The sequence below is a fragment of the Providencia sp. PROV150 genome (assembly GCF_028481025.1).
Classification (GTDB): domain Bacteria; phylum Pseudomonadota; class Gammaproteobacteria; order Enterobacterales; family Enterobacteriaceae; genus Providencia; species Providencia hangzhouensis.
The window spans coordinates 1-57671 of sequence record NZ_JAMPPJ010000002.1 but is presented as its reverse complement, the minus strand read 5'-3'; the positions used below and the strand labels follow the sequence as shown (position 1 = coordinate 57671).

Annotated in this window: 54 protein-coding genes (1 of these 54 running past the window's edge); 15 read left to right on the top strand and 39 right to left on the bottom strand. The window is 39.4% G+C overall.

The window, feature by feature from the left end; all coding sequences use genetic code 11:
• The 4 genes in view from PSE83_RS02435 to PSE83_RS02420 are tightly spaced (at most 48 nt apart) and all read right to left on the bottom strand, a layout consistent with a single transcriptional unit that may run on beyond the window.
• On the bottom strand, window positions 1–425 hold the 5' portion of the coding sequence (locus PSE83_RS02435; protein WP_004254930.1) for a YcgN family cysteine cluster protein. The gene continues 16 nt to the left of window position 1, outside the view; the window shows 425 of its 441 coding nt (coding positions 1–425); its start codon is at window positions 423–425; its stop codon lies beyond the left edge, outside the window.
• A gap of 20 nt (window positions 426–445) precedes the next feature.
• A complete protein-coding gene (locus PSE83_RS02430; protein WP_110591685.1) occupies window positions 446–1102 on the bottom strand; it encodes a fumarylacetoacetate hydrolase family protein in 657 nt (218 codons plus the stop codon).
• Between the two features lie 19 nt (window positions 1103–1121).
• On the bottom strand, window positions 1122–2210 hold the full coding sequence (locus tag PSE83_RS02425) for a lytic murein transglycosylase (RefSeq protein ID WP_172767227.1): 1089 nt from the start codon (window positions 2208–2210) through the stop codon (window positions 1122–1124).
• Window positions 2211–2258: 48 nt separating this feature from the next.
• Window positions 2259–2528: a YcgL domain-containing protein gene (locus tag PSE83_RS02420; RefSeq protein WP_004254941.1), complete on the bottom strand. Its 270-nt coding sequence runs from the start codon at window positions 2526–2528 to the stop codon at window positions 2259–2261.
• Window positions 2529–2657: 129 nt separating this feature from the next.
• Between PSE83_RS02420 and minC the strand changes: the two genes are divergently transcribed.
• The 3 genes from minC to minE are packed head-to-tail and all read left to right on the top strand — an operon-like array spanning window position 2658 to window position 4483.
• A complete protein-coding gene (gene minC, locus PSE83_RS02415) occupies window positions 2658–3359 on the top strand; it encodes a septum site-determining protein MinC (RefSeq protein WP_094963083.1) in 702 nt (233 codons plus the stop codon).
• 23 nt (window positions 3360–3382) lie between these two features.
• On the top strand, window positions 3383–4198 hold the full coding sequence (gene minD / locus PSE83_RS02410) for a septum site-determining protein MinD (RefSeq protein ID WP_004254944.1): 816 nt from the start codon (window positions 3383–3385) through the stop codon (window positions 4196–4198).
• A gap of 3 nt (window positions 4199–4201) precedes the next feature.
• Entirely contained in the window at window positions 4202–4483 is a 282-nt protein-coding gene (gene minE, locus PSE83_RS02405; RefSeq protein WP_004254951.1) for a cell division topological specificity factor MinE, read from the top strand.
• A gap of 125 nt (window positions 4484–4608) precedes the next feature.
• Here the strand turns inward: minE and PSE83_RS02400 are convergent, their stop codons facing one another.
• From PSE83_RS02400 to PSE83_RS02360, 9 genes are all read right to left on the bottom strand, one after another.
• Complete coding sequence (locus PSE83_RS02400; RefSeq protein WP_164561037.1) at window positions 4609–5382, bottom strand: TonB family protein; 774 nt, start codon at window positions 5380–5382, stop codon at window positions 4609–4611.
• A 65-nt stretch (window positions 5383–5447) separates the two neighbouring features.
• Window positions 5448–8447, bottom strand: coding sequence for a TonB-dependent receptor domain-containing protein (locus PSE83_RS02395; protein ID WP_272660620.1), 3000 nt, complete (start codon window positions 8445–8447; stop codon window positions 5448–5450).
• Between the two features lie 18 nt (window positions 8448–8465).
• Window positions 8466–9878, bottom strand: a complete 1413-nt coding sequence (locus PSE83_RS02390; protein ID WP_272660619.1) for a surface lipoprotein assembly modifier — start codon at window positions 9876–9878, stop codon at window positions 8466–8468.
• Between the two features lie 87 nt (window positions 9879–9965).
• Window positions 9966–10709, bottom strand: coding sequence for a Slam-dependent surface lipoprotein (locus PSE83_RS02385; protein ID WP_272660618.1), 744 nt, complete (start codon window positions 10707–10709; stop codon window positions 9966–9968).
• Window positions 10710–11150: 441 nt separating this feature from the next.
• Entirely contained in the window at window positions 11151–12272 is a 1122-nt protein-coding gene (gene rnd, locus PSE83_RS02380; RefSeq protein WP_272660617.1) for a ribonuclease D, read from the bottom strand.
• An 84-nt stretch (window positions 12273–12356) separates the two neighbouring features.
• Window positions 12357–14045, bottom strand: a complete 1689-nt coding sequence (fadD, locus tag PSE83_RS02375) for a long-chain-fatty-acid--CoA ligase FadD (protein ID WP_004254968.1) — start codon at window positions 14043–14045, stop codon at window positions 12357–12359.
• Window positions 14046–14475: 430 nt separating this feature from the next.
• Window positions 14476–15078, bottom strand: a complete 603-nt coding sequence (locus tag PSE83_RS02370) for a Slp family lipoprotein (RefSeq protein WP_004254971.1) — start codon at window positions 15076–15078, stop codon at window positions 14476–14478.
• Between the two features lie 245 nt (window positions 15079–15323).
• Window positions 15324–16022: a tRNA (adenosine(37)-N6)-threonylcarbamoyltransferase complex dimerization subunit type 1 TsaB gene (tsaB, locus tag PSE83_RS02365; RefSeq protein WP_096864866.1), complete on the bottom strand. Its 699-nt coding sequence runs from the start codon at window positions 16020–16022 to the stop codon at window positions 15324–15326.
• 94 nt (window positions 16023–16116) lie between these two features.
• A complete protein-coding gene (locus PSE83_RS02360) occupies window positions 16117–18042 on the bottom strand; it encodes an ATP-dependent DNA helicase (protein ID WP_096864865.1) in 1926 nt (641 codons plus the stop codon).
• 149 nt (window positions 18043–18191) lie between these two features.
• On the opposite strand from PSE83_RS02360, the gene PSE83_RS02355 reads away from it, so the two are divergent.
• Complete coding sequence (locus PSE83_RS02355; RefSeq protein WP_004254978.1) at window positions 18192–18539, top strand: RidA family protein; 348 nt, start codon at window positions 18192–18194, stop codon at window positions 18537–18539.
• A gap of 177 nt (window positions 18540–18716) precedes the next feature.
• Here PSE83_RS02355 and mdtI read toward each other — a convergent pair whose 3' ends face one another.
• Both mdtI and mdtJ read right to left on the bottom strand, forming a co-directional pair.
• Window positions 18717–19049, bottom strand: coding sequence for a multidrug/spermidine efflux SMR transporter subunit MdtI (gene mdtI / locus PSE83_RS02350; protein ID WP_004254980.1), 333 nt, complete (start codon window positions 19047–19049; stop codon window positions 18717–18719).
• Between the two features lies 1 nt (window position 19050).
• Complete coding sequence (gene mdtJ / locus PSE83_RS02345; RefSeq protein WP_004254982.1) at window positions 19051–19479, bottom strand: multidrug/spermidine efflux SMR transporter subunit MdtJ; 429 nt, start codon at window positions 19477–19479, stop codon at window positions 19051–19053.
• A gap of 634 nt (window positions 19480–20113) precedes the next feature.
• Between mdtJ and pdxK the strand changes: the two genes are divergently transcribed.
• Complete coding sequence (gene pdxK, locus PSE83_RS02340; RefSeq protein ID WP_004254983.1) at window positions 20114–20962, top strand: pyridoxine/pyridoxal/pyridoxamine kinase; 849 nt, start codon at window positions 20114–20116, stop codon at window positions 20960–20962.
• A gap of 105 nt (window positions 20963–21067) precedes the next feature.
• Here the strand turns inward: pdxK and zwf are convergent, their stop codons facing one another.
• Window positions 21068–22543 (bottom strand): glucose-6-phosphate dehydrogenase, encoded by a 1476-nt coding sequence (gene zwf, locus PSE83_RS02335; RefSeq protein WP_004254987.1) that lies wholly within the window; start codon window positions 22541–22543, stop codon window positions 21068–21070.
• A 472-nt stretch (window positions 22544–23015) separates the two neighbouring features.
• Here zwf and PSE83_RS02330 point away from each other — a divergent pair, with 472 nt between their 5' ends.
• Window positions 23016–23861 (top strand): MurR/RpiR family transcriptional regulator, encoded by an 846-nt coding sequence (locus PSE83_RS02330; protein WP_004254990.1) that lies wholly within the window; start codon window positions 23016–23018, stop codon window positions 23859–23861.
• A gap of 199 nt (window positions 23862–24060) precedes the next feature.
• Entirely contained in the window at window positions 24061–25503 is a 1443-nt protein-coding gene (gene pyk, locus PSE83_RS02325) for a pyruvate kinase (protein WP_094962974.1), read from the top strand.
• A gap of 125 nt (window positions 25504–25628) precedes the next feature.
• On the opposite strand, the gene PSE83_RS02320 is transcribed toward pyk, so the two are convergent.
• The 8 genes from PSE83_RS02320 to znuA form a co-directional block, all read right to left on the bottom strand.
• On the bottom strand, window positions 25629–26645 hold the full coding sequence (locus PSE83_RS02320; RefSeq protein WP_164565307.1) for a fimbrial protein: 1017 nt from the start codon (window positions 26643–26645) through the stop codon (window positions 25629–25631).
• 8 nt (window positions 26646–26653) lie between these two features.
• A complete protein-coding gene (locus tag PSE83_RS02315) occupies window positions 26654–29140 on the bottom strand; it encodes a fimbria/pilus outer membrane usher protein (protein WP_164565308.1) in 2487 nt (828 codons plus the stop codon).
• A gap of 11 nt (window positions 29141–29151) precedes the next feature.
• A complete protein-coding gene (locus tag PSE83_RS02310; RefSeq protein WP_004255002.1) occupies window positions 29152–29814 on the bottom strand; it encodes a fimbrial biogenesis chaperone in 663 nt (220 codons plus the stop codon).
• Between the two features lie 57 nt (window positions 29815–29871).
• Window positions 29872–30393 (bottom strand): fimbrial protein, encoded by a 522-nt coding sequence (locus tag PSE83_RS02305; protein WP_004255004.1) that lies wholly within the window; start codon window positions 30391–30393, stop codon window positions 29872–29874.
• A 186-nt stretch (window positions 30394–30579) separates the two neighbouring features.
• The gene (locus tag PSE83_RS02300) at window positions 30580–31437 is read right to left on the bottom strand and encodes a LysR family transcriptional regulator (protein ID WP_004255005.1); all 858 of its coding nucleotides are present in this window, start codon (window positions 31435–31437) and stop codon (window positions 30580–30582) included.
• Window positions 31438–31831: 394 nt separating this feature from the next.
• Entirely contained in the window at window positions 31832–32806 is a 975-nt protein-coding gene (gene lpxM, locus PSE83_RS02295) for a lauroyl-Kdo(2)-lipid IV(A) myristoyltransferase (RefSeq protein ID WP_004255007.1), read from the bottom strand.
• A 117-nt stretch (window positions 32807–32923) separates the two neighbouring features.
• Window positions 32924–34264, bottom strand: a complete 1341-nt coding sequence (gene mepM / locus PSE83_RS02290; protein ID WP_036957795.1) for a murein DD-endopeptidase MepM — start codon at window positions 34262–34264, stop codon at window positions 32924–32926.
• Between the two features lie 20 nt (window positions 34265–34284).
• The gene (znuA, locus tag PSE83_RS02285) at window positions 34285–35244 is read right to left on the bottom strand and encodes a zinc ABC transporter substrate-binding protein ZnuA (protein WP_004255011.1); all 960 of its coding nucleotides are present in this window, start codon (window positions 35242–35244) and stop codon (window positions 34285–34287) included.
• Window positions 35245–35320: 76 nt separating this feature from the next.
• Here znuA and znuC point away from each other — a divergent pair, with 76 nt between their 5' ends.
• On the top strand, window positions 35321–36088 hold the full coding sequence (znuC, locus tag PSE83_RS02280; protein WP_004255015.1) for a zinc ABC transporter ATP-binding protein ZnuC: 768 nt from the start codon (window positions 35321–35323) through the stop codon (window positions 36086–36088).
• Window positions 36081–36866, top strand: coding sequence for a zinc ABC transporter permease subunit ZnuB (znuB, locus tag PSE83_RS02275; RefSeq protein ID WP_094962966.1), 786 nt, complete (start codon window positions 36081–36083; stop codon window positions 36864–36866). Before znuC ends, znuB begins: the two co-directional genes overlap by 8 nt.
• Before the next feature lie 104 nt (window positions 36867–36970).
• Here znuB and ruvB read toward each other — a convergent pair whose 3' ends face one another.
• From ruvB to aspS, 6 genes are all read right to left on the bottom strand, one after another.
• Window positions 36971–37981 carry a Holliday junction branch migration DNA helicase RuvB gene (ruvB, locus tag PSE83_RS02270; RefSeq protein WP_004255021.1) on the bottom strand — a complete coding sequence of 337 codons (1011 nt, stop codon included), beginning with the start codon at window positions 37979–37981 and terminating at the stop codon, window positions 36971–36973.
• A 16-nt stretch (window positions 37982–37997) separates the two neighbouring features.
• Window positions 37998–38615: a Holliday junction branch migration protein RuvA gene (gene ruvA, locus PSE83_RS02265; protein ID WP_004255023.1), complete on the bottom strand. Its 618-nt coding sequence runs from the start codon at window positions 38613–38615 to the stop codon at window positions 37998–38000.
• A gap of 162 nt (window positions 38616–38777) precedes the next feature.
• On the bottom strand, window positions 38778–39299 hold the full coding sequence (gene ruvC, locus PSE83_RS02260) for a crossover junction endodeoxyribonuclease RuvC (RefSeq protein ID WP_004255028.1): 522 nt from the start codon (window positions 39297–39299) through the stop codon (window positions 38778–38780).
• 268 nt (window positions 39300–39567) lie between these two features.
• Window positions 39568–40311, bottom strand: a complete 744-nt coding sequence (locus tag PSE83_RS02255; RefSeq protein WP_004255032.1) for a YebC/PmpR family DNA-binding transcriptional regulator — start codon at window positions 40309–40311, stop codon at window positions 39568–39570.
• Window positions 40312–40341: 30 nt separating this feature from the next.
• The gene (gene nudB / locus PSE83_RS02250) at window positions 40342–40773 is read right to left on the bottom strand and encodes a dihydroneopterin triphosphate diphosphatase (protein ID WP_004255036.1); all 432 of its coding nucleotides are present in this window, start codon (window positions 40771–40773) and stop codon (window positions 40342–40344) included.
• A gap of 5 nt (window positions 40774–40778) precedes the next feature.
• The gene (aspS, locus tag PSE83_RS02245; protein WP_004255040.1) at window positions 40779–42548 is read right to left on the bottom strand and encodes an aspartate--tRNA ligase; all 1770 of its coding nucleotides are present in this window, start codon (window positions 42546–42548) and stop codon (window positions 40779–40781) included.
• 510 nt (window positions 42549–43058) lie between these two features.
• On the opposite strand from aspS, the gene PSE83_RS02240 reads away from it, so the two are divergent.
• The 5 genes from PSE83_RS02240 (at window position 43059) to cmoB (ending at window position 46298) form a co-directional block, all read left to right on the top strand.
• Complete coding sequence (locus PSE83_RS02240) at window positions 43059–43382, top strand: DUF4377 domain-containing protein (RefSeq protein ID WP_004255044.1); 324 nt, start codon at window positions 43059–43061, stop codon at window positions 43380–43382.
• Window positions 43383–43489: 107 nt separating this feature from the next.
• A complete protein-coding gene (locus PSE83_RS02235) occupies window positions 43490–43894 on the top strand; it encodes an NUDIX hydrolase (protein ID WP_004255045.1) in 405 nt (134 codons plus the stop codon).
• A 150-nt stretch (window positions 43895–44044) separates the two neighbouring features.
• Window positions 44045–44443 (top strand): MAPEG family protein, encoded by a 399-nt coding sequence (locus tag PSE83_RS02230; RefSeq protein WP_004255048.1) that lies wholly within the window; start codon window positions 44045–44047, stop codon window positions 44441–44443.
• Window positions 44444–44574: 131 nt separating this feature from the next.
• Complete coding sequence (cmoA, locus tag PSE83_RS02225) at window positions 44575–45324, top strand: carboxy-S-adenosyl-L-methionine synthase CmoA (RefSeq protein ID WP_004255051.1); 750 nt, start codon at window positions 44575–44577, stop codon at window positions 45322–45324.
• A gap of 2 nt (window positions 45325–45326) precedes the next feature.
• Window positions 45327–46298: a tRNA 5-methoxyuridine(34)/uridine 5-oxyacetic acid(34) synthase CmoB gene (gene cmoB / locus PSE83_RS02220; protein ID WP_004255054.1), complete on the top strand. Its 972-nt coding sequence runs from the start codon at window positions 45327–45329 to the stop codon at window positions 46296–46298.
• 55 nt (window positions 46299–46353) lie between these two features.
• Here cmoB and PSE83_RS02215 read toward each other — a convergent pair whose 3' ends face one another.
• From PSE83_RS02215 to PSE83_RS02195, 5 genes are all read right to left on the bottom strand, one after another.
• Complete coding sequence (locus PSE83_RS02215) at window positions 46354–47130, bottom strand: dimethyl sulfoxide reductase anchor subunit family protein (protein WP_094962961.1); 777 nt, start codon at window positions 47128–47130, stop codon at window positions 46354–46356.
• A gap of 1 nt (window position 47131) precedes the next feature.
• Window positions 47132–47749, bottom strand: a complete 618-nt coding sequence (locus PSE83_RS02210) for a DMSO/selenate family reductase complex B subunit (protein ID WP_144139914.1) — start codon at window positions 47747–47749, stop codon at window positions 47132–47134.
• Window positions 47750–47759: 10 nt separating this feature from the next.
• Window positions 47760–50183 carry a DMSO/selenate family reductase complex A subunit gene (locus PSE83_RS02205; RefSeq protein ID WP_110591666.1) on the bottom strand — a complete coding sequence of 808 codons (2424 nt, stop codon included), beginning with the start codon at window positions 50181–50183 and terminating at the stop codon, window positions 47760–47762.
• Between the two features lie 312 nt (window positions 50184–50495).
• Window positions 50496–51257, bottom strand: coding sequence for a copper homeostasis protein CutC (gene cutC, locus PSE83_RS02200; RefSeq protein ID WP_004255070.1), 762 nt, complete (start codon window positions 51255–51257; stop codon window positions 50496–50498).
• Between the two features lie 181 nt (window positions 51258–51438).
• A complete protein-coding gene (locus PSE83_RS02195; RefSeq protein ID WP_136134771.1) occupies window positions 51439–51993 on the bottom strand; it encodes a VOC family protein in 555 nt (184 codons plus the stop codon).
• A gap of 165 nt (window positions 51994–52158) precedes the next feature.
• Between PSE83_RS02195 and argS the strand changes: the two genes are divergently transcribed.
• Window positions 52159–53889: an arginine--tRNA ligase gene (gene argS, locus PSE83_RS02190; RefSeq protein ID WP_004255076.1), complete on the top strand. Its 1731-nt coding sequence runs from the start codon at window positions 52159–52161 to the stop codon at window positions 53887–53889.
• Between the two features lie 20 nt (window positions 53890–53909).
• Here argS and PSE83_RS02185 read toward each other — a convergent pair whose 3' ends face one another.
• From PSE83_RS02185 to rimJ, 4 genes are all read right to left on the bottom strand, one after another.
• A complete protein-coding gene (locus PSE83_RS02185) occupies window positions 53910–54482 on the bottom strand; it encodes a helix-turn-helix transcriptional regulator (protein WP_004255079.1) in 573 nt (190 codons plus the stop codon).
• A 43-nt stretch (window positions 54483–54525) separates the two neighbouring features.
• Entirely contained in the window at window positions 54526–54762 is a 237-nt protein-coding gene (locus PSE83_RS02180) for a hypothetical protein (protein WP_004255083.1), read from the bottom strand.
• A 360-nt stretch (window positions 54763–55122) separates the two neighbouring features.
• Window positions 55123–56661 (bottom strand): murein biosynthesis integral membrane protein MurJ, encoded by a 1539-nt coding sequence (gene murJ, locus PSE83_RS02175; RefSeq protein ID WP_036957800.1) that lies wholly within the window; start codon window positions 56659–56661, stop codon window positions 55123–55125.
• An 83-nt stretch (window positions 56662–56744) separates the two neighbouring features.
• Window positions 56745–57332: a ribosomal protein S5-alanine N-acetyltransferase gene (gene rimJ, locus PSE83_RS02170; protein ID WP_094962953.1), complete on the bottom strand. Its 588-nt coding sequence runs from the start codon at window positions 57330–57332 to the stop codon at window positions 56745–56747.
• Window positions 57333–57671: the final 339 nt, after the last annotated feature.

Genomic DNA, 57671 nt, shown 5'->3' with positions numbered 1-57671 from the left:
GGCCTATTCATTATGTGTTCTTCCCAGTCCACCACATCAATTTCTCTGACTGCAATATGGCGAACGGACACACCTTCATTATGCATCGCCGCTTTGGACCCTGTTTTTAATGGATGCCAAGCTGGGAGAGTTTTCCCTTCTAATAACAAGCGGTAAGCACAAGTACTTGGCAACCATCCAAATGTTTCTAAGTTATAGCGATTAAGCTTTATGCAATCCGCTTCATAACTGAAACGGTCTTCATAATGCTTACACTGGCAAGTTTTTAGATTTAGCTGATTACAAGCGACATTAGTGAAATAGATTTCATCAGTATCTTCATCCATTAACTTGTGCAAACAGCACTGCCCACAACCATCACAAAGAGATTCCCACTCTTCATCTGTCATTTCATCTAAAGTTTTAACTTGCCAGAACTGCGACATAATACTTATTAATCCTATACTTAAATAACCCGAGTAGTCAGCGAGTGATCATTAATTGATAATTTTAGCATATCACCAGAAGCTAATGGGCCAACACCTTCAGGTGTTCCCGTTAAAATAACGTCCCCTGCACGCAATGTGAAAAAACGGGACATATAGCTAATCAGTGGTAAAATTGGGGTGATCATATCACGCGTCGAGCCCTCTTGGCGAACTTCACCATTAATTTCTAAAGAAAGCTGAATATTTTGTAAATCATTCGGGCTACTGACAGGAATAAAACCCGAAATTGGGCATGACCCGTCAAATGATTTGCTTTTTTCCCATGGCTGACCAGCTTTTTTAAATTTAGCTTGTAAATCACGTAAGGTTAAGTCCAATGCAACTGCATAACCTGCGATAGAGCGCGATACACGGTCTTCATCCGCATTTTTTAATGGCATACCAATTAAAATTGCCATCTCAATTTCATGATGAACAGAACCAAAGTCTTTTGGAATAACAATTGATTGAGTAATGTCACACAAAGCAGTTTCTGGTTTAATAAAAATAACGGGCTCTTCCGGTGTAGCAGACCCCATTTCTTTTATATGCTTTGCATAATTACTACCAACACAAACAACTTTATTTGCAGGAAAATCAAGTAACGCACCTTGCCAGTCACGATGTTGATACATAATAGTACTCCTATTATCGTTATTTTATTTTATTAGCGATACCATCTGCCATCATGCATACGCTCAATGCAAAATAATATGAGCGGTTCCAATGCATAATGGTACGGAAATTTTCAGTCACTAAAAATGCCCTACCTTCAGGGTCATCAGGGATAACCACCCACGTTTTTACGTCTGAAGGTAACTGAGCAAATGCAGGTAATGCCACGCCTAGTTCCTGCCATTCACTGACAGATTTCCCTTGTTCCGCTTTTACGCCTTCCAACGTTTTATTAAAATCTGCAGGTAAATTAACTTGGTAACCCCATGGCAATGGTGCTTGCCAACCTTCTGTTGACAAATAATTAGCGATGGATGCAAATACATCAGATTTATTATTCCAGATGTCCATTTTTCCATCACCATCACCGTCCGCTGCGTAGGACAAATAGGAGGTTGGCATAAATTGACTTTGGCCCATAGCACCAGCCCATGAACCTTTAAGTTGTTGATCTTCTGGAATATAGCCTTTATCCATTATCTCAAGCGCAGCTAAAAGTTGTTTGCTAAAAAGCGCTTCTCTTCGCCCCTCAAAAGACAATGTCGCAAGTGCTGAAACCACATCCTCTTTACCCTGTGAACGTCCAAAACCACTTTCTAATCCCCATAACGAAACAATGAACTGAGGTGGAATGCCATATTTATCACTGATAGCATCTAGAATGGATTTGTTTTCTAAATATTTGTCATAGCCCGCATTGATACGTGATTGTGGGAGTACATTTTTTAAATAGCTTGCTAATGTAACCGTCGCCCTTTTCTCTGGTTGGCCTTTATCTGCTTTCACAACACGCTCAATAAAATGAACATTAGCAAAAGCACGTTCAATGGTGTCTGGCTTAATCCCCTGAGTAATAGCATGTTCTTTCAGTAATTCCACATAAGCAGGAAATTGTGACGGTTCACGTTGTTCAATAGGGAATGCTTTGTCTAAAGCAACGACTTCTTGGGCTATAGCCGCATTTTGTTCTACTGTAATCGGTTGAGTAACAACTGATTCGTTCTGCGTTGCAGAACAACTTGTTAAAAACAAACCAGCGACTAATGTATATAATAACGTTGGTTTCATTCGTCTCCTCCAGAGTGTTATTGCTTTTCAGGATTTTCTTAATTTGCTCTAGTTATTCAGTTCTTTGTGTTCTGAAAGCAAATTTTCCACCGGAGGTGGGAATTGTAGGTAATAACCAACCTCTATGAGATCAGATTTAACCTTTGCCAAGTCAGCATTGGCAAGCTTTTCACGCTTATCTAATGAGACGAGCATAGCAAATTGAGGTGTTCCAAATTGGGCTAATAATTCATCAGGAACACGTGAAAAATCATCTTTCTTCTCAATATAAAGATAAGTTTGGTCACGCTTAGGGCTTCTATAAATTGCACAAATCATTATATTTAACTCTTTTTCTTAGTTCATTAGCTTGCTTGAAGTATGCAGTAACTATAACATGCTATTGTTTTACAGAATATCTTCACCCGAGGATTGTTTCGGAAATTTTAATTTGCTGAGTCTGGATAGATGCCACAATCGCCAATAGAACTTAAAGGCAGCAGTTTTACTCTTTCAGTTATTCACTTATACAGTGAAGAGCCTAAACTCATCAAAAAATCGCTGCAAGATAAAGTAAATCAGGCTCCTGATTTCTTTAAAAATGCTCCTGTCGTGATTAACATCGCTGAATTATCCCCAAATGCAGATTTACAGAGTATTCATAAATCTGTTATTTCTGCGGGATTACGTATTGTTGGTATCAGTGGGTGCACTGACCCACAAATGCGACAAAAAGCAAACGATGCGGGTTTACCAATATTAAGCGAAGGTAAAAGCCAAAAACCTGTTGAAATTCAGCCTGAACCCCCGGCTGCTGTAGTTCAAGCTGAACCTTTATATCGTAAAACTCGTATTATCAATACCCCTGTTCGTTCTGGACAACGTATTTATGCACCAAATAGTGATCTGATCGTCACAAGCAATGTTAGTGCAGGTGCAGAACTATTAGCAGATGGTAATATCCATATTTATGGCGTGATGCGAGGCCGTGCATTAGCTGGAGCCTCCGGCGATATTGAAAGTCAGATTTATTGTACTCATTTGCAAGCTGAACTGGTTTCAATTGCAGGTGAATATTGGCTGAGCGATCAAATCCCTGCTGAATTTCTCGCCAAAGCAGCTAAACTTTGTTTAGTTGATAACAAACTTAACATCGAATATTTAAATTAGACCTTATTTACAAGGAATTATTCATGGCACGCATAATTGTAGTGACTTCAGGTAAAGGTGGCGTTGGTAAAACCACTTCAAGCGCGGCCATAGCTACTGGCCTGGCACAAAAAGGGAACAAAACTGTAGTGATCGATTTTGATATCGGCCTACGTAACCTTGACCTTATCATGGGGTGTGAACGTCGAGTAGTCTATGACTTCGTAAACGTTATCCAAGGTGATGCAACCCTTAATCAGGCTTTAATCAAAGATAAGCGCACCGAGAATTTATTTATTTTACCTGCTTCGCAAACACGCGATAAAGACGCATTAACTCGTGAAGGCGTTGGCAAAATTCTTGACGAATTAAGTGACGATCTTGGTTTTGATTTTATTGTTTGTGATTCCCCCGCAGGTATTGAAAGTGGCGCCTTAATGGCACTATATTTTGCTGACGAAGCTATTATTACTACCAACCCAGAAGTTTCTTCTGTTCGCGACTCAGACCGTATTTTGGGTATTTTAGCGTCAAAATCACGCCGCGCAGAAAAAGGCGAAGCACCAATTAAAGAACACCTATTGCTAACACGCTATAACCCAGGCCGTGTAACGCGTGGTGATATGCTAAGCATGGAAGATGTTCTGGAAATTCTGCGTATTCCTTTGATCGGTGTTATTCCTGAAGACCAATCTGTACTGCGCTCTTCCAACCAAGGCGAACCCGTTATTCTGGATACAGAGTCTGATGCAGGCCAAGCCTATGATGATTGTGTTGCACGTATTTTAGGTGAAGATCGCCCTATCCGTTTCATTGAAGAAGAGAAAAAAGGTTTCTTAAAACGCCTATTTGGGGGGTAAATAATGGCTTTATTGGATTTCTTTCTGTCGAGAAAAAAAACGACAGCGAATATCGCAAAAGAGCGATTACAGATCATCGTCGCAGAACGTCGCCGTGGTGATAGCGAACCCCCATATCTTGCTGATATGAAAAGAGATATTTTACAGGTTATCTGTAAATATGTCCAAGTTGACCCTGAAATGTTATCAGTGCAATTTGAGCAAAAAGGGGATGATATTTCTGTTCTTGAACTAAACGTTACGTTGCCAGAAGGTGACGACATAAAAACGACAACAGAAAAATAATTCGTGAAAGAAAGCCGCTGTCTAACTTTTGTTTCATGCAATAGCTTGCGGCTTACTTTTTATGATTTATCCCAATTAATCAAATGGTTACATGATGATTTCGCTAAAGGAAAAACCTATTCCTTTTACAATTCAAATTTAATTTCCATTGTTATCAGTTTTTTTAAACCTTCTGGCGGTGCTCCTACTGAGCGGCTTTTCTGTACAGCTGATAACGCAGCTTGGTCGAGCGTATTATGTGTTGAGGAATTAACTATACGCACCATCGTAATTTCCCCTAATGAGGAAAGTTGAAAACTTACTTTTACAACTCCTTGGATATTGGTATTTCTCGCTTTTCTTGGGTAACGTTTATGTCGTTCAATTTCACTACGTAATTTATCAATATAGCTTTGATAAGTTGAATCTATTGCATTTCCTACCGAGGTCGTCCTTTGTGCTCCCTTCTGGCCTGCCGCATTAGATTGATTATCGTTTTTCCCCACATGCTGCTCTTGTTTTACATCATCATTTTTTTCACTTTTTTGTTGCGGCTCTTTCTGCTGAGTAACCTTTTTATTAGTTTGTTTTTCCTCTTTCTGTTTGATGACTTTTTTCTGATCATCAGAAATTTTATTTTCATCGCTATGTGAACTTTTTTTATTAGCAACTTTAATTACTGCATTTTCATTTTGTTGTGATTCAGCAAGTAAGCCCCCTGATAGCTTATTGTTTAATATTGTATCGTTTGCTTGCTTTTCAATTACATTTTGCATCAATGAAACAGAAACAATAGCTGCTTGTATTGGTGTATAAATTTGTGCAGAACGTGTTTTTTCTATACTTAAACAATAAAAAACGATGCCAAAATGGAATAATAAAGAAACCATAACAGCAAAATTAAAACGTAAAGTAAGCATTTTAATATCCCTAACAACCCTTCGCCAATATCAAAATACAGCGGCATCAGCGAAGGGGATCCCTTTTAGAAGCGACTTGTTACATTGAAACGTATAGTCCTACCCGGTGCAGGCATCATGCTTCGGGTTAATGGGTCTATGTAATATTCATCAAATAAGTTTGTGGCTAATAATTCAAATGATAGGTCTTTATTAAACTGATAATTAACATAAGCATCAGCGGTAAAAACAGCATTCCAACTCATTGGATCATTGTTTAATGGCGCATACTGGTACGGGTATTTATCCATCATTTCCGCTTCATCTTCATTTTTTGCTTTGCTGTGATAACGCATGCGGCTACCCACTTCTAAACGTTCATCTAAGAAGCGCAAGCCTAGGTTGGCATGAATGCTGTACTTAGGTTGCAATTGAGTACGCAAATAGCCGCCAGGGAACCCTGCTGTTGTACACTCTGAGCCACCAAATTGGTTATAGGGATCCATTACCATCAATGACACTTCATCACAAACTTCATTTTTTAAACGGTAATCTACCCCTAAGTCACCAAATACCCAGCCATTATCATAACGTGCCAATAGTTCCAAACCAGCTGTGTTATGTTTATCAACCTGCGTAAAGACTAACCTGTCGTTCCTATCAAAGGCATTTGTGACTACGGTATTGTAGTAATTTATACGTAAATCAGCATGATTTTCTGCCGCAACCAGTTCTTGGAAATTACGCACATATCCCAGTTCTATCGTATGGCTGCGTTCTGGCAAATAAACTGGTGCCGTGTAATTCGGCTCTCTTCCTCCCGAAAAACCAATAGTGTCTTCAAAGATACTTGGCATCCTAACGGTTTCTAAATAACGCCCAAATATTCGATCATTCTCTGTTAAATAAATTGTTGCCCCTAATGCCGGAGCCCAAGCTGATTCTTCATTTCTTTTTGGCGCTTTAAATTTTTGGTCGTTTGTGAACATCAATTCATCATTTGTGCTATTTGTTACCCCTATTTTTTTTGCTATTAATCCTGTTACGGGGTCTATAGCCTCTTCATTTAAGTCAATTTCGCCATTATAGAATGGATTATTTTTACGTATAAACCTATTATTTTCATCAACTTTCCATTCTGCTGTGTGGTTCTGCTCAAAAATTCTATACTCTCGTTTTTTTCCTTCTGGAGTTACTATTTTCCCCATTATTATAGTAGAAGAAGGCATTGACAGTGCTTTTTCAACTAACCGAGTCTGAGCATATAAATTATTTTTTAAATCATTAAACGTTCGCCCTTTATCATCCACATATTTTTGTACTAATTGATACTCTTCTGAAGTTAATATACGAGACAAGCTATATTTTTTAGCTATTATATGGCTATAGGGCGCATAATTTACATCTTTGGCCGCAATGCGTCTCTCTTTTAATAAATCCCTTGACCAGTAACTAATATATTGAGCCCCCGCATTCAGGCTTAACCAATCAGTAGGCTGCCAATCAAACCTAATAGTACCATTATATTCCCGACGCTTACCTTCCCTAGGGATAGCACGGAACATGTTCCCCTTTGGGCTAGAGTCCGAATTAAAGATATCTTCACGGCTACCAATAGTTTCATCAATTAAGCTTCCCATTAAAGTCACTTTAAATTCAGGTGTAATTTGGAATTTATTAGATAATGAAACACCATAGCGATCGTTTAGTTGGTTTAATTTAATCCCATCAACTAAGGTGCCATTGATAGCAGGATTTTTAGCTACATTTTTATCTCGACCAAATTCATAATTCCAATCCCTTTCCACTGGTTCCCTAGGTTGGCCACCTGCGGTATTTGAGTTTAAATTAGTTTTTGTCAACCAATAGCCTAATCGAAAGTCAATCCAACCAATGGACTCAGGTTTGAACGAATAATTGGCGTAAAAAGTATTTAACGCCAAGTTAGCTAAAGGCCATTGTGGAATTTTTCCCTCTAAATCATGATAACGAATTTGCGATGGCATGATTTCGCCATAATGACTTGATGTATGCATATAACCAAGGGATAAGTCCTGTGAATTAGGTAGCATTAAATTTAATTTAGCTAACCATGTCGACATTTCATTTGATGTATTCGCCACCTCTTTATTTGGCCCATAAATCCTAGCTACGAAGGGCATATATGGGTCTATCGCTTTATTTGGGTTATTAGAGTCATAAGTAATGATGTCGTCATAAAATTTACCCGCCCCTCGGCGCCCAGCAAAATAATTACCTTGGTTGCGATAGCTGTATGCTAGCATCAAATCAAACTTTTCTTGCCGTGTCCCAACGGCAATACGCGCTGCGTTATCTTGCAGATTAAAAAAATTAGCATTACCTTTACTACGAGGATCAACAAGCATTTCGTGATCTTTAAAATAAATCCCACGAAACTTCTGCATGTCTAACGTATTCAATAGCCGCTTATCATCACGGTAATCTATACCGTGGCTTAATTGATTAACCCTCGGTTTTGTCGAGTTACTTGATGTTTCTAATTTAATATCAAAACCAAACTTGTCGTATTTATCCACAACGTCATTAATGCCTAGCGTTGTTATGGCAACTCCTCCCCCCGTCGATGTACGCACATTGCGGTCTAGCGTTGCACTTTTCATTACCTTAATGCTACTAATCATATTCGGGTCGATATAATTACGATTATTCGCCCCATTATAACCACGCCAAACAGTGATAGCTTGCTCTGTACCGTCTACAGTCACCGGGACACGCCCTTGCCCCTGTATACCTCGAACATTGGGGTCTATTGCCCCGCTATTACGGGCATCTCCACTATATACCCCTACCGCATGGTTAATAGTGTCTGCGGGGTTAGTACCTTTATAACGATCAATTTCTTCTTTACTAATGTAAATATTTGATTCGTCTTTATCATATTGGTCATCCGCCCCTTTTCTATCACGCTCTTTGATTGTGGCCGCTTTATCATTTACCACAATAGAACCGATGTTTTCACTTTGTTGTGCATAGACTAAGTTTGTAATATTGCCAATAGATAACCCTGTTGCGATATTAATGGCTATCACTGTTTTGATTTTCATTATCTGTTCCGGTGAAAATTAAAATTTCTTGGTGAAATTGACACCGACTTCACTTTGCTTAAAAGAATAAATAATATCTGCAGTACTTTTATTCACTTGGCTATTAAAATAAATAGAAGGCGTAAAAGTTAATATTTTATTTTTATCAAATGTTAATTGGGTATTTAAATACCCATTATGATCTTTTCTTTTTACATTCAAAAATGCATCAAACTGTTCAAAATTTGTTTGCTTATAACCTATCGCAACAAGTAGATCACACAGTTCGGTTACTTTTAGAAAACCCGCCCTAACCCCATACTGTACATAGCTATCACTATCGTATTGCTTTTTTCTATTGGCTCCATAAAAACTGCCAAAAACCATTAATCGAGGGTTCATTAAATAGGTACCAGTAACTGAATAAACCCATTTATCGCCGTTATTGAAACTATATTTATAAGGGTACGTTTTATTTTTATATTCAATATCACTTAGAAATGTTACTCGACGGCTCAATGTGTATTCTGCCGCTATTTTCCCCCCAAAGCTTAAATTATAGTATTGGTTATCATGCCATTTAGCTTCAAGGGTAGGCTGTATATAGAACTTTGTATTCGCGTTATCAAATTGATACCCCCCAGTAACATATATATTCATTTTTCTAACCGTGACTGTTTTCATTGGCTCCACCCCAACCACACCTAATGAGAGTACCGTTGAGTGGTTTCCTACTAGAGGAAAACGCTTTGATAGTTTAGTATAATAATGCCACTTTCCACCAGCGATAGACTGGTTACTACTATTCATACATTTACTACGAAAACAGTACATCTCACGGCTATTTGATGCTTCATTTAAATTAAAATCATAACTTGAGCCTAACTTAATCGTACCTTGCCAACGATTTTTATTTTCTAAATCTATTATTTGACTTTTAATAAATTTAGTTAACCCATTTGATATTCTTCCTTTATATTTAACTTTGATGCTTTGATATATTGATAATGCTGATTCATAGTGCTTAACATAAGTCAGTGCTTGTGCAAGTTTTAACTCAACCAATAACATATTAGGCTTGTGAATTAAAATTTCATTATATAGGCTAATTGCTAAATCATACTGTTTATTTAAAACTGCCCTTTCTGAATGAATATATTTAACCAATTCTTTATCGTGGTCTTTATGGTCAACGTAATTACCAATAATTTCATTTATTTTGTCAAAATCTTGTTTCTGAATGAGATCATAAAGAATAAAACCAAGTTCGTCGATATTTTTTTCACTATATTTAACATTATTTATTTCTGATTGATGTTTTTTGTTACTATAATCTTTTAAATTACCGATAACTCCTCCTTTTAGCTCTTGAGCTGACGATACCGAAGGGAGAGAAAAAAGTAATAATAAACTCAAATATATTAAATTTGTTTTTTTATTAAAAAATAACATGATTAGGCTACCATTTTAATGACAAAAATAAAAAAGTAGACAAAATCACTTTTGCCTACTTTTTTTAGCTTATTATATGTTCAGTAATTATTCGTCTTTCTGGCCACCAAATGCCGTGTCTAACTCACGGTTATCCGCATAAGAGAGAATACCCGCCACTTGTTCTGCATTATCCCCAAAGAGTTGCCCCATACTATCACCTTGGTGTATTCCATTGGCAATGGCAGTACCGCTAAATTTACCGTCTTCTTTAATAGCCCCTTCCATGGAGTGGCTATTTACTCCTTCTAATGCACCTGTATATGATTTATCCGCAAAGTCAGCATTAAACCAACCTGTCTGTTTTTCTTCTCCTGCAAACTGGTTAATACCCGCTATCGTATAAGTTGCTTGGCCACTGGTTGGCACTTCTGTCGTTGCATTCTCACCAGAGAAATAAACCGTGTGCATTGCATCATCAGCAGCCCCTGTTTGTGACCAATCACCGAAATATACCTCGGCATCTGCAACCTGGCTAAATTGGAACTTACCCATTCCACCGTGCGGGCTACCGCCACTTTCCAAAACATACACGTTGTCAGGCTTTTGCGTGACTAAGTTTTTTAAACCAGAGAACGAAATTGTTTTTCCATTTCTCATAAAGCGAGAACCGATACCCGGTGCACCAATACTGCCACCATGAGGTCCCATGGTTGATTGGGTTTTATCAACAATAATATTTGTTTCATTACCTACGTAACTTAAGCTTTGCGCTGATTCTGTTTCTGCCATAACACCAACAGAAAATACAGAGAAAGATACTGCGACTGTAATTAGTGATAATTTTTTCATTTATTCATCCTCTTCAATAGAAGTTTGAATTAGATTGGTTTATTAACGAAACACATTAAATAAAAGATTATTCTTTCCTTTAATGTTCGAGATTCAGTATATGAAAATGATTTTTATTTACAAATGTAAGGAATATAATTCAATTTTTTATTATTAAACCATAAAATAAAATAACCTTTTATTTTTTAACTGGTTAATTAAAGACCCTATAATGGATAGTTTTATTTATTGCGTTTTACATTAAAGATTAATTGAATTTTTAAGAGTAATTACAAATTTTGAGTGAAAATAAGATAAATACACCCACAAGTAAATGTGACGTATATTTTTATAAGTTTATTGAATGAATAATAAATAAAAATGAAGATAAGATTGAAGATTATAAATAAGCTAAGCTATTTAAATAAGGTACAAGAAGCTTTCTTCTTGTACCTTAATATATTACTCGTTTGCTAATAACTTTGTAATGGGCTCGGCGAGTAATCGCCCTCTCCACCCCGACAGCAGCTCAGGAGGTGTAAGCGAAGATTTTAACCCCCAATGAATCGACAGTAATTGGTTAATTTGCCGCCTAGAAGCCAATAGTTCTGCATTAAATTTTTCATTTTCAGCAATATCTTTGACCATCGCTTTAATTTCTTTAAATAAGCTTTTGTATTGGCTCTGTTCCGTAATATTCGCTACAGGCGTTGGGTATTGGCTTTCATCAAGTTGCTTTGCTTGCTCGACAATGGCTAACAAGCGCTTGCCATGGCAACGAATTTCCTGCCCAGTTAAGCCAAGTGCATCAAGTTCACCCAGAGAGCCCGGTAAATAACGAGCCACTTTCCACAGGTGCTCTTCTTTTACTACAAAGTTAACAGCCATATCGCGGGCTTTAGCTTGGTTTAAACGCCATTCGGCTAATAATTGCAAACAAGCGAGCTGTTCATCACGTAGCTGCCATGCATTATGGATATTCATGTAGGCTTTTTCTGGCTTTAAGGCTTTTTGCCGACGAGCCACAACACGTTGACACTCATCTTTGGCATCTTCCAAGTAGCCCGCTTCAGTCACTTTTTCCATTAGAATTTCAGCTAATGGCAGCAAATACAGCACATCTGCGGCTGCATAATCGCATTGTTTTTCGCTCAGAGGACGCGCAAGCCAGTCTGTCCGTGATTCACTTTTGTCTAGTTCAATACCTAAATGTTCAGCAACCAATGATGCAAAACCACAAGAAATTGGATAACCTAAAAATGCCGCCACAACTTGTGTGTCGATCATCGGCTCAGGGACACAATCAAAATCATGCATAAACACTTCTAAGTCTTCACTACCTGCATGTAAAAATTTAAGTTGCTCAGGATTCGTTAAAAGTGCTTTGAACGGGCTAAAATCCGTCATTAATAATGGGTCAATTAACGAAACTTGCTTTCCATCATATAGCTGTAGCAAACCTAGTTGTGGGTAATATGTTCGGGTACGAACAAACTCGGTATCCAAAGCGAGCCATGGTGCATTACTCGCCTCTTGGCATACTTGGGCTAATTCGCTATCTGTAGTTACTAAACGATAATTCAAAACAAGTTTCTCTTTGTTATTTTCATCACAATGACGCCGGCTAAAACCGGCGTCATCTATTTATAATTTACGACTAAACCACAATCATACTTGTGATTTTTCTCTTTGCAATTTTTCTTCATCACGTAGGTCTTTACGTAAAATTTTACCCACGTTAGATTTTGGTAATTCATCACGAAATTCAAATATCTTAGGGACTTTATACGCGGTTAATGAACGGCGGCAAAAGGTTTTTAGCTCATCACCCGTTAAATTCGCATTTTTCGTTACAACGAAAACTTTAACCGCTTCGCCTGTACTTTCACTAGGTACACCAATTGCAGCGCATTCTATCACGTCCGGATGTGCAGAAATGACATCTTCAATTTCATTTGGATAGACGTTAAAACCTGAAACGATGATCATATCTTTTTTACGATCAACAATACGAATATACCCTTCGCTATCAATTTCAGCGATATCCCCTGTCGCTAACCAACCATCCACTATCGTATCCGCGGTAGAATCAGGCCGGTTCCAATACCCTTTCATGACTTGCGGGCCTTTTACCCACATTTCGCCAGGCTCACCAATAGCGACTTCGTTGCCATCGTCATCAAGGAATTTAACATCTGTTGACGGAACAGGTAAACCAATACTTCCGCTATAACTGGTTAAATTATAAGGGTTACCTGTAACTAGTGGCGCACATTCCGTTAACCCATACCCTTCGAGTAAATGTTTCCCAGTGAGCTTTTGCCATTTTTCTGCAACTGCTTTTTGAACAGGCATCCCCCCACCAACCGAAAGACGTAAACGCGAAAAATCCAGTTTTTTAAACTCTTCGTTGTGCAACCATGCATTAAATAAGGTATTAACCCCGGTAATTGACGTAACCGGATAACGTCCTAATTGTTTTACGGTGTCCGGTACATCTCTAGGGTTAGTAATCAATAAGTTAACGCCCCCTACAGTGATAAACAGTAAGCAGTTTACTGTCAATGCAAAAACATGGTACAGCGGTAAAGCGGTGACAACAAATTCAGCACCAAATTTCAGTACAGGCCCGTAAGCTGCCCTTGCCTGCTCAATATTTGCTAACATATTGCGATGAGTTAACATCGCCCCTTTAGCAACACCGGTGGTTCCACCTGTATATTGCAAAAAGGCCAAGTCATCACCAGCAATGTTAGGTTTAATATATTGCATACGATAGCCATAATGCATGGCACGGCGAAAGGAGATGGCGTCTGGTAAGTTATATTTAGGGACTAAACGTTTTACATATTTGACAACAAAATCAACAATCGTGGCTTTAGGACGTGAAAGCTGGTCACCCATACGAGTTAAAATGACGTGTTTCACTTTGGTATTGAAAACAATTTTTTCCAGTGTATGTGCAAAATTCGACACAATTACAATTGCGGTTGCACCGCTATCATTCAATTGGTGCTCTAGTTCTCTCGGGGTATAAAGTGGGTTGACGTTGACTACCACCATACCTGCTCGCAATATCCCAAACAGGGCAATCGGATACTGTAATAGGTTTGGCATCATTAATGCGACACGATCCCCTTTTTTAAGACCAAGTCCATTTTGTAAGTAGGCGGCAAAAGCGCGACTTCTCTCTTCAAGTTTCCGATAAGTCATCACTGCTCCCATATTAATGAATGCAGGTTGGTCGGCAAATTGAGAGACCGCATCTTCAAGTAACTCTGCTAGAGAAGCGAAGCTATCAGGATTGATTTCTTCCGGCACATCAGCAGGGTAATTTTTTAGCCAGATTTTTTCCAAAATGTTACTCCTGAATTTAGTGAAGTTATTATACTCAACATCTCTTTTAACAAATTATTAACTCAGCGTACCAGTTTGAAAAACAGACAATGTCAAGGTTGAGAGGTCTATCACTAAATAAATTTTGTTCCTTCAAGAAAAAACTAGGCGGACTAAGCCGCCTAGTTTGTCTTAAATTCGTTAAACAGATGTAAATCTGTACAAGATTGCCTGATTATACATGATTTTACGCTATTTTTGGAAAGGTTATCTCGCACTTAAGAAGGGATTTAATCTATTACATTAACCGAAGTCACTTTTGCTGGGATTAAATTTTAGCTAATACTTTTATTAAACACTCTTATTTATCAGCTCTTATTTAGATAATCTTTTTACGGAAAACAAAAAGACCCCGCAATAATCGGGGCCTTTAAATAAAGAAAAATAATCGTTATTCTGTTAGATAAGTTTGTACGGGTACTGGGCCTCCTGGATAACCGTACCCATAACCATAACCCCATGGGTGGTTATAAAAATACGGGTCGCCATAATAACCATAACCCCAAGGGCCAGACGGCGGGATCATAACACTTTGTGCGACATTCCAGCGTTGGAAACCTGTTACATCTAACGTGACATACTTATAAGGAACTTGCCCTACTTTCCCTTGCTGTTCCCCCGTGATTTTCCCCACCACAGTGATATAACGGTTAGTAAAATCACTTGGCTCACGAAAACCATTTAAGTACGCATAAATGCGGCCAATTGAAGGGGAATTAAGCTCTGGTGCTGCATCATATTTATTCAATGCCATCACCGCAATTTCTAAACGTGTTCTTGCTGCTTCGTTTTCAACTGCAAGGACTTTCCCACCAAAACGCGCCTCTTGGCCAATATACATTTCAGGAGCATTTTGTACCGATGTTAAGTTATCTGTTGGGTTTTGAACCGAGCCTTGAATTGAAGCAGGTATTGAAACACACCCTGTCAGCGCTAATACGCTTGCAATAAAAAGACCTTTAAGTGCATTACGGCAGTTTAATTCAATATTCATAGACCACCTCCGATTAGCGATATTATAAATTCAGGTAATACAATTTTAAATAGCATTTAGTAAACAAAACACGATATGTTAAAAGTAGCCATAAGAATTATCTTACCACCTAATAATATCCTAAATTATTGAATGATTCGATTTGTATTTTTATTATTCAATATTTGATTTGTTTTGTGTGTAATATAAAAAATTGGCCATATCACCTGATATAGCCAATTCAACATCAATTAATTTTCTGTGTATTATTCACGACCAGGCAATTTTTTCCATGTAACTTCATTACGCAGGTAAGTAGGTTCAACATTTTCAACGGCAACCACTTTTCCCTGTTGCCATAATTGAGCAGCAATGGGTAACATATCTTGCGCATCAGGCAGCGTAATATGACTGTTAGCTAATGTAATTGATGCATTCAACAATGAGGGATATGCCTCCCACCCAGTACCTGCATAACCCCACAGCCCTGAAAGCCCTGTCACTTTGCTCTTAAAATCGTCGGGAAGTAGAACTGCTTCAGTTTCTTCACCTAACCATTGGCCTGCGGATGTTCGCTGATATTGGGCACAATAAATTTCTGACATCCGTGCATCAATAGCCACTAATACCTGATGATGCCCCATTATACGAAAGGCGCCTTCAGCAAGTGTCATTAAAGAGGAAACGCCAATCATGGGCAAATTAGCCCCTAGTGCTAACCCTTGTGCAATACCAACACCAATACGAACCCCTGTAAAACTACCAGGACCACGTCCGAAAGCCAATGCATCTAGCTGGTTCAACCCCATCCCAGCTTCTGCAAGAACTTCCTCAACCATCGGTAAAATTTTTTGTGTGTGCTCTCGAGGAGAAATCGCGAAACGCGAAATAATGTCACCTTCACACCAAAGTGCGACTGAACAGGCTTCTGTTGCTGTATCAACAGCAAGAATACGACTCGACATGCCTAAACTCCGGCAAATTAATAGTTTCTGATTAAAAGATGCCGATTATATTAACATAAACGGCCGTAGGAATAGCAGAAAAACAAGGTGGGATTTACCTCACTCTATTAACTTCTTGCCTTTTCTCTTCAAGAAATGCAATTGCTTTTTGTATACTTCTTGTTCGTGGTGATGGCGGAAGGCTACGTAAAAAAACCTCACCATAAGGGCGAGTCACTAAACGGTTATCACAAATAACGATGACACCATAATCACTAGTGTCTCGAATTAGCCGCCCTACACCTTGCTTTAAAGTAATAACTGCATCTGGTAATTGGACATCCGAGAATGGATCTCCACCCCGTAATTCACAATCTTCGATGCGCGCTCTTAATAGCGGGTCATCAGGGGCAGTAAATGGGAGTTTATCGATAATGACACAAGTTAATTCATCACCTCGCACATCAACCCCCTCCCAAAAGCTACTAGTGGCAACTAAAACAGCATTCCCCGCAGCAATAAACTGAGATAACAGTTTGTTTTTACTGCTTTCCCCTTGCATTAGAACCGGTAATGTCAATGAAGATTTAAATTCCTCGGCCAATTCACGCATCATCAGGTGTGATGTACATAAAAAGAAGCAACGTCCCTGATTTTTTTCAATCATAGGTCGTAGCATGGTTGCCAATTTTTGTGCGAGGCCTCGTTGATTGAGTTCGGGTAAAAAACGCGGAACACATAATAAAGTTTGGCTTTGATAATCAAATGGGCTGGCTAATAATAGCGTTTTTGCCGTGGCTAGACCTAAACGGTCAGTGAAGTGACTTAGTTTTTCATTTACCGACAAAGTTGCTGATGTAAATACCCAACTGGCTGGCGTACTTGCGATCATTTCGCTGAATTTATCTGCAACCGTTAATGGCGTTAGTGCCAGTAAAAAATGGCGACCATAACTTTCAAACCAATAGCTGTAGCCTGCAATTGTCACATCTTTTAAACGGTTCAAACGATTTCGGTAAATAGTAACACGCTCAAAAATAGAGTCTAAGCTCTGTGAACGGCCCAAAGTGGTTTTGATCACTTCGTAACAAAGTTCAAGAGAATCATCAAGTAATGTCAATGCTCTTTGTACTTCAGGGCGCTTTAGTAAATCACGTAAATTGCCACGAAAACTGTTTTCTCCCAAATTGAGCCGGAAATCTAGCGTACTTTGAGTGAGCCTATCTGCACTTTTTTGCAGTTGCACTTGGTCTTTTAACTCAGTTCGATAGGCCATAATCATATCACGTGCCAGATCAAGCAATTGGCGACTACTTAGTTGCTGACCAAAATATTGGCTGGCTATATCAGGAATTTGGTGCGCTTCATCAAAAATCATGACCTCTGCTTGGGGAATTAATTCTCCAAAACCTGTATCTTTCACGACTCTATCAGCCATAAATAAATGGTGATTCACAACGACAATATCCGCTTCTAAAGCTTTACGTCGTGCTTTTAAGACAAAACATTCTTGATAACGTGGGCAATCACTTCCAAGACAATTATCATTGGTGCTAGTCACTAACGGCCAAACAGGGCTATCCTCCGCAATATCATGACAAGTGCTCGTATCACCTAGCTCAGATTCAATGGACCAACTGCGTAACCTCACAACAGCGGACAATATTTCCGGCTCAAGACTACCACCACCAAGGGATTGTTGGTCTAATCGCTCTAAACATAAATAATTCGAACGCCCTTTTAATAACGCGGTCCGTCCAGTGTAATTCATCGCATCAATAATTGTCGGTAAGTCTCGGTGATACAGTTGATCTTGTAAGGCTTTTGATCCCGTAGAAACAATGACTTTTTTTCCACTACGCAGTGCAGGAACTAAATAAGCATATGTTTTTCCTGTTCCAGTACCCGCTTCCGCCACCAGCACATGCTGCTGCTCAATCGACTCGGTTACTGCATTCGACATCGTAACTTGTGCTTCTCGAGGCTGAAAACCAGGAATTGTTCTGGCTAAAAAGCCATCCGCAGAAAAATCGTCGTGCACTACATGACCTATTTATTAGGAATAATGAGTGCACACTTTACCATGAGTTTCTTAACCCTGCTTAGGTAATTATTACTTCGTTGAACAACTGATTTTCATCCAGCCTGCAAACTGTTATTCTTGAGCCACATGTATAATAAGGAATAATTATGACTATCAAACGTATTGACCCTGATAATCGTTGGTCTGAAGCTGTCATTCACAATAATGTCATTTACTACACCAGTGTTCCTGAAAATCTTGACGCTGATATTGTTGCCCAAACAGCAAATACACTCGCGGCGATTGATGTGATGCTTGAACGTGTTGGTTCAGACAAAAGTAAAATTCTTGATGCCACCATTTTCCTCGCTGATAAAGCCGATTTTGCTGGGATGAACCAAGCATGGGATGCATGGGTTGTTGCTGGAAGCGCACCTGTTCGTTGTACTGTCCAAGCATTGTTGATGAAGCCAGAATATAAAGTTGAAATTAAGATTGTTGCAGCAATTGATTGATTAAACAAGTTTTGCTTTGCATAAAAATGGGCGCCAATTATTAGCGCCCATCCATGCTCTAAATAGTTTGTGATGTCGCTAGGCGGCAAGTGAGTTAATCCCTTGGGGCATACAAAAGTATGTGACTAGGGTTAACGAATGCAGCCAACAACGCGACAGTGCAAAATAAGACGAGCATTATGACATCTTAATAAGTACCATCCCCAGCAACAGCAACACAATTCCCCCCCAGCCTTTATAATTTAGCCGTTGATTGAAAAGAATCCAACCTGCTGCTACTGTCGCGATAATCCCGAATGCTCCCCATAATGCATAAGCAATTGAAAGTTCGATTCCTTTTACAGCTTGCGCTAATGCACTGAAGGCTCCGAGTACCGCAATTAGGGAGAGAATACCTATCCAATATCGTTTAAATCCATTCGACATTTTTAACAAAATGTTGGCTGCGATTTCTAATATGACTGCTAGGATCAAAAACGCAGCATGCCACCATTCAAAATGACTGGCCATATTACGCCTCCGACTTAGCTTCGCGTCCAACTAAAGCATTTGTTTTGGCTGCATTGACCGCGTTTTGTGTAACTTGTTTTACTTTTTGTGCAGATTGACGAACGGTGGTTTTCTTGGTGCCTGACTTAATCAGTCCAATACCGGTGATCAGTAATACTAACCCCCCAATTTTCATCGGTGATAGCGTTTCTCCAAACCACATGACACTAAATGTTGTGATAAAAAGGATACCGATACCTTCCCATAGTGCATAGGCGACACCTAATGCCACTTTTTTAACTGCAACAGCAAGTAAAATGTATGATGTTGCTATCATCACATACATCACGACCATACCAGTAAAATCACCACTGACGCTGGCATGTTTCATTGATAGTGTACCGATAACTTCAGTTACGATAGCTAATACTAAAAATATCCAGTAAATCATTATAATATCTCTCTATATACAGCCACGTAATAGTCTATTTTTTGTACAGATAAAAAATACAGATTACTATTGCGTAGTTGTTGAAAATTCAAATAAATAACAACGTATTGCTGAGTTTATTCAGCGAAATGAATAATCGAGAGAGACGCTATAATGCACCACACCAGTAGTGTTCACTGGAAAGGATAGCTGAAAGGAAAAGCCTGTGTGTCGTTCTTTTTTGGGACTTGCTGATCTTGCCGCTAGTTGAGCTAAGCATGATATCTTATTCTTTTCATCAGGTAGACATCTACCCAATTTACTCCGAACCCTCATGTTGATAGTTAATTTCAGTTTATTTTTAACATGCCAAATTTATTAAGTCAATGAATATAAACATTTTTTGCATTGAATAAAAATATGCATAACTATTCATTAATATGCTAATCAACCCTTGAGCTATCAACTATTGCGCGAATAAACAAGCGATGATGATAAATTTTTCACTGGAATTATTTTATAAAAAAATCTCTTTTTTCCACTTTTTATACTCTCATCACGCCTTAATTAAGCTATTCGATTTTTAGCATTGACAACCTGATTGAACAAGCTTCTTATAGTAGCTATATGATTGTAATATGCCGAAGAGAGAGCCATGAACGCCTTTAGCCTTACCTCCAATAGTTTCCAAAATTCCACTGATGCAACGCCATTACCTTATGATGTTGTTTCAATTCAGTCACAAGTTATTTATGGCAGTGTTGGAAATAGTATTGCCGTTCCAGCCCTGACAAAACAAGGTTTACGTGTTGCGGCAGTACCTACTGTAGTACTCAGTAATACGCCTCATTATACAACTTGCTATGGTGGTGAGTTGCCTGGTGAGTGGTTTCGTGGTTATTTAAACGGTTTTGTTGAGCGGGGTAGCTTAAATTCTGTGAGAGCTATTTTGACTGGTTATCTAGGTTCCCCAGAAAAAGCCCAAGACTTAGCAAACTGGTTAACTCTAGTTCGTAAAGAAAGAACGGCACTACCGGTTATTGTTGACCCAGTCATGGGAGATGAAGACAGCGGTTTTTATATTCCACCCGAAATTGCCGAGGTATACCGCGATAAAGTCATTCCTTTAGCTACAGGTATTATTCCAAACAAATTCGAGCTCATGACGTTAAGTGGCAAACAAGTCCATAACTTGGATGATGCTACGGCTGCAGCCCGTAGCTTATTAAAGGGAAATACACAGTGGGTAATCATCACAAGTGCTTTCCAGCCTGATGACGACAACATTGAAGTCGTTTGTGTTACCCAAGATAACGTGGCCGTAATCCGCCACAAACGTTACCCTGTCACACCAAAAGGAACGGGGGATTTATTTGGCGCTGAACTCACCGCTCAGTTATTAGCGGGACTATCCGTTCCTGATGCCGCTAAAATGGCATGTTTACGCATCGAGCAAGCGATTATTCATATGGCAGCGACAGGACGTAGCGAATTAATCCTTTAATATTCTATGTAGCCATACCTAACAATATGATAAACACAGATAAATGGCGGGATTACCCCGCCATTTTAGTCAATATACCACCTAATATTTCAAATATTGATAATATTATTCAAACTCATTCCATGAACGGCCATCGCGTGCGATCATCGCAACAGATGCAATCGGCCCCCAAGTCCCTGCTTGATATGGCTTAGGCGCTTCATTGTCCATTGCCCATGCATCTATAATAGAATCAACAAATTTCCATGCCTCTTCTACTTCATCACGGCGAACAAACAGTGCTTGAATGCCACGCATGGCTTCAAGTAATAAACGCTCATAAGCATCTGCAAGGTGAGTCTGGTTGAAAGTTTCAGAGAAACTTAAATCCAATTTAGTGGTTTGTAAACGATGTTTATGATCAAGGCCTGGTGCCTTATTCATAATTTCAATATCAATCCCTTCGTCTGGCTGCAAACGAATGGTTAATTTATTCTGAGGCAGGTCTTGATAACTTTCAGAGAAAATATTCAATGCTGGTTTTTTAAAATAAACAACAACTTCAGAACATTTTGCAGGTAGGCGCTTACCCGTACGTAAATAGAAAGGTACACCTGCCCAACGCCAATCATCGATATCAACGCGTAAAGCAACGAATGACTCGGTCATGCTTTGCTTGTTCGCACCCTCTTCTTCTAAATATCCAGGGACTTTTTTACCTTGAACAAAACCAGAGGTATATTGCCCTCGTACTGCCTTTTCACGCACATTTGTATGGTCGATACGACGTAAAGAACGTAAGACTTTCACTTTTTCATCGCGAATACGGTCAGTGGTTAAATCTGCCGGTGGTGACATGGCAATCATCGTTAAGATTTGCAATAAGTGGTTTTGTACCATATCACGCATTTGGCCTGCTTGGTCGAAATATCCCCAACGACCTTCGATTCCTACTTCTTCTGCAACCGTGATTTGGACATGATCAATAGTGCGGTTGTCCCAGTTATTGATAAATAACGAGTTTGCAAAACGCAATGCGAGTAAGTTTAAAACGGTTTCTTTACCAAGATAGTGGTCAATACGATAGACTTGGCTTTCATCAAAATACTTCGCCACTTCATTATTAATTTCTTGTGACGACGCTAAATCCGTTCCCAGTGGTTTTTCCATGACAACGCGATTTGGCTTTTTATTTAATTTAGCATGACCCAACCCTTGACACATAGCACCAAAAGTACTCGGTGGCATAGCAAAGTAATGGATAGCGGGTTGTGCATCTTGTTTTAACATTTCAGCTAAACGCACAAAACTTTCAGTCTGGTTAACGTCTAAGTTACAAAAATCCAAGCGAGCGCTTAGTTTTTCCCACAATGCTGAATCGAGATCTTCTTTTAAGAACTTATCTAACGCTTCTTTGACAAAGTGGACATAATCATCTTGACTCCATTCAGCACGACCAACACCAATAATGCGCGTGTCTGGATGAATGTAACCTGCTTTTTCTAACTGATAAAGCGATGGCAGCAGCTTACGACGAGCGAGGTCTCCCTTGGTGCCAAAAATAATTAAGTCACAAGCTTGAGCAGCATTATGTACCGCCATATTGGTTCTCCTCAATTTGCGGAATGTAAGACCTAACTAGGATAGGCCTTATTGTAATTTTGTTAAAATTAGCCCTAATTCCGCTAATGTACCCTGTTGCTAGTGCCCAGTAAATGTTCATGATACCGATCACAGTTTTTATGATGAAAAAAACAACATATTGTCTGTTTAATCTTATGTTACACACTGAATAATTTTTAGTGTATTAAAAAGATGCGATTTAACTGAATGGAGACAGCTTCCGTAAAAAAATAACAAAATAAGTAGGATGTTTACTATTCTGAAAATTAGATACGGGTCAAAGTTTCATAAAAAGCTGCTACTTATCACCTGTATTCAGATAGATTACATATCATACATAGTATATTTTCACTCTCTATTACGACATCACAGCAAGAAATTTAAAATCAATAATAGGATAACGTGATGACTCAAAAATTTCTCCTTTCGATGAAATAGGCGCTTTTGCTATATGAATATTTTAGAACAAATGAAGACAAGTCTCGATTTTTTAAGTAAATCAGAAAAAAAGGTGGCTGAGGTTATTCTAGGTATGCCACAAAATGCCATTCATCTCAGTATCGCCACACTTGCGCAATTAGCTGATGTTAGCGAGCCAACAGTAAACCGATTTTGTCGAAAAATGGATACGAAAGGATTCCCTGATTTTAAATTACGACTAGCACAAAATTTAGCTAACGGCACTCCCTATATTAACCGCCATATAGAAGAAACCGATACAGTAAATACCTATACTCATAAGATTTTTGAATCTGCTATGGCTGGATTAGATAATGTAAAACACACATTAGATATCAGTGCAATTAATCGTGCTGTTGATTTATTAACTCAAGCTCGGAAAATCAGTTTTTTTGGCTTTGGTGCCTCTGCTGCTGTCGCACACGACGCAATGAATAAGTTTTTCCGCTTTAATATTCCTGTCATATACTTCGATGATATTGTCATGCAACGTATGAGCTGTATCAATAGTAATGAAGGAGATGTTATTGTGCTCATTTCCCATACAGGAAGAACCAAAGCATTAGTTGATATGGCACGTTTAGCACGGGAAAATGACGCGACTATAATTGCAATTACCTCAGAAAACTCACCTCTCTCTCAAGCCGCTTCCTTATCTATCATTATTGATGTTCCTGAAGATACTGATATCTATATGCCAATGGTATCAAGAATGGCGCAGCTCGCTGTCATTGATGTACTAACAACGGGTTTTACGTTAAGAAGAGGTGAAAAATTTAGAGATAACTTGAAGCGCGTCAAAGAAGCATTACGTGATTCGCGGTTTGATAGCATCTAAAGGCAATAAATTGACAGTATAAATGCTTTTCTTTGCTTTCAGGCTTTAATAGTTTTACAGACCTGATAGCATTAAGAAATTGGCTGTATATAATAGCTGTGCTCGTGTCAGCATCCCTATTTGCAGTAAACAGGTTTCGAAATGGAGTGAAATGGTTTCACTCTTTTATCAACACCATTACAGGTCAACGGAGTAATACATGTCTAGACGGCTTAGAAGAACTAAAATTGTTACAACTCTTGGTCCAGCTACAGATCGCGATAATAACCTTGAAAAAATTATCAACGCTGGCGCCAACGTTGTTCGCCTTAACTTCTCCCACGGAACTCCAGAAGACCATCTATTACGTGCGAACAAAGTACGTGAGATTGCCGCTCGTTTAGGACGTCATGTTGCGATCCTCGGTGATTTGCAAGGTCCTAAAATTCGTGTTTCCACTTTTAAAGATGGCAAAGTTTTCCTAAATATTGGCGATAAATTCATTCTTGATGCCAATTTAGGTAAAGGTGAAGGCTGCCAAGAGAAAGTAGGTATCGACTATAAAGGCTTACCTGCCGATGTCGTCCCAGGTGATATTTTGCTTCTTGATGATGGTCGAGTACAATTGAAAGTCCTTGAAGTCAAAGGGTTACAGGTATTTACAGAAGTTACTGTTGGTGGCCAACTATCTAACAATAAAGGTATTAATAAACTCGGTGGCGGTCTTTCAGCTGAAGCATTAACAGAAAAAGACAAAGAAGATATAAAAACTGCTGCAAAAATTAATGTTGATTACTTAGCTGTTTCATTCCCTCGCTCAGGTGAAGATTTAGATTATGCACGCCGATTAGCTCGTGATGCGGGCTGTGAATGCCAAATTGTTGCTAAAGTAGAACGTGCAGAAGCCGTTGCCAATGATGAAGTGATGGATGAAGTTATTCTCGCTTCTGATGTCGTTATGGTTGCTCGTGGTGACCTCGGAGTGGAAATTGGCGACCCTGAATTAGTCGCTGTCCAGAAAAAATTGATCCGCCGCTCTCGCCAATTAAACCGTGTTGTTATAACCGCAACACAAATGATGGAATCGATGATCACTAACCCTATGCCAACGCGAGCCGAAGTCATGGACGTTGCGAATGCGGTGTTGGATGGTACTGATGCCGTTATGCTTTCTGCTGAAACTGCTGCAGGCCAGTACCCAGCAGAAACGGTAGCCGCGATGGCGCAGGTTTGTTTTGGCGCAGAAAAAATGCCGGGCCTAAATGTGTCTAAACACCGTTTAGATGCGGAGTTTAATAGCCCTGAAGAAGCAATTGCAATGTCAACAATGTATGCTGCTAACCATCTTAAAGGGGTTAAAGCTATCATAGCAATGACTGAGTCTGGCCGTACTGCTCGTATGATGTCTCGGATCAGCTCTGGTTTACCTATTTTTGCCATGTCTCGTCATGAAAAAACCCTTAATCAATGTTCTCTCTATCGTGGTGTTACACCTGTTTTCTGTAGCACCCATACAGATGGTATTGCGGCTGCCAATGAAGCTGTCACGCGTTTACGTGATAACGGCTATTTAATGAGTGGTGACGTGGTTCTTGTCACCCAAGGTGACTTAATGGGCACTGTAGGTAGCACGAATACTTGTCGTATTCTAGAAGTTGAATAATCTTTTAGCCCTCGCCTATGGGTGGGGGCTTTCCTTTATATTGAAACGCTATCTAACTTAAAAAAGAATTAACACAAGAAAGTATAGCTCTGCATCACTTGCGTAAAATACAGAGAAAATAGCATTTAATGATATTGTAGGTTAAATTGTAGCGTACCATTCGCTTTCCCAGCTGTCGTTGCAGATTGAGTTTGGATATACGCGGCTTCCAACGGAATGTTGTATTGCCCTCTGTCATTTTTATTGGCGAGCGGTATTAATTGATTAAGCTTAATGGGTATACCGTTGTGTTTTACTTGGATGGCATAACCTTTCGCTGTATTTTCATCGGCTAAATTATTAAGTGCGATTGCCCCTGGTGTTTGACTTGAATCTTGAGTTCCAATAAACGTAATTTTTATCGGAGATATAGGGTCACAATCTAATTCAATTTGAAAATTTTGCTTGCTCTCAGAACTCGTTGAACCAACACCTGTAAAGGACAATTTACTAACGTTACCGAATAGTACGTCTATTGACTTATTTTTGACTTCACAACCACTCGAAATAACATTGATTGGCCCCATATTTACTTTGGGTTCGAACCTCCCATATAAATCTGTAGTAATGAAACCATTGTGGAATAAAATCAACATCGCAGCATTAGATATTGGTAAAGTTTGGCTTTTAACATTATTACCAACTTTATAAAAATCCGCCCTTAATTTTACAGTATACGTTGCTGAAGATGCATTAGAGCCACATATAAATCTATTATTATTATTTCCATCTTTCGTATTTACCCCATCAACATATGCAAAACCAGAGCAAGGGCTCATTGCTGTACCATGCAAAGTATAACCAACGCCTGAACTATTAATTTCTCTAACATAACCTATACCCGGAATATACCTTGAATTTCCTGGTTCGATTGGTACATAAATTCCAACTTCTGTATTACCCGTCACATTCCACCACGTCCATGGAGAGTGGGTTCCTAAATCAATAGAACCAATAAAAGTACCTACTGGTAAAGTTCGTGATACATAAAGTGTTTTATTCGGATTAACTAATTGGCTGGTAAATTCAGCCCTAAATTCAGCAGCCCCGAATTGTGAATATAAAAGGAACGAAATGCCTATTTTTAGACCTAAATTTTTCATGATAACTCCTATTCACAAACTCGTTCTATAAACTGAATTTTTTCATTCTCTAATGATAATAAAAGTGGAACTGTACATTGTTGATTATTACCGTTGCCCCATTTCACTATTATCTTGCTTTGCTCTGGAACGCCACTTAAATAAACTTCCCCATCATTTGCAACAATACCGCCTGTAACTTGTTCCTCACTTTCCATAACAGAAACTTGTGTACCAAATGCAATTGCTTTTCCCGCATACTTGAGTTTTAATAAAACTCTAGCACCCCGTTTTGCTTGGAAATTAGCTAATACAATCGCACCTTGAGTAGGAACGACTGTCGTTGTATTAATCGCAACATCATTATTGCCACTTAATGTTGCAGTATCGACACTAATTTTATTTCGTTCATAACGAGTCACTGTGGGAATTACTGCATAACCTGACGAATTAGTGTAAAGTGATTGCGCGTTATTTACTTTTAAATTGTCTATATCTTCTGCTTTAACGAGCACTGCAGAATCATAGATAGTACGAGAGGTCGTTAACCCGCCAGAATGCAATAATAGTGCTCCCGTTGCACTGAAATCGATAGCATGATATTTAGGGTCATAGTTATAACCCAAACTGTATTCTCCTGATGAAACTATATAGTTTGCACTAACGGAACTGCTAAATTCATTACGGCTATGGTTATGTCTTTGCGTAAGGTTATACTGCAAATTATTATCTACTAATTGCATACCATTAAAACTTAATGAGCTAATCGAATCTCCATTTTTGCTGGTACTATAGCTATAGTTAGCCCAATTATTTTTTCGACCCAAATCAAAAGGAATACTCAAATTGAATGACAGCATTTGGTCATTTGTTTTTGAATAGTCTTGTTTAATATAAGAATAAGCAACGCTGTAATTCAATAAATTATAATTAGAGCTAAAACTCATTGTTAAACTTTTATCAGAACCACTTTTGTCCCAATAATATTGCTGGTAACCATTCACCGATAAATAACCGATTTCGTCAAGTGACTGAGAGACTGATACTTGAAACTGTTGTTTTTTTCGCCCCATATTATAAAGATAATTATTCAAATCAGAAAAATCATAATAGTTTTTTGTTGAGTAACGATATGACGCCAAAGAAAAAGAAGTGCCTGTATTTGGAATGTATTTCGAATATTGAATTCGATACGCTTGCCCTTTCGCACTCTTTTTATCAATCAATTGTACCGATGCTTCTGTAATATCTGTTGATATCGCGCCAATTTTGCCTAAATTTACTCCAGCACCTATTGTGTAGGCTTGATAGTCTTGAGAAACTAAGAAACCTCCATAAACGGATAAGTTATATGGCAAGCCGTAAATTGCTGATGCTTGCGCAAAATTAGGTTTACGTCGTGCACCATCAACATTATATTTACCAATATCTACGCTATATTTTAATGTGCCGGCTCTTTGCATCATTGGCACTGCAGAGAAAGGCTGAATAAAAGACCTTACCGTGCCATTAGCTTCTTCAATTGTGACCTCAAGATCACCACTATATGACGTTGGATACAAATCATTAATCGCAAACCTACCCGGCGGCACGGTGGTTTGATAAATCACGTTGCCATTTTGGCTGATAGTAACAATCGCGTTTGATTGTACAAGACCAGTCACTGTAGGTGCAAAACCCCTTTCACTTTGAGGTAACATACTTTCATCAGATACTAGCTTCACTCCAAGATAAGGGGTGCTCTCTATTACGCCATTATCAGAGGATATTTCACCAATCGTTAAGCGGCTTTTTAAGCTACGAATATCACGTTCTACATAAGTTTGTAGATTATTCCAATTCGTTTCATATGTCGTTTTACTGTAGGTACTATGATTACGGAAACGCCAAGCGCCCATATTAATACCACTTCTTAAACCTAAGAACGAATTATCGCTATTATTCTTATTTTGGTACCAATGTTTATTAAACCGAACTGTGTAGTTAACAAATGTAGCGGTGATTCCATCGTCCCATTCCTTTGGTTCAACATAGCCTCTACTCGTATTTTCTAATCCAATTTGTGGGATACTAATTTGTAATTGTTGGGTTTCAAATCTGTATTGATAATTAGCACCAGGAATAATTTTACTAATGTCATTCAAATATTCGTCCTCTCCACTTGCTGAAAACTTTTCACTTGCTGAGTTTTTCACACCCCAGTTTAGCAGCATTTTTTTTGTTATTTCAGGAGATAATTTTTTAGCTTTATCATCAAATAAAAACCTTATATTCTTGTTATCAACCAATTTATCATTTATATAGATATCAACAAAATAATCTCCTGGCAATTGTCCTCCCGCAGATGATAGGTAGCCTAAACTATTTATATCTGCGACTTGGTTTTCCATTCCGGAATTAATTGCATTAATATCAAAAATATCTTTAGCAATTGTATTATTGATATAAAATATTAAGCTAATCGCAGTAAAAACATTAGAATACATAAGCGTATTTTTTTTACAAAAAACTGGCATCTTAGAGACTCTTATTTGGTTTTTTTCTCTATAATAGCGCCATAGTCATTGATAAATTGAACAACTATTGAGTCACCATTATTTATTTTTTTCTTAATGATATAGTCATTTTTGAATGGATATATTAAACTAGCACCGTCAATAACCCTGCCATTGTCAAGGATATTTTTGATTGATAAGTGATATGGAGTTTGGTTATCAATCATAATCCCATCTGGTTTCTCAACTAAAAAAATTTTTTTAAAGTCGAATGGCTCTATATCTTTCGACCTTAAAAATAATTTAAACTGTGAATTTATGATTATCTGTAGTTCATTCTCAATACTATTATTTTTTGGTGGTATTGATTTGATATTAAGCAAATAAATTTGTTCAGTATTTGAACCGATAGACTCACCTATATAAGAAATTCTAGCTGAACCATTTGTATCTGGCTCAATACGAAATAATGGTGGTATGGCAATAAATGGTGCTTTCCCCTCTCCGCCAAATGGTGATACCCAGCTTTGAATTAAAAAAGGTTTTTCTTTATCACTATTGAAAATAGGAATATCAATTTCACGTTTATTTTCTTCATAGACAAAACGTGTTCCACCTACACTAATCCCTGAGGCTTGAGAGGTGCTAGTTATAGAAAAAAAACATATACAGATTGAAAAAAATATTTTTTTCATAAAACAACCATTATATTGAAATAAGAAGGAGAGTAACCATTGTCACTCTCCAATTAGTTAATGATATTGAATACTGTATACTGCACTGCTATTAGCAGGCCCTGCAGTTACTACACCAGTCGCTTTATAACGAGCAACATAGTCTAAGTCTACTGTTGTACCATCGAATTCAATTTGTTTTGAATCTTCAAACAACTTAATTTGCGTTATTGCATCTTTTTCAAATAAAGCAACACCGACATTATTTGCAACGCCTACAGCTTGGTTAATTGCAAGAATATCGTTGTCTGCGGTATCACGTGTGCCACCGAAACGTACAGTTACTTTGGAGTTTGTTGGACAATCAACAAGTTTAATAGTAAAGTTTTTTAAACCCGCCACTTCTCCTTGTGCGGCTAAACTTTTAGCTGATACCTTTCCAAGGTCAACATTTAAATTTTTTGAATTGCTATCAACTGTACAAGCTATATCAGTTATTTCCCCAGTAAAGTTAATTGTACCTGAAGCAAAAACAGTTGGCGTAGATGTTACAGCTAAAGTAACCCCTATTATAGTTAGGGATTTTTTTAGAATACTCATAATAGTTCCTATAATATAGATTTTTAATTATTAATTACTACATAAACAAATAAATCACTCATATTTTTAGTTCAGAAGAAATATATCATCTACCTTTAGTTAAGTTAACCAATGGATACATTGAATTTTTTAAAATTGCATCTAAAATATTAATACTTTGTTTTTATCATTTATGAACTGGCTCTTTTATTTAGATTTTTTATTAGCAATTAGATAGTTTTTTAAAATTTCATTTGCCATTGAGATTTTATTAATATACATATAAAAATTATAGAACGACTTTTTATTTACTATTTTCAGCTCTTTTAATGAATTATTATTTAATTCTTTCTGGATTAAATTTTTCGGCAACCATAAATAACCAACCGAATTTTCGGCTAATTTAATTGCTAATTCCACATTAGAAATATGGATAGTTTGGATGCTTTTGATCCCATTCATACCTGTAAGCTTCAAAGAAATTGAGGCTGTTTTTTCCATTATTTTCAGTATATTGTCAACTGAACAATGTTGCAGCTTATGATTTGGGTTGGTTACAAGCACCGCTTCAACCTGTTCAAGAAATATGGGATTTAACGACTCAATGTAATGATGAGTAATTAGTAAATCATAATTTTTAATTGTAAAAACATCTGATTTTCTTAGTGAAATCTTCTTAAGATCAATATCATAATCCTTTCTAGAGCAGCTTAGCTCTCCAATTTTTTTAAGTATTTCATCACTTTGATATAGCGAATCTATAACTATATTAATTTTATTATTTCCCTCATAATTTAATGACTTGGCAACCTCTTCTAATGAAATCGCTTTATTTGTTACTTCTCTTGATAACGCTAATAACTGTTCTCCTTGTTTAGTTAATACTGCACGACGTTTTTCTAAAGAAAATATTTCAATTTCTAACGTTTGCTCTAATTTACTGATGGTATAACTAATTGATGATTGTGTTCTATGCAAGATTTCAGCTGCTTGAGCAAAACCACCGTAGTCAACCACCGCTTGTAGGGTTATCCATTGGTCTAGCGTAGTTCGGGTTTTAACCATAGAGTCTCCAAATTATTAACCTGGGAGATATATTTTATTTATCGTTAATAAATACTTTTACATACCATTCCTTATTTACTCATATATTTAAAAGTTTTTAAGTTATTTATTTTGATATATCGATAATCATTTTTAATAGGGGATATTTTTTTATGTAAAGCTATCAGTTCTCTTATACTCTCGAAAAGATCAATACAAGTAACTAAAAACAGCCTAATAATAAAACCAAGAAATATAAAAATAAATTAAATAACTATACACCATTAATAATGGTACCCAGCTTTTCAAAATTATGGGTATTAAGTGTATATTTCTATGATGAGCACACTTTTAGACAAAAAAAAGCCATTACTCAAAAGGTAATGGCTCAAAAATTATTCTGTAGATCTGGACACTAACGGTAAAGATCTTTTCGCTGATAAGGTTCTATTTCTCCCTCTTTTCGCGTTTTTAATAGCTTTAGTATCCATGTGTATTGTTCTAAGTTCGGGGAAACCAGATATTCCAGCTCCTCATTCATTCTTCGTGCAATATACTTATCGTCCTTACCATCGATATCATCCATTGGTTCACGGATAAAAATATGCAATTGATGCGTTTTATGGTCATAAACGGGAAATAGTGGCACAACTTTCGCTTTACAAACTTTCATTAACCTACCGATTGCAGGTAATGTTGCCTTATATGTACCAAAAAAATCAACAAATTCGCTATGCTCCTCACCATGATCTTGGTCTGGAAGATAAAACCCCCAATATCCTTGTCTAACAGAAGCAATAAAAGGCTTAATACCCGCTTCTCTTGAATGCAAGCGCCCCCCGAAATGGTATCTCGCTTTATTCCATAAATAATCTGCAACTGGGTTCTTTTGGTGATGAAACATTGCAGCCATTTTCTGGCCTTTTGCTGCTAATAACATCGCTGGTGCATCAACGGCCCAGCCATGAGGAACCATAAAAATAACATTGCTTTGCTGCTGTTTTAAGCGCTCTATAATTTCTTGATTATGCCAATGCGTTCTAGCTAGCGTTTTACTTGCACCACGAAGACATAGCTCTGCCAACATAACAAAAGACTGTGGTGCGGTTTCAAACATACGATCAACTAATTCTTCTCGTTGTTGTTCTGTCAATTTAGGAAAACAATAAAGTAAGTTAATTTTGGCACGACGACGGCCACTTTTAGCCAATCGCCCAACCCATTTTCCTATTTTAGCGAGTAAAGGGTCACGGATTTTAACCGGAATGAAAGCCAATCCTGCCAAAATACCCGCTCCTAACCATACCCCCCAATATTTAGGTAATAGATAAGAACGGTGAAAAGTTGGCATATAGCCTTTTTTACTATCAGTGTCTTGATCTTTATTCATGCTGTACTCAAGTGAATATTAGCTATCTCTCTATAGCTTATAATAATAGTTTACGGGAGCATTACAAAGAAAACTGGCAGATACAAGTACCTGCCAGCGATAAAATAGAAACTTAAGTTACTGTAGTTTAAGTTGTGGTTTCGTTTCTTTTACTAGCGCTAAATATTCTTTACGCTCTTTTCCTGTTAAACCACCAGAACTTGGTAATTTCGCAGTAAGTGGATTTACTGCTTGTTGATTCACCCACATTTCAAAATGTAGATGAGGCCCGGTCGAACGCCCAGTATTACCTGATAGCGCAATTCTATCACCACGCTTAACTTTTTGCCCAGGCTTAACTAACAATTGGCGTAAATGCATGTAACGAGTGGTATATTGACGCCCATGACGGATAGCAATAAAGTTGCCTGCAGCGCCGCTGTATTTTGAAACAATCACTTCACCATCACCAACAGCAAGTACTGGCGTGCCAACAGGCATTGCGAAGTCCACGCCTTTATGTGGTGCTACACGCCCAGTAACTGGGTTAACTCGGCGAGGATTGAATTGTGAAGACACTCTAAACTGTTTAGCGGTTGGAAAACGTAAGAAACCGCGTTCTAAGCCATTCCCTTCGCTATCATAATAGCGCCCATCTTCAGCACGAAAAGCATAATAGCTTTTCCCATTAGTTTGCAGACGAACACCAATGAGTTGGCTCTGCTCACTGCGCCCGTTAAGCATTTCCCTGCTCATTAACACACTGAATTTATCGCCTTTTTTCAATTTTTTGAAATCAACCTGCCATTGTAAGGCTTTAATCACCTCACGGCCTTCGTTACGTGTTAAGCCCGCTTTGTTTGTACTTTGTGCAAATGAACCGTCAACCGTACCTTTTAAAACACTGTTAGTCCATTCACCTTCGCGAATTTGCTTGGTTTCTTCAAATTTATTTGAAGTTCCAACACGAGTAAAAACACGGGTCTCACGGCGAGAAACATCCCAAGTCAATGATTCTAACTCACCCTGTTCTGTTAAAGACCAATTTAAGGATTGGCCTATTTTAAGGTTTCTCAATGACTTATGTTGGTTAGATAGCGTTGCAACATCCCCAGCTTCAATACCGAATTGAGTTAAAATAGTCGTTAAGTTATCACCACTTGCAACAACATATTCATGGGGGAGAGGCGCAGCTTCTCCCCCAGTCTCTATTGCTTCAGCTTCGGTATCAGCAAGGCCTTCATCAGGTAGCTGTTCACTACTGTCTTGAATTATATCGTCGGTAGCATCACTTGCAGGTAATAATGAGAGCGGTATGATGGTATCCGGTGTGCCATCATTTTCAGTTGTCGTTGGTACATGAACTGGCCGCCAAATTGCGACGGCCATAGTCGCTACAGTGAGCGTACTTAATACAATTTTATGTGTCCTAGACAGGCTACCGTATACCTGAGCCAGACTTTTGGCCATTTGCTGCACTTAAACAATTCCTTCTATTTTTAATTCAGGCAGCTGGCGTATTGCTCTGATAATTGAGTCAAAAACTGCATGTAGCTATCTGGCCCTATCGCCAGCCCAATTCCTAGTGGGTCGAGAGTTCCCATTTTCACCCCCGTATTTCGTGCTACACTTTCAATCACAGCAGGCCTGAATTGTGGCTCAGCAAAAACACATTGCGCTTTGTGCTCAACCAATTGTGTTCGTATTTGATGTAATTTCTGCGCGCCAGGTTGTATTTCTGGGTTTATCGTAAAGTGCCCTAATGGAGCTAATTGATAGTGTTTTTCAAAGTAACCGTAAGCGTCGTGAAAAACAAAATAACCCTTATTTTTAGCTGGCTGCAAAATATTAGCAATTTTCTGATCATTTTGCGTCATATTTTCTTTGAATTTACGAAGGTTTACGTCTAGCTTATTTTTTTGTTCAGGATAAAGCTCTACTAAACGCTCATAAATATCTTGCGCAGCGTAATTTGCAATTTCTGGGGATAACCAGATATGCATATTATACTCACCATGGTGATGATGTTCGTGATCCTTGTCATGGTTAGCTTCATCTCCATGTTCGTGATCATGTTCATCTTCATGTGACTCCGCCATAAGTAGTGGCTTAATGTTTTTCTGCTCAGCCAATGCTAGGCGTTTATTCTGTGGTAATGTATTGATTGGCTTCTGTAAAAACATTTCCATATCAGGTCCAACCCATACGAATAGATCAGCCTGTTTAATTTTTTTCAAATCAGAGGGTTTAAGTGCATAATCATGAGGTGAAGCACCATCTGGTAATAAAACTTGTGTCTCAGTGACACCGTCGGCAATCCCTGCGGCAATAAAGGCCAGTGGGCGAATTGACGTTACAACATCAGCATTAGCAGTTGATACCATAGTTGCACTTAATACGGAGGTCGCCACCGCCCCGAAAAGAAATTTGCAGGCAATGTTTTTCGATTTATGTATCATAGCAGTCTTTTTCCGTGATTTTGATTTTGAAATGTTATAATATAACACAAAATAAATTCTGCAAGATGTTTTTCATATGCAACCATTACTGACTTTAAATAAAATTTCTGTTTCATTTGGCGAAAAACAGGTCCTTAACGATGTTACCTTTGAACTGAATAAAGGTGACATCGTAACCCTTTTAGGCCCAAATGGTGCTGGAAAATCAACTATTGTACGTGTTGTACTTGGGCTACTTGCCCCTACATCAGGTACCATTACGCGCCCTTCTTCTCTTGCTATTGGCTATGTTCCACAAAAACTTCATCTGGATACCACGCTACCTCTTACTGTTAAACGTTTTATGTTATTAAAGCTCGGTGCTCGTAAAGAGCATTTGTTACCTGCACTCGAAAGAGTCAAAGCAACACATTTACTCGAGCAACCGATGCAAAAATTATCAGGCGGTGAAACTCAACGTGTTTTACTAGCTCGCGCCCTACTCAATAAACCTGACCTGTTAGTGCTCGATGAACCCGCTCAAGGTGTTGATATTACAGGCCAAGTTGCACTATATGACTTAATTAATCAATTAAGAACTGAGCTGAACTGTGCTGTATTAATGGTTTCCCATGACTTACATCTCGTGATGGCAAAAACAGATAAAGTACTTTGCATTAACGGCCATATTTGCTGTTCTGGCGCGCCAGACGTTGTTTCAAACCACCCTGAGTTTGTAGCAATGTTTGGTTATCGTGGTGCTCAACAACTCGGTGTATACCGTCATCAACATAATCATCAACATGATTTAGAAGGCAATATTATTGTTGGTCACCAACACAGCAAGGACTGCAAACATGATTGAGTTACTATTACCCGGCTGGGTAGCAGGCATGCTACTTGCCATTGCGGCAGGTCCTTTAGGCTCTTTTGTTGTGTGGCGCCGAATGTCCTATTTTGGCGATACATTAGCTCATGCTTCATTGCTAGGCGTCGCATTTGGGCTTCTATTAAATATCAACCCATTCTATGCTGTTATTGCTGTCACTTTGTTATTGGCCTTAATTTTAGTTTGGCTAGAAAAGCGGCCACAACTTGCTGTTGATACTCTACTGGGTATTATGGCGCACAGTTCACTGTCTTTAGGTTTAGTCGTTGTTAGCTTGATGGCTAATGTCCGTGTTGACCTAATGGCTTACTTATTTGGTGACTTACTCTCAGTCAGCTATGAAGATATTATAACGATTTTTATTGGCGTCATTGTCGTTTGCGGGTTGCTTTTTTATCGTTGGCGGGCACTTTTGTCCATAACGGTTAGCCCTGAACTTGCTTTTGTTGATGGCATTAATATTCAAAGACTGCGTTTATTACTAATGTTAGTTACCGCACTAACAATTGGCATTGCAATGAAGTTTGTCGGAGCTTTAATTATTACGTCTTTATTAATTATACCCGCGGCAACGGCTCGGCGTTTTGCTCGAACACCTGAGCAAATGGCCTTTATCGCTATCTTAATTGGTATGATTGCTGTAACTGGTGGATTAACACTTTCTGCTTTCTACGATACCCCTGCTGGGCCGTCTGTCGTATTGGTATCGGCTGTTCTATTCGTACTTAGCTTAACAATAAAAGCGAAAAATTAATTTAAGCTTTAAGCTATGCATTTTAGTCATCACGCGCTGTTTTTAGCACAGATGGCCCCAATATTGATAACAATATTGGGGCCATACTTATTTATTTTATATAATCAAATTTCTTTAGGGGTTAAACCAAAGTGGTTATATGCATGAACTGTCGCCATACGGCCTCGAGGGGTGCGCTGAATAAAACCTTGCTGGATAAGGTAAGGCTCTAATACATCTTCTATGGTTTCACGCTCTTCCCCGATAGCTGCTGCAAGGTTATCAACCCCAACTGGGCCACCCATAAATTTATCAATAATAGCAACTAAAAGCTTTCTATCTAAATAATCGAAACCAGCAGCATCCACATTTAACATGTCTAAAGCTTGGTTAGCTATTAGCCCATCAATTGAACCATCACCTTTCACTTGAGCAAAATCCCGCACACGACGTAACAAACGGTTGGTGATACGTGGAGTTCCCCTCGAACGCATAGCAACCTGTAAAGCCCCTTCTTCGGTGATATCTAACCCCATGTATTGGGCACTACGTTTGACAATATGTTGTAAATCGTCAACTTGATAAAATTCTAAACGTTGCACAATACCAAACCGGTCACGTAATGGTGATGTGAGCGACCCTGCCCGAGTCGTTGCACCAATTAACGTGAAAGGCGGGAGATCAATTTTAATAGAGCGCGCTGCGGGTCCTTCGCCTATCATGATATCTAGCTGATAATCTTCCATTGCGGGATAAAGTATTTCCTCAACAACTGGGGATAATCGATGAATTTCATCAATAAATAGGACATCATGGGGCTCTAAATTAGTTAACATGGCAGCTAAATCGCCGGCCTTTTCTAATACAGGCCCTGAGGTTGTACGTAGATTAACGCCTAATTCATTCGCAACAATCCCTGCCAACGTTGTTTTACCTAACCCCGGGGGACCAAAAATGAGTAGGTGATCAAGTGCATCCCCTCGCATTTTCGCTGCCTGAATAAATATTTCCATTTGGTCTTTAACCTGAGGTTGACCAATGTACTCATTTAATAGCTTTGGCCTGATCGCACGGTCAATAGCTTCTTCATCTGACTGTAATACTTCAGCAGTTATTAGGCGATCGGCTTCAATCATATTAAAAATCTCTCAATCAAAGTGCTGCACGAAGGGCATCACGGATCAGTGTTTCAGAGTCACTATCCGGTTTTGCGACTTTACTCACCATACGGCTTGCTTCTTGTGGTTTATATCCTAAAGCAATCAGTGCGGCGGCGGCTTCCGCTTCAATATCAGCCATATTTGGTACTTTGCTATTTACACTTGGCAGATTAATATCGCTATTTTGATTAAATAAATCCCCATTAAGGCCTTTGAAGCGGTCTTTCATTTCGACCACTAAACGTTCTGCGGTTTTCTTACCAATTCCAGGTAATTTAACCAGTGATGCTATAGCCTCTTGTTCAATAGCGGACACAAATTGTTGAGCAGACATACCGGATAAAATTGCGAGGGCTAATTTGGGGCCAACACCATTTACTTTGATCAGCTCTTTAAATAGCGCCCTTTCTTGCTTATCATTAAACCCATATAGTAATTGAGCATCTTCACGAACAACAAAGTGAGTGAACACAATCGCTTCTTGACCAATTTCGGGCAACTCATAGAAACAAGTCATTGGCATATGGACTTCATAACCAACACCTTGTAGTTCTAATAATACGATTGGAGGTTGCTTTTCTAAAACAATACCACGTAAACGACCTATCACATTGAAGCCCTCTATTGCTACCTAACCCCTGAACATACTATCTAAACCCTGAACAGGTTGGTTTATTATCATTAATACTGTTGTTTATACCATAAAAAATGCTGGATGCATATCCAGCTACGCGCTATTTATTAATAAGCAATTCTGTTTAAGATAAACTCGCTATCTTAAACGACCTCGAGTTAAAACTAACCGTGGGTCGCCAACTTTTAAAAGGTTTTGATTGAAATGGCAATGTGTTATCGCAATTGCCAAAGCATCTGCCGCATCAGATTGTGGACTCGCTGACAACTTCAGAATCGATTTAACCATATGTTGTACTTGGCTTTTTTCTGCGGCTCCTGTGCCTACCACCGTTTGTTTGACCTGACGTGCTGCATATTCAAATACGGGTATATTCATGTTTGCAGCGGCGACAATCGCAACTCCCCGAGCTTGCCCAAGTTTTAATGCGGAATCCGCATTCTTCGCCATAAAGACTTGTTCAATGGATAATATATCCGGTTGATATTGAGTGATAATTTCCGAGACGCCCGCGTAAATTCGTTGCAGACGACTTGGTAAATCATCAACTTGTGTACGAATACAACCACTACCTAAATACAGTAGTTGCCGGCCTTGTTGGCGAATAACACCGTACCCCGTAACACGAGAGCCAGGGTCAATACCTAAAATAATCGCCATATAAATTTACTTATGCCTCTTTATATTAATCATGTTGTTCTAATAAGCTTCATAATACTATCAATTTCAATCAAATAGCTATTTGAATATCAAATCCAACATTCAGAATAGTGATAATAAAGGCGAGTTATGGCACTGATACTTAGCCAAGTATAGCGAATAAAAGGAAGGAAAGCATCGAAGGCGTTAGAGAAAACAGGCTGCATCAGCCCGCTTTCTCTACGCGGATTATGCTAAATGACTAGGCCGCCATTTAGTGCCTCACAACTTACAGTGTGGCAGCGACTTCGTCAGAAATATCACCATTGTGGTAAACTTCCTGAACGTCGTCTGAATCTTCTAACATATCGATAAGACGTAACAATTTAGGCGCTGTTTCTGCATCTAACTCGGCTTTAGTTGATGGGATCATTGAGACTTCTGCAGCTTCACTGGTGAAACCCGCAGCATCTAATGCATCTTTCACTTCACCAAAAGTTTCTGGCGTTGTGTAAACATCGATTGCGCCATCATCATAAGTTTCAACATCATCAGCACCCGCTTCTAATGCCGCTTCCATGATCGCATCTTCATCAACACCAGGCGCATAGGTGATTACGCCGCGTTTAGTAAATAAGTAAGAAACAGAGCCGTCTGTACCCAAGTTACCACCCGTTTTAGTGAATGCATGACGCACCTCAGAAACAGTACGGTTACGGTTATCACTTAAACATTCAACCATAACAGCCGTTCCGCCTGGGCCATAACCTTCATAAATGATGGTTTCCATATTATCGTTATCATCATTACCAACACCACGAGCGATAGCACGGTTTAAGGTGTCACGAGTCATGTTGTTAGATAATGCTTTATCTACCGCTGCACGTAAACGTGGGTTTGTTGCGGGATCACCACCACCTAAACGCGCTGCAGTCACTAATTCACGGATAATTTTAGTGAAAATTTTACCGCGCTTAGCATCTTGTGCCGCTTTACGGTGTTTGGTGTTGGCCCATTTACTATGACCTGCCATGAAATATCTCCAAAAAACGTCAATAAATAATTAAACAGCAAATTCTAAAATAGCCTGACTGTTGCTCCAGGATTTCGTTAAGCTCGCCGCTTCATCTGGTGCTAGCCAACGATATTCGCTGTGTTCCGTCAGTAATGGCATTTTTTCTTCACTTTGCACCATTTTAAACCAATGTTCTTTGCAATGCGTAACATCGGGTGCATAACGATGCCTGAAATGTGGGAAAATTTCAAAGATGATACTGTGCGACAAATCTTGCAGCTGGTTTTGTTCAACCTCAAAACCTGTTTCTTCTTTAATTTCACGACACGCCGTTTCATACGGTTTTTCATCAGGCTCCAAACTTCCAGTCACTGATTGCCAAAAGTCTGGGTCGTCTTTACGTCGTAACATAAGCACCCGTCCACTATTTTGAGCCACAATAATGACTAATACTGATTCTGGGCGCTTATATTTTTTCATTGAACTTACTCTTCGTCTTTCGCAACTACAGCGATAGCAAGTTCCGTTAATGCATCCGGGTTAGCATGGCTCGGTGCATTCGTCATTAGACACGCGGCCGCTGTTGTTTTCGGGAAAGCAATAACATCACGAATATTATCAGTTCCTGTTAACAGCATCACTAAACGGTCAAGACCAAATGCTAAGCCTGCATGTGGTGGTGTACCATATTTCAATGCATCTAATAAGAAGCCAAATTTTTCGCGTTGGTCTTCTTCATTAATACCTAAAATACTAAATACTGTTTGTTGCATTTCGTTGCGGTGAATACGGACTGAACCACCGCCAACTTCGTAGCCATTGATGACCATATCATACGCATTAGCAACGGCTTCTTCAGGTTTACTCGCCAGTTCTTCAGGTGAGAAATCTTTAGGAGACGTAAATGGATGGTGCATCGCAGTTAACCCGCCTTCACCATTATCTTCAAACATTGGGAAATCAATCACCCACAGTGGCTGCCAGCTATTTAAATCGGTTAATTCAAAGTCACGACCTACTTTCAAGCGTAGCGCACCCATTGAATCGGTCACCACATTTTTCGCGCCCGCGCCAAATAACAAGATATCGCCGTCAACGGCACCAGTACGGTCTAATAACTGGTTAATCACGTCTTCACTCAAGAATTTTGCAACTGGACTTTGAATACCGTCAAGGCCTTTAGCTCGCTCGTTGACTTTCATCCAAGCCAAGCCTTTCGCACCATAAATACCAACAAATTGACCATATTCGTCGATTTGTTTACGGGTCATAGCTGCGCCACCGGGGACTTTCAGAGCCGCAACACGACCTTTCGGATCGTTTGCTGGGCCTGAGAACACCGCAAATTCAACATCTTTTACGATATCCGCAACATCCACCAGCTCCATTGGGTTACGTAAGTCTGGTTTATCTGAACCATAACGACGCATAGCTTCCGCAAAGGTCATGATTGGGAAGTTGCCTAAATCAACCCCTTTTACCTCTAACCATAAATTACGGATCATACGTTCCATAATTTCACGCACTTGCTCTGCGGTCATGAACGAGGTTTCAACGTCGATTTGGGTGAATTCAGGTTGACGGTCCGCACGTAGGTCTTCATCACGGAAGCATTTTACGATTTGATAATAACGGTCAAAACCTGACATCATCAGCAATTGTTTAAATAATTGTGGTGATTGCGGTAATGCGTAAAATTTACCTTTATGAACACGGCTTGGTACTAAATAGTCACGAGCACCTTCTGGCGTTGCTTTGGTTAGCATTGGCGTTTCAACGTCCAAGAACCCTTCTTTATCCATAAAGTTACGAACAAAGCTGGTGATTTTAGCACGCGTACGCAGACGGTCAGACATCTCTGGGCGACGTAAATCTAAATAACGATATTTTAAACGACGCTCTTCTGTATTTGTTTGGTTGCTATCTAACGGCAGTGGCTCTGACTTATTAAAAACATTCAGTTCTTCAGCAAAAACTTCAATTTCGCCCGTTGCCATGTCTTTATTTTTTTGGCTATCTGGACGTGCGCGTACTGTCCCTGTGATTTGGATACAGAACTCATTACGCAGCTCTGACGCTTTTTCAAATATGTCTTTACGATCGGGATCGAAGAAAACTTGCACGATACCTTCACGGTCACGCATATCGATAAAAATCAAACCACCTAAATCGCGGCGGCGGTTTACCCATCCACTAAGAGTGACCTTTTGGCCTTCGTGAGCGATGTTTAACTGCCCACAATAATTAGTACGCATACAATATCCTTTTACTCAGCTGTTGTGCTTTTGCTTGCTGCGGGATTTTGGCATTTTGCTGAACCCTATTTATTTGCGAAACACGGGCTGAAAATTCAGAATGTCAAAAAGGCAGACATTATACAGGAAATTCTGTTAGACAAATAGTTACGTATTCTACATAACGCGTAAACCATTTTGTTTTTAATCATATTTTCATCAATTATTGTTTTACTAATCAACAATAATAAAATTGAATAGCGAGATAGACGTCTATCACGATGATCCTATCGATTTTAAGGGACTATCCGCACCATGTACATATTGCAGCAAAGGTTTATTTCATCAGCTCGAAGCCTTTTTGAGTAAAAAATCACCACTTAATGCATTCCAATTCAATTATTGATTAATAAATACCTCTTTAATCATTAATCTTTCTATTTCAGAATCGTTACCTTTTTCAGTTTGCTATAATCGCAATATATAGATATAACGCTGAATTAATCATCATCTGCAGTTTAAGGATTGCCCATGAAAAAATTTTTACTTGCCACTTCCATGTTCGTACTACTTGCTGGATGCCAAAACATGAAACCCGCAGAGACTGATAATACAAAAACTTTTTATATTGATTCTTCACTTGCTGATTGTATGGGCGTTGCCCCAATGAAGTGTATGAAAGTGAAAGAAAACCCAAGTGATGACTGGCAACTTTTTTATAGCTCAATTCAAGGCTTCGAATATCAACCAGGCTTCTCTTATACTGTACAAGTGAAGCAATTCGATGTACCTAACCCACCGGCTGATGCACCAAGTATTCGTTATGAATTGATAAAAATCGTTGAAAAGAAATAGCATTTAAAAATTTAATTTAAGTCATTAAGTAATTTTATCAGTTTACTTAATGACTCACTTATAACCATAATTATTTTATCATCAGTAAATAATAGAGTGACCCTATTATGAGTGTTAAAATCATCGATAAGCTTGGGTTAATCACCCTATCAGATCACAAAATTGCGATGGTGCGTTCCCATAATAAAAGTTTGTTTTATATACCCGGTGGAAAACGCGAACAAGGTGAGACGGATGTACAAGCACTCTGCCGTGAGATTGCCGAAGAATTAAAACTCGACTTAGTTATCAGTTCTATCCGGTTTTATGGCGAGTTTATTGGCCCTGCTGATGGAAAATCAGATGGAACGCAAGTCCGTATTCGTTGCTACTTTGCGGACTATAGAGGCGAACCCCATCCTGCTGCTGAGATTGCCGAATTGGATTGGTTTAGCATTAACGATTTACCTCGCTGCTCAAGCACGGCAGTGACCATTCTGTCACAATTAAAAAAAGACGGATTAATTCAATAAAGCATATATGATTACTTAAAAAAGTTGTGATTTCATTTGTCGAACGGCTTTTTAGGATTTACAATTCACCAAATATTGTTAATACCCATTACTATAACTTATATTTTTAGGTGTTTTCATAGTTTGATTCGTTTTATGGTGGAGTAAAAAATGGTCAGCTCTTTGTACGCTGTACTGGGTGCCTTACTGCTGCTTAGATTATCCTTAAATGTTGTGAAGCTGCGTAATCAATACCGTATAGCTTATGGTGATGGCGGTTTTTATGAGTTACAAACCGCAATCCGCGTTCATGGTAATGCCATCGAATACATTCCCATCTCTTTAATTTTATTACTTTTAATGGAAATGAATGGCGCACAAGTGTGGATGATTCATATTTGTGGCTTGATCTTAATTGCAGGGCGAATACTGCACTCTTATGGTTTAAAAAATCACGATTACTCATATCGCCGTTCAGGCATGGTAGCAACTTACCTTGCCATGGCGCTGATGGTTATCGCCAATACTTATTACCTACCTTGGCTACAAATCGTTTCATTTAATCTTTAGTTTTTATTCTCTGTAACGGCACGAATTATTAATGTGCCGCTCATTATTTCATTGCTTATGGATTGATTTTCAGTAGACTGCCTTTCTGATACAATCCTTCCCTACTTTTGTTTTTGATTAATACAGAACTTATGTCAAACTCGGATCCAACCTCAAAAGACCGCCTTTTCTCTGCGCCTATCGCTAACCTTGGTGACTGGCAATTCGATGAAAAAGTTGCTGAAGTATTCCCTGATATGATCCAACGCTCCGTGCCAGGCTACTCTAATATTATTACGATGATTGGCATGCTAGCGGGTCGCTTTGTCAAACCCAACAGCCATGTTTACGATTTAGGCTGCTCTTTAGGTGCAGCAACCTTATCGATAAGGCGTAATATTACAGTAGAAAAAAGCAAAATTATTGCTGTTGATAACTCCCCTGCAATGGTTGAACGTTGCCGCCGCCATATTGATGCCTATCGTGCTGACACACCGGTTGAAGTTATAGAAGGTGATATTCGTGATGTAAATATTGAAAACGCCTCTATGGTTGTGCTCAATTTTACTTTGCAGTTTCTCAACCCAGAAGATCGCCAATTATTACTCAGTAAAATTTATCAAGGGCTACAACCCGGCGGTATTTTAGTCCTTTCTGAGAAATTTAACTTCGAAGATAAAGAAATCGGTGAGTTATTATTCAATATGCATCACGACTTCAAACGGGCGAATGGCTATAGCGAATTAGAAATCAGCCAAAAACGTAGCATGTTAGAAAACGTGATGCTCACAGATTCTGTTGAAGCACATAAAGCGCGTTTAAAAAATGCGGGGTTTACTCACTGTGAAGTTTGGTTCCAGTGTTTTAATTTTGGTTCACTGTTAGCGGTTAAAGAGGCCTAAGCATGATTGATTTTGGTCGTTTTTACCAACAAATTGCGGTTAGCCCCCTAAGTCATTGGCTTGAAACGCTTCCGGCACAACTTTCAGCATGGAAAAAACAAGGGTTACACGGTGGTTTTTCTTCATGGGAAAAAATGCTAGATAACCTACCTGTAATGGTCCCAACTGATTTAGATTTACGCAACAGCGTGACTGCTACACGTGAACCCGAGCTCACTGCGGGTGAAACTCGGCGCCTGAATAATATTCTTGAACAATTAATGCCATGGCGTAAAGGCCCTTTTTCTCTCTATGGTGTGAATATTGATACCGAATGGCGTTCTGACTGGAAATGGGATCGCGTATTACCCCATATTTCATCACTAAAGGACCGTTATGTCTTAGATGTCGGTTGCGGCAGTGGCTATCACATGTGGCGTATGTTAGGGCAAGATGCCAAATTTGTTGTCGGTATCGACCCAACTGAATTATTTTTATGCCAATTTGAGGCGGTGAGAAAATTATTGGGCGATGACCAACGTGCGCACTTATTGCCTTTAGGTATCGAACAACTGCCAGAGTTAAAGGCATTTGATACTGTGTTTTCAATGGGGGTACTTTATCACCGCCGTTCACCGCTCGACCATTTGTGGCAACTTAAGAACCAATTAGTGAGCGAAGGTGAATTGGTTTTAGAGAGTCTAGCTATTGAGGGGGATGAATTTCAGTGTTTGATCCCCGGTGACCGTTATGCTCAAATGCGTAATGTCTATTTTATTCCCTCCGCTAAAATGCTCAAAGTTTGGTTAGAAAAATGTGGTTTTGTTGATGTCCGGATTGTTGACCAAGAAGTGACCTCTTTGGAAGAGCAACGCCGCACACAATGGATGAAAACAGATTCATTGGCTGAATTTTTAGACCCTAATGATAAAACCAAAACTATCGAGGGCTACCCTGCACCATTACGCGCTATTTTAGTTGCTCGTAAACCATAAAAAAATGCCTATGGCAATTACGCCGTAGGCATTTTATTTCATTTTTATCAAGATATTACATTGTTATTTGCCATAAATTATAGAAGGCAATTCGGCCAGCTAACTCCGCTAAAATAACGGCTAGCGCACATAAGCCTAATATTACAGATGAGTTTCTTCCGCGATATAACAGAGCCGGATAAACGAACAGCATCACCGCTAATACGACTAACTGGAAGCTCCAAAAACCAGCTTGTTCTGCACTAATCTCTGGTCCTGTTTCGCCTAAAAATGACACATAAGCGGCACGAGTGGCAAAAATAATAATTGAACCAATCAAAAATGCCATCGCCCCTAACCGCTGAGCACCGAATAGAATAGCCAATGCGCCACCAGCAATTAACAGAGTCATCCACATTTGTACGGTTGTGAAAACAGTAAACCAATTGGCTACCGTCGCAATATTATACACTTGAGGAATTGACCAGACGAATGCCAAACCAAAAATAACCGTGGCAACATTACACAGTTCACTCAGCACTTTATTTTTAATAAACAAGGTGAATAATAAAGTTGCAGCCCCAAAAGCAACAAAAATACCACTAAGCAAAGCTTCATTACTCATTGGTGATCGGCCTACACCTAAAAGCATATTAAAGAAGCGCAGAGGCTGCCCAACGTGTAGCCCACCGATGGCTAGCGCAATGATCATAATGACAAATGCCGCTATATTGGCATGACGCAATTGGGTTTCGCTCAACATGCCCAGTTTTCGGCTCGCATATACCAATAAATATAAACCTGCTGCCGACTGCCCCAATACGGTGAAAAAAACGAGTGGAAGTTCGTGCATGTTATACCTCTGCTGGGTTTTGTAATTTACCGCTCTTGTCACCGCAAGGTTTAGCATCCTTGTGCGGCTTAATGACAATATTAGGATTAGTAAGAGTTGGATTTGGCATGGGGGCAATCCCACTAATATTGCCATGGCGCTCGCGAAGAATGTTGATATCGTCAAAGTCCAATGCGCGTTGTGGACAAGATTCAACACAAACAGGTTTCATCCCTTTTTCGACCCGCTCATAGCACCCATCGCATTTACTCATCAATTTTTTCTTTTCGTCATACTGTGGTGCGCCGTATGGACAACGTAGTTCGCAGTAACGGCACCCGACACAAATGGTTTGGTCTACTACTACTAACCCATCTTGTTCACGTTTATGCATTGCACCGGTTGGGCAACCTGCAACACAGGTAGGGTTAGAACAATGATTACAGGAAATTGATAGATAGTAACTATAAACATTCTGTTGCCATATCCCCTCTTGCTGTTGCCAACTTCCACCACCAAACTCGTATACCCGACGGAATTTAGGCCCTAAATCAAGGTCCTTTTCATCCTTACAACTCACCTGACACGTTTTACAACCTGTGCATTTTGTTGAGTCAAAATAAAAACCATACTGTTTCATTCGTCACTCCTTATGCACGTTTCACGTCAACTAAGTTAGTATGTTGCGGATTTCCTTTAACGAGAGCGGAAGGCTGCTGTGTGGTGAGTGTATTAATACAGCCACCAATATCGACCCCCTCTTCATTGACTTCTCGCCAAGCACCTTGCGGAACTGCAATCACACCGGGTAATACGCGTTCTGTCACTTTTGCTTTAATATGCATACGTCCACGGTCATTAAAAATTTCAGTCATATCACCATCTTGAATACCACGAGCAGACGCATCAATTGGGTTAATCCAATACTGGTGCGGAACGGCTTCGCGTAGCATCGCAATATTAAAATATGAAGAATGCGCATGTCCTTTATCGTGATAGCCAGTCATTTGCAGCGGGTATTTTTGTTTAGCTTGCTTGTTTTCGACGCCTTCAGTATTTACACAATATTCAGGCACAGCAGGTATTCGCTGGTCAGCAGGGTAATCCCACTCTTTCGCTATCTTAGCGAGCCTTTCTGAATAAATTTCAATTTTACCCGATGGTGTTGGTAATGGTGAGGTTTCAGGTGAATCTCTGAATGGTTTTAAAGCAATATAATCTGCACTATTCGCCAATTTTCTATCAACAATTCCCATGTCATTCGTTTCTTCGAACGTTGGCAAATGTGGATTTTTTTCTCGCATCAAGTTATAGCAATGTTCTATCCACTGCTCATGTGTACGGCCTTCGGTAAATTGGTCTTTAATACCCAGTTTTTCAGCGATATCAGTTAAAACATCATAAGATTGGCGACATTCCCATAATGGCGTAATCGCATTTTGTAGGCGGATAGCATAATGGTAAGCACCACTGGCATACGAGTTATTAATTAAATCATTCGATTCAACACTGGTCACATCAGGTAAAATTAAATCCGCATATTTAGTCGATGGCGTCATATGCGTATCCCAAACCAAAATAAATTCACATAGGGACTCATCCGTTAGAATTTTGTGGGTTTTATTTAAGTCAGAATGTTGGTTACCCGTGACATTACTCGCATAGTGCCATAAAAACTTCACATTGGTTTCAAGTCGTTCTTTACCGAGCAGTGTCGAGTTTGTCGCGGTCATTTCGGTACCGCGCGCTATCGCATCTGTCCACATAAAACACGGAATTTTGGTTTTAACTGGGTTTGGAATAGCAAAACCTGGCACAGAATACGCCACGTTTCCTCCCCATCCTCCGGCATTCGTTCCTGGGCGTCCAATATGCCCCGTAACAATGGGTAACATCATCACAGCCCGTGCAGCTTGTTCACCTGATGCCGTTCTTTGTAACCCCCAACCTTGAGAAATCCACGCGGCTTTTGCATTACCCAGCTCACGAGCCAGTTGAATAATACGAGCTGGTGAGACGCCTGTAATTTGGCTAGCCCACTGCGGCGTTTTTTCAATACCATCATCACCGAGCCCTAAAATATAATCCTTATAGGAACCATTTTTTGGTGCGGACTCAGGGAGTGTCTGACTATCCCAACCCACACAGTATTGAGCTAAAAAGGCTTCATCCGTTAATTGTTCTTTAATTAATGTATGGATAATCGCAGCGACAAGCGCACCGTCAGTGCCCGGATAAATCGGGATCCATTCAGCACCTAGTGTTGTCACGCTATCAGTACGACGTGGGTCAATAATAATGACTTTAGCTTGGCTTTTTTCCAACGCTTTTAAGGTTTCGTAGAATTGCCCACCACCGGACATCCGTGTTTCCGCGATATTATGGCCAAACATGACGACTAAATCGCTATTGGCTATTTCAGATAACAGCGAATCATCCAACTTGCCATAAACATACGGAATAACACCGTTTATTTGTGCGGTTGAGTAGGTTCCATGTTGGTCAAGAAACCCACCTAATTGGCTTAATAACCGCTTGCAAGCATTACGTCCTTGTAAATTAGCACCGGTAGATCCTGAACCATACTGATAGTAAATCGCTTCATTGCCATATGTATCAATAGTTGAGCGCAATTTTTGTGCCACTATCGTCGTCGCTTCATCCCAACTGATCCGTTTAAACTTGCCTTCTCCCCGTTTACCTGTACGTAATAATGGGTATTTCAAGCGGTCTGGGTTATAGGTTTTCCAGCGAACAGAGCGCCCTCTCAAACAAGGACGTATTTGATGTAAACCAAACTGAGTGTCGTCATACATGGTTTCATTCGATATACGAGTAATGACGTCATCTTTCACATGTACTTTAAGTGGGCAACGACTGCCACAATTAACTAAGCATGCGCTGTATTTGATTTTTTCACTGACTTCATCTGGTTGAATTGTGATGGTTGGTGTTGCTTGAGCGGAAAAAGGTAGAGAGATAGAGCTGGCGATAGCCGTTGTTGTAGCGATAGAGGCAGAAGTTTGAATAAACTGTCGCCTACTCAGCGCTGTTTCCCTGATTTTATTGATCATTACATTGCTACCTTATTAATTATTATAAATTGAATTACTTAGTATTCTTATAGTAATTAGATAGTAGCCTTATAAAAAAAGTGGTTAATTGACATGCATCAACACAAGCAATAATTAAGCTATTAATGATAAATAAATCATATTATTAGTATTTCTATCGACTATTTTAGCAATAATTAACTGCATGGTAGCTAATAAACACTAAGAAAAACCAACTAATTGATTTTCCTTAGTGAATAACAATCTATTTAAAATTTCCATATCAAAGCCGTGCAGGTAAATAGTAAAGCTGCGTATTATGGCTAGCGGCAATTAAACGGAAACTTTTTCTGTAATAGAAATAAAGTCCTTCATCGCTTCTACTGTAGGGCCATCCACACAATAGTGAGTAAATTCATCGGTTTCGCTATTAGAAGCCATTGTAACGCCTACTTTGCGGTAACTCATGGTTGATGGTACCGTTTTCCCTGCGGAACTGTGTACCTCAGATAAACCGATTTCCATGAATTTACTGAGGTTAGCTAAACGTACGCCCGCACCCGCCATAATTTGTGGGCCATTGATTTGCTGGCTTTTTTCATGTAACTCTTTCAAGAGAGGTAAGCCCAACTCCGCGCTTTGTTGCTGCCCAGAAGTTAAAATGCGAGCCACGCCGAGTTCCTTTAATTGTTCTAAAGCTAACGATGGGTTAATACACATATCAAATGCGCGGTGGAAAGTAATATTCATCCCTTGAGCTATTTCCATCAACGTTTGCATCCTGTTGATATCAATACGCCCTTCGCTATCCAATATACCGATAACGGCACCTGAAAAGCCCATTTCCTTAATCATGATTAAATCTTCACGGATCACATCAAACTCACTGATGTTATAGCAAAAATCGCCACCACGAGGACGAATAATAGGATGAACTGGAATATGTAGTTTCTCTTTCGCTAATTTCAGGTAACCATAACTGGGTGTCAGACCACCATCAGCGGCGCCAGAGCACAGTTCGATACGATCTGCACCATATTCTTGAGCCACTTGGGCACATTCAATTCCGAAACAACAGATTTCCAGTTTTGCCATGACAACCTCCGAAATAGAGCAATAAAACACTGGCTTTATGTGCCCAAAAAATAATGAAAGATTTAATGTTAAACGTTAACAATTCGCCTAATAATGCCATTTATCAAAAAATGTTATCGGATAGATATCACACCGCCAAAAGTTAACGGGTACTATTGATCAATAACGTTAATTACATCACTTATTTTTCACTTTCAATTATCTTTTTTAGCGGGAATGGATGGTATTTAACTGTTATCTCACCATTTGACACTGCTAATGTTGGATTTGGCAACCTTTCTTGCTGCCCTTTGGGTTGGCTCATTTTAATGCTATACCCTTGGGGTAAAGGTTCAGGTAACAACTGCAATGCTGCGGTTTCTAGCTGATTCGGCTCAACATCTATTACCATTTCGATGTGTTCCCAACTTTCTTTCGAGTAAATTTTGTCCTTTGGAAAAGGCAACTCAATGATAAATACATCTTGACCCGCGATATTTAATGGCTCACTTAGCTCATATAAACGAATCGGTCGGCCATTAATTATATTATCAGATAAAAGTTGGGCACATTGCATTAACCCTTGGTGCCAACGTTCTGCAGTTGTAATATGATGACAACGCACTGAAATATGGTCAATCGGAAAGGATGACAATAATACGTTTATCTCTTGCGCCATCTGTTGTAATTTACCTATGAATATAGGTAGGTCATCCCATAAATCTTGTAATTGCGAAATTTTGCTAAACTGTGGCACTTAACGCCCCCTTTACAAAAACTTATCTGCTAAACAGTGGCGCAGACTGTAGCATGAGAGCCCCAAAATGTGGTATAAAACCTGCCGATTTTTCTCTTCCACCTTTTAGTTATGCGCATGTGATGGCACAATGCGGTAACTATGTTCGTAATTTAAGGTAATTCGGTGAATATTCAGGCGATTCTTTCAGATAAAATTAGTGCTGCGATGTTAGCAGCGGGTGCTCCAGAAGACAGTGATGCACTTGTGCGTCAATCCGCTAAAGCTCAGTTTGGTGATTACCAAGCCAATGGAGTGATGGGCGCTGCTAAAAAGATGGGGATAGCTCCGCGACAACTGGCTGAACAGCTTGTTAATCACTTAGATTTGGAAGGGATTGCCAGCAAAGTTGAAATTGCAGGCCCCGGCTTTATTAATATTTTCCTTGAGCCGGCTTGGGTTGAAAAGCATGTTGAAGAGGCATTGGCTTCCCAGCGCTTAGGCATCGCGCCCGTCAAGCCTGAAACGATTGTCATTGACTATTCTGCGCCTAATGTCGCGAAACAAATGCACGTAGGCCACTTACGCTCCACCATTATTGGTGATGCTGCGGCACGCACTCAAGAATTTATTGGTCATAAAGTCATCCGTGCCAACCACGTCGGTGATTGGGGTACGCAATTTGGTATGTTAATTGCCTATCTTGAGAAAGTTCAAAATGAAGATGCCACAGATATGGCACTTGCCGACCTCGAAGAATTTTATCGCGAAGCCAAAAAACACTACGACGAAGATGAAGAATTCGCAGTCCGCGCTCGTGGCTACGTTGTGAAACTGCAATCCGGTGATGAATATTGTCGTCAAATGTGGCGCAAATTAGTGGATATCACTATGCAGCAAAACCAAGAAACCTATCGCCGTTTAAATGTCACTTTAACCGAAGATGACGTGATGGGCGAAAGCTTATATAACAGTATGCTACCCGGTATTGTTGCAGACTTAAAAGCCAAAGGTTTAGCTGTCGAGAGTGAAGGCGCGACGGTTGTTTTTCTCGACGAATTTAAAAATAAAGAAGGCGAACCAATGGGCGTGATCGTCCAGAAAAAAGATGGTGGCTTCTTGTACACAACAACTGATATTGCCTGTGCGAAATACCGTTATGAAACCCTTCATGCTGACCGCTCACTTTACTATATTGACTCTCGCCAACATCAACATTTAATGCAAGCATGGACCATCGTCCGTAAAGCAGGTTATATCCCTGAATCAATGGCACTTGAGCACCACATGTTCGGTATGATGCTAGGTAAAGATGGCAAACCATTTAAGACTCGTACAGGTGGTACCGTTCGTTTATCAGACTTACTGGATGAAGCGGTTGAACGTGCTCAAGCGCTGATCCGTGAGAAAAACCCAGATATGCCTGAAGATGAATTGCTCAATGTCGCAAATGTTGTCGGTATTGGTGCCGTTAAATACGCTGACTTGTCCAAAAACAGAACGACAGATTATATTTTCGATTGGGACAACATGTTAGCTTTCGAAGGAAATACCGCTCCGTATATGCAGTATGCGTATACTCGAGTGGCTTCTATTTTCAAGAAAGCCAATTTAACCCATGCAGACTTAACTCTGCCTATTTCATTACAAGACCCACGTGAAATTGCGCTTGCGACACGTTTGTTACAGTTTGAAGAAACCATTCTAACTGTTGCTCGTGATGGTACACCTCATGTGATGTGTGCTTATTTATATGAACTAGCTGGTTTATTCTCAGGCTTTTATGAGCACTGCCCTATCTTGTCAGCCGATGACGAAGCTCAGCGCCAAAGCCGCTTGAAATTGGCTGCATTAACGCAAAAAACACTAAAAACGGGCTTAGATACTCTAGGTATTGAAACCGTTGAAAGAATGTAATCAAATCAATAAATAGTCTATTAACGGTTCACTTTGGTGAGCCGTTTTTGTTTGCGCTGTTTCGCTAACTTTGTTGTTCGTTTTTGTAATTCATCGATATATTCATTTGCGCAATTACGGAGTACTAAGTTCCATTTACAAAGTATTTTTGCTTGTTCATAAAGTTCAGGGTTATTCGACAAACGGTTATTCTGTTGTAGCCAATCAGCAACACTCGCCCAGTCCCATAACGGGGATGTCCCTTTCAAACGTTGTACGGGTGTAGGGAAATGGCCTTTACCTCGAGCCCCATCTTTCAGCAAAGCCACTGCTTGACGGGTTAGCCCTGTCAATTCTGCAATATCACTTAACCCAACCAAAGCGGAATCAATAGATTCCACTTTTATATTCAGCGATGTACTTTCAACATCTGTAATCGCAGTTTCAATTGCAAGATCAAAAGATTCCGCTTCCCTATCAAATTCTAAATAAACCGATTTACCATAAAAGCACACCAATGCATCGCAACAGCCTGCGGCGAATAAGGTATCAACTAAGCCTTCCGTATCAGCAGTCACACCCGATAGTGTTAATGTGAAAGTAAATAGCGCCATAATTTCCCCATCTTACATAAATAAGCGGCCTAAGCCGCTTGGATTAACCTAAAAGAGCAATGCAGTGATTCACTTTACGTATTATCTGTTTAGCATGCACTTCCATAACTTTTGGCGTTGACCAGACACTCATCATATGTGTTTTGTGTTCACCCACTGCGTTACCGCAGCGTAACTTGCAGAAAGTATGTGATGAGTTTCCTGCTGTAACCCAGACCCAGCCATTTTCTATCGCATATTCAATAGCTGCCTGAACATGCTTATTTGGGTGTTTTTTCATCGACCTCCTTGATACATAACATAGCCATTCCGTTGACATCAGTCAACAAATAATATTCAATAAATTGAATACTCCCCTGAAATTAATTGCTGTCACAACAACCCAGTAAATATACCCCAGAAATAGAGCTGGATATTATTTTTATCAATAAAAACAATTAATTGAAATTTCATAAAATAATTTTGAAATTAATAATTCAGTTATAAAGAGAATAAATTTGAGTAGATAATTAGAAATTGAAGGGAAAGAATTTATGCCTGTTGGCACCTTAACTACGTAGATTACATAGATAAAAAAGCCCAATTTTATGAGCTCTCCTCATTAAAATTGGGCTTTTAAGGTCATTGACATACTTATTAATTAGGCAATACTGCGTTTCATAAAATCACGAGGGCGGAACCCGAGCAGGTATAAAGCAACAAAATAACTTCCCGCACCAACAATCACGACGCCTATCAAACGTAGCATACGCATCAGCATATTACCTTCTTGCCAAGACGGCATAAAATGTAAGACACCAAATAGCACGGCACCCATTACAATTAACGCTATCAATAGTTTAACGATAAACCCTTTCCAGCCCGCTAAAGGCTGAAAAATATCTTGCTTGCGCAATTGCCAATAGAGAACTCCCGCATTAAAACAGGCAGCTAACCCAATGGATAAAGCTAAACCTGCATGTTGTAATGGCCCGATAAAGGCTAAGTTCATCAGTTGCGTTAAGATTAACGTGACAATCGCAATTTTCACTGGGGTACGAATATCTTGGCGTGAATAAAAACCTGGTGCCAAAATTTTCACCAAAATCATCCCAGTTAACCCGACACAATAGGCAATTAAGGCATATTGTGTCATAAGTGAGTCATGCGCCGTAAAATTACCGTATTGGAATAAAGATACGGTTAATGCTTCAGAGAGTATCGCCAACCCTAACGCACAAGGTAGTGCCAGTAGCAGACAAAGGCGTAACCCCCAATCCATCAAGTGACGATATTCGTTTTGGTTGCCACTCGTAAAGCTTTTCGCAAGTGATGGCAATAAAATCGTTCCAAGAGCTACTCCAAGTACCCCTGATGGTAACTCCATTAGCCTATCGGCGTAGTACATCCATGATACTGAACCAGATTGTAAAAAAGAGGCAAATATCGTATTGATAATCAAAGAAATTTGCGCGACAGAAACCCCGATAATAGCGGGACCCATCATTTTCATTACACGCCAAACCCCACTATCACGAAATGATAAGCGCGGTAGCACTAACATGCCCACCTTTTTAAGGTGTGGTAGCTGATAGACCAGTTGCAAAACACCGCCAACCAGCACTGCCCATGCTAATGACATTATGGGTGGGTTAAAGTATGGGGCTGCAAAAGCAGCAAAAATGATCATACTGACATTGAGCAATGTTGGCGCGAATGCAGGGACTGAGAAACGGTTCCAAGTATTCAGGATAGCCCCAGCGAGAGAGGCCAGAGAGATCAGAAAAATATAAGGGAATGTGACTCGTAAAAGATCTGTCGTCAGCGCAAATTTGTCAGCATCGTCAGTAAATCCAGGTGCAGTAACATAAATGATCCAAGGGGCGGCAATCATACCAAGGATAGTTACGATCGCTAAAGCGAGGGTTAGCATCCCAGCAATATAAGCGACGAATGTACGAGTGGCCTCTTCTCCCTGCTGATTTTTGTATTCCGCCAGTATTGGGACAAAAGCTTGTGAAAATGCACCTTCGGCAAAAATTCGACGTAAAAGATTCGGTAGCTTAAATGCGACAAAAAAGGCGTCCGCCGCGGCTCCTGCACCAAAAACTCGAGCGATAATGGCGTCGCGAATGAACCCAAGCACACGAGACATCATGGTCATGGAGCTTACTGCCGCCAACGATTTTAATAAATTCATGATTGATAGACTAAAAGAATACAATCGCATCAGTTTAACAGCGAGCGCTGCAACTGACTACGATTGAAAAGTAAATTAGGAATTTAGGCTTTATTCAGCGCCCAAGTGTTATCTGTCAATGCCGTCAATACATGGTCACGCCACTCACCATTAATTTGTAAGTATTGCTTTGCATAGCCTTCACGTTCAAAGCCAAGCTTAGTCAATAAATGACCACTACGCATATTATGAGGCATATAATTTGCCATAATTCGGTGCATTTTTTGGTGTTGTTGCATATAACGAATCGCTTGGGTTAGCGCTTCATACATTAGACCTTGTCCTTGCCATTTTTCACCTAGTGAATAGCCTAAGTAACAGGCATAAAATGAGCCGCGCAATACATTACTAAAGTTCGCTACCCCCATAACTTCGTTTTCTTCTTTATCTAATAGTAAGAAATGGAAAGCACTTCCTTCTCGATGCATTTCATTCATGACTTGTAACCGATTATGCCAGCCAGCGGGCTGGTAATGAGAGTTGTCCCTGATGGGTTCCCACGGAATTAAAAAGTCTTTGTTCAGACTGTAATAATCAGCTAGTCGATAATTATCACGTTCGTAAGTCAAACGAATAACCATTCTATCAGTGACAAGACGCACTTTCGGTACATTTGAACGATAACCAAACATCGTTAACCCTTAATTAATAAAAAGCCAGATATTTTCTTTAGTTCCAAGCCAATAACTTAGAACGTTAAAGTGTAGCTTACAATTCATTCACGAAAAATATGTTACGTAAATTAAAATATGAATACATCACTAGATGCCTTCATTGTGAAGCATACTCAAGTATGTGACCCAAGGAGCCGAACGCAGTCAACACCGTCACAAAATGAAGTATGGTCCTATCAATATTCTAAATAATTCGCTCTGTGACTAGGCGACCAGAGAGGATAGCTTGGGGAGCATACACTAGTATGTGACCCAAGGAGCCGAACGCAGTCAACACCGTCACAGAGTGAAGTATGG

Excerpts from the sequence above, each read along its gene's own strand:
- PSE83_RS02430 (WP_110591685.1), bottom strand. The coding sequence starts at position 1,102 with ATGTATCAACATCGTGACTGGCAAGGTGCGTTACTTGATTTTCCTGCA.
- PSE83_RS02425 (WP_172767227.1), bottom strand. The coding sequence starts at position 2,210 with ATGAAACCAACGTTATTATATACATTAGTCGCTGGTTTGTTTTTAACA.
- PSE83_RS02420 (WP_004254941.1), bottom strand. The coding sequence starts at position 2,528 with ATGATTTGTGCAATTTATAGAAGCCCTAAGCGTGACCAAACTTATCTT.
- minC (WP_094963083.1), top strand. The coding sequence starts at position 2,658 with ATGCCACAATCGCCAATAGAACTTAAAGGCAGCAGTTTTACTCTTTCA.
- minD (WP_004254944.1), top strand. The coding sequence starts at position 3,383 with ATGGCACGCATAATTGTAGTGACTTCAGGTAAAGGTGGCGTTGGTAAA.
- minE (WP_004254951.1), top strand. The coding sequence starts at position 4,202 with ATGGCTTTATTGGATTTCTTTCTGTCGAGAAAAAAAACGACAGCGAAT.
- PSE83_RS02400 (WP_164561037.1), bottom strand. The coding sequence starts at position 5,382 with ATGCTTACTTTACGTTTTAATTTTGCTGTTATGGTTTCTTTATTATTC.
- PSE83_RS02395 (WP_272660620.1), bottom strand. The coding sequence starts at position 8,447 with ATGAAAATCAAAACAGTGATAGCCATTAATATCGCAACAGGGTTATCT.
- PSE83_RS02390 (WP_272660619.1), bottom strand. The coding sequence starts at position 9,878 with ATGTTATTTTTTAATAAAAAAACAAATTTAATATATTTGAGTTTATTA.
- PSE83_RS02385 (WP_272660618.1), bottom strand. The coding sequence starts at position 10,709 with ATGAAAAAATTATCACTAATTACAGTCGCAGTATCTTTCTCTGTATTT.
- PSE83_RS02370 (WP_004254971.1), bottom strand. The coding sequence starts at position 15,078 with ATGAATATTGAATTAAACTGCCGTAATGCACTTAAAGGTCTTTTTATT.
- tsaB (WP_096864866.1), bottom strand. The coding sequence starts at position 16,022 with ATGTCGAGTCGTATTCTTGCTGTTGATACAGCAACAGAAGCCTGTTCA.
- PSE83_RS02355 (WP_004254978.1), top strand. The coding sequence starts at position 18,192 with ATGACTATCAAACGTATTGACCCTGATAATCGTTGGTCTGAAGCTGTC.
- mdtI (WP_004254980.1), bottom strand. The coding sequence starts at position 19,049 with ATGGCCAGTCATTTTGAATGGTGGCATGCTGCGTTTTTGATCCTAGCA.
- mdtJ (WP_004254982.1), bottom strand. The coding sequence starts at position 19,479 with ATGATTTACTGGATATTTTTAGTATTAGCTATCGTAACTGAAGTTATC.
- pdxK (WP_004254983.1), top strand. The coding sequence starts at position 20,114 with ATGAACGCCTTTAGCCTTACCTCCAATAGTTTCCAAAATTCCACTGAT.
- zwf (WP_004254987.1), bottom strand. The coding sequence starts at position 22,543 with ATGGCGGTACATAATGCTGCTCAAGCTTGTGACTTAATTATTTTTGGC.
- PSE83_RS02330 (WP_004254990.1), top strand. The coding sequence starts at position 23,016 with ATGAATATTTTAGAACAAATGAAGACAAGTCTCGATTTTTTAAGTAAA.
- pyk (WP_094962974.1), top strand. The coding sequence starts at position 24,061 with ATGTCTAGACGGCTTAGAAGAACTAAAATTGTTACAACTCTTGGTCCA.
- PSE83_RS02320 (WP_164565307.1), bottom strand. The coding sequence starts at position 26,645 with ATGAAAAATTTAGGTCTAAAAATAGGCATTTCGTTCCTTTTATATTCA.
- PSE83_RS02315 (WP_164565308.1), bottom strand. The coding sequence starts at position 29,140 with ATGCCAGTTTTTTGTAAAAAAAATACGCTTATGTATTCTAATGTTTTT.
- PSE83_RS02310 (WP_004255002.1), bottom strand. The coding sequence starts at position 29,814 with ATGAAAAAAATATTTTTTTCAATCTGTATATGTTTTTTTTCTATAACT.
- PSE83_RS02305 (WP_004255004.1), bottom strand. The coding sequence starts at position 30,393 with ATGAGTATTCTAAAAAAATCCCTAACTATAATAGGGGTTACTTTAGCT.
- PSE83_RS02300 (WP_004255005.1), bottom strand. The coding sequence starts at position 31,437 with ATGGTTAAAACCCGAACTACGCTAGACCAATGGATAACCCTACAAGCG.
- lpxM (WP_004255007.1), bottom strand. The coding sequence starts at position 32,806 with ATGAATAAAGATCAAGACACTGATAGTAAAAAAGGCTATATGCCAACT.
- znuA (WP_004255011.1), bottom strand. The coding sequence starts at position 35,244 with ATGATACATAAATCGAAAAACATTGCCTGCAAATTTCTTTTCGGGGCG.
- znuC (WP_004255015.1), top strand. The coding sequence starts at position 35,321 with ATGCAACCATTACTGACTTTAAATAAAATTTCTGTTTCATTTGGCGAA.
- znuB (WP_094962966.1), top strand. The coding sequence starts at position 36,081 with ATGATTGAGTTACTATTACCCGGCTGGGTAGCAGGCATGCTACTTGCC.
- ruvB (WP_004255021.1), bottom strand. The coding sequence starts at position 37,981 with ATGATTGAAGCCGATCGCCTAATAACTGCTGAAGTATTACAGTCAGAT.
- ruvC (WP_004255028.1), bottom strand. The coding sequence starts at position 39,299 with ATGGCGATTATTTTAGGTATTGACCCTGGCTCTCGTGTTACGGGGTAC.
- PSE83_RS02255 (WP_004255032.1), bottom strand. The coding sequence starts at position 40,311 with ATGGCAGGTCATAGTAAATGGGCCAACACCAAACACCGTAAAGCGGCA.
- nudB (WP_004255036.1), bottom strand. The coding sequence starts at position 40,773 with ATGAAAAAATATAAGCGCCCAGAATCAGTATTAGTCATTATTGTGGCT.
- aspS (WP_004255040.1), bottom strand. The coding sequence starts at position 42,548 with ATGCGTACTAATTATTGTGGGCAGTTAAACATCGCTCACGAAGGCCAA.
- PSE83_RS02240 (WP_004255044.1), top strand. The coding sequence starts at position 43,059 with ATGAAAAAATTTTTACTTGCCACTTCCATGTTCGTACTACTTGCTGGA.
- PSE83_RS02235 (WP_004255045.1), top strand. The coding sequence starts at position 43,490 with ATGAGTGTTAAAATCATCGATAAGCTTGGGTTAATCACCCTATCAGAT.
- PSE83_RS02230 (WP_004255048.1), top strand. The coding sequence starts at position 44,045 with ATGGTCAGCTCTTTGTACGCTGTACTGGGTGCCTTACTGCTGCTTAGA.
- cmoA (WP_004255051.1), top strand. The coding sequence starts at position 44,575 with ATGTCAAACTCGGATCCAACCTCAAAAGACCGCCTTTTCTCTGCGCCT.
- cmoB (WP_004255054.1), top strand. The coding sequence starts at position 45,327 with ATGATTGATTTTGGTCGTTTTTACCAACAAATTGCGGTTAGCCCCCTA.
- PSE83_RS02215 (WP_094962961.1), bottom strand. The coding sequence starts at position 47,130 with ATGCACGAACTTCCACTCGTTTTTTTCACCGTATTGGGGCAGTCGGCA.
- PSE83_RS02210 (WP_144139914.1), bottom strand. The coding sequence starts at position 47,749 with ATGAAACAGTATGGTTTTTATTTTGACTCAACAAAATGCACAGGTTGT.
- PSE83_RS02205 (WP_110591666.1), bottom strand. The coding sequence starts at position 50,183 with ATGATCAATAAAATCAGGGAAACAGCGCTGAGTAGGCGACAGTTTATT.
- cutC (WP_004255070.1), bottom strand. The coding sequence starts at position 51,257 with ATGGCAAAACTGGAAATCTGTTGTTTCGGAATTGAATGTGCCCAAGTG.
- PSE83_RS02185 (WP_004255079.1), bottom strand. The coding sequence starts at position 54,482 with ATGGCGCTATTTACTTTCACATTAACACTATCGGGTGTGACTGCTGAT.
- PSE83_RS02180 (WP_004255083.1), bottom strand. The coding sequence starts at position 54,762 with ATGAAAAAACACCCAAATAAGCATGTTCAGGCAGCTATTGAATATGCG.
- murJ (WP_036957800.1), bottom strand. The coding sequence starts at position 56,661 with ATGAATTTATTAAAATCGTTGGCGGCAGTAAGCTCCATGACCATGATG.
- rimJ (WP_094962953.1), bottom strand. The coding sequence starts at position 57,332 with ATGTTTGGTTATCGTTCAAATGTACCGAAAGTGCGTCTTGTCACTGAT.